The sequence below is a fragment of the Mesorhizobium sp. WSM4848 genome (assembly GCF_055811375.1).
Genome location: NZ_JBVVPX010000020.1, coordinates 1 through 57,671 on the forward strand (window position 1 = coordinate 1; position 57,671 = coordinate 57,671).

Consider the following 57,671-nt stretch of genomic DNA (forward strand, 5'->3'; position numbering starts at 1 on the left):
GCAACGAAGGCAAGAAAGCAGGAGGCGAACAGGTCCGGTCCGATCCGGTTCATCACCACCCGCAGCCAATCGGCGCAGGGAATGCCGAAATGGTAGGGCTGCAGACGCCGCAGGAAGTCGAGATGCCGGCTCCCCCACAGAACGATGTCGTCATAGTCGTCGCAGGCCGCCATCGTGCCACAGACCACCAAAAGCAGCACCTCGCTGAGCGGATACATCACCTTGCACGGCTGGCAGGTATCCTTGATGGCCGAAAAATGCTCCAAAAGGCCCTTGCGGCGCGCGGCTACGTCTTGGCTCATGGCTTCCTCTCGAATCATGGAAGCCTCTTGAATCACGCTAACCTGCGACAGACCACAAATTACAACTCGCCGTTAACCTGAACTCGTTGCCCTGGAAGGCGTCTCTGTCACTCCGTTTCCGCGTCATGCGATGGTCCAAACTGCAGCGCACCGGAGCCGATCGCCTGTTCCAGCCGCGTCACCGCATCCGCCAGCTTCTCGTCGATGACATGGAGATACTCCTTCCAGTCGTCGACATGCCTGAGATCGGCAGCCCCGTCGGAAATACCGCGCAGGCCGACGAGCGGCACACCGAACAATTGGCAGGCTCGCAGGCAGGCGAAAGTCTCCATGTCGACCATGTCCTCGCCAATCGCATCATAGCCGGTGCCGGAAATGATCGCCGCGCCGGTCGACAGCGTCGCCTCGCTTATGCCGGGAACCCTGAACGGCAGCGGCACGGTTACCGGCAGGTCGAGAAACGGCGTCGCGCCCTTCTCGAAGCCCAGAGGCGAGGCGTCGATGTCGCGGTAGGCGACCGAAACGGCCTGGTAGATTTGCGCCTGTTCCAGCGTCCGGCTGCCAGCCGAGCCGAGCGACACGACGAGATCCGGCAGCACCTTTTCAGACTTGAGCCATGACAGTTCCGCGCCCAGCCTGACGCCGGCCTCGACCGGCCCGACGCCGGTCATGACAGGCGTGAACAGCCGCTGCAGATGCGGGCCGTACTCGGCCTGCGCCGCCATCACGAAGAGGACGTCCCTGCCGGCAATTCTGATGGCCTTGCGCATCGGATCAGCCTTCGATGCCATCGCGACCAACCACCGTCATCATGGTTCCGGTCATGGTGGCGATCAGCTTGGCCTCGCCGTCGACGGCGAAGGCATAGGCCTGGCCGTCGGCGACGATGATGGTGCGGCCGGGCTTGGTCACCGAGCCGCGGAACAGAAAACGCTCGCCCCGGCCCGGCGCCAGCAGATTGACCTTGAACTCGATGGTCAGCACACTGGAGCTTTCCGGCATCAGCGAGAACGCCGCATAGCCGCAGGCCGAGTCCAGCGCCGTCGAAATGACGCCGGCATGAAGAAAGCCATGCTGCTGGGTCAGCGCTGCCGAATAGGGCATCTCGATCTCGATAATGCCGGGCGTCACCAGCGTCAGTTCGGCGCCGATCGTCATCATGGCGTTCTGGCGCGCGAAGGACGTCCTGACACGATCCTCATAATTGGGGGCGGGTACGATCTCTGCTGCCATAGCTTGTCACGCTCCTGTCAGAAAGCTTATTGCAGAGGTATGAGCGGCAGGCAATCGCTATTGCTGCACTGCAGCAATCAGGCTCGCCGGCAAGGTTCAGCCATTTTTGCGCAGCGCACAGACATAAAACCCATCGGTACCGCTCAGCGCCGGCGACAGCGAAATGCCGCCCGAGGTGCCGATACGGGCGGCCGTCTCGTGGCCCGGAAAGCGGCTGTCCCAGAGTTGGCGATGATCGACCGGGACAAAGCCACCGTTGCGATCCAGGAAGGCAGCGACCTGCTCGCCATTCTCTTCGTCGAACACCGAGCAGGTGATGTAGACCAGCAGCCCGCCCGGTTTGACGAAGGTTTTGGCGACATCGAGGATCGCCGATTGCTCGCCCTTGCGCGCATCGAGCTGCTTCTGCGTCAGCCGCCATTTGGCATCGGGCCGGCGCCGCCAGGTGCCGCTGCCGGTGCACGGCGCGTCGACCACGACGATGTCCATGTGGCCCGCGAGGGTACTGAGTTCCGTCGGCTTGGTGACAATTTGCACGTTGCGGTTTTCCGAGCGGCGGATGCGGTCGAAGATCGGCGCCAGCCGCGCCTTTTCGGAATCATGGGCAAACACCTGGCCGCGATTGTCCATCGCCGCCGACAGGGCCAGCGTCTTGCCGCCGGCTCCGGCGCAAAAGTCGAGGACCTGCATCCCGGCCTCGGCGCCAGCCAGCGTGGCGGCGATCTGCGAGCCTTCGTCCTGAACCTCGAACCAGCCTTTCTGGAAGGCCGGTTCGGCCTGCACGTTCGGGTGCCTGCCGTCGCCCGCAATCGGCGGGATGCGGATGCCGTGCGGCGCAATTCGTGCAGCCCTGGCGCCGGTATCGGCCAGTTCGGCGAGCACCTTGTTGCGATCGGCCTTCAGCGTGTTGGCCCTGAGGTCGAGCGGCGGGCGGGTCGCCAGCGCCGCACCTTCATCGACCCAGCTGGCGCCGAAGGCCTGCTCGAAAAGCGGTTCGCACCAATCCGGAATATCGGCGCGCACCGCTGGCGGCGCATCGTCGAGCCGGCGGTCAGCGATGGCTTTCAGTTCATCGTCGTTCAACAGCGGCGGCGCAAACCTGTCACCGTCGACCGCTTCGTTCAACGACTGCGCCGTCTGGTTCCATTCAAGCAGCAGCGCGCCAAAACCGATGGCGCGCGGCGTATCTTCGCCCAACAGCCAGCCGGCCGAGCGCTTTCGCCGCAGCGCGTCGTAGACGATGTTGCCGATCGCGGCGCGATCGCCGCCGCCGGCGAAGCGGTGCGACAGGCCCCAATCCTTCAGCGCATCGGCGACCGGCCGGTGCCGCCGGCCGATATCCTCCAGCACTTCGATGGCCGCCGCCAGCCGTCCGCCCAGTCGCATCTTGTTATTCCGTTACTCAGCAAATCAATTCCGGGGTCCTGCTCTAAAGCGCGCGACTGGCGCAGACAAGCGGGGAGAGTCTTGGAGGCAGAGGGCAATCGCTTCAGATTTGCGCTGCCCCTCACCCTTACCCTCTCCCCGTGAACAACGGGGAGAGGGGGGGCCGCATGGTTGCCAAGACACGCATTTTCGAGAAGGACTGACGGCCGAAGGAAACCCCAATACAAAAAGGCACGGGGCCAAGCCCGCGCCTTTTGTTGCCAGAGCGCCTTGGCGCTAGAGTCCCATCCCGATGGAACCGGGATGGGACTCTGTCTTTTTATTGAGCATGATCTTTTCCGAAAACCGGATTCCACTTTTCGGGATCATCCTCCTGGATCAGGCGAGTTCGAAGCGATCGGCGTTCATTACCTTGTTCCACGCTGCCACGAAGTCGTTGGCAAATTTCTCCTGCGCGTCCGCGGTCGCATAGACTTCCGCCAGCGCGCGCAGCTGGGAATGCGAACCGAAGATGAGGTCGACGCGGGTGCCGCTCCACTTGAGCTCGCCTGTCGTCCGGTCGCGTCCTTCGAACAATTCCTTGCCCTCCGATGTCGCCTTCCACACCGTGCCCATGTCGAGCAGGTTGACGAAGAAGTCGTTGGTCAGCGTCTCGGGCCGCTTGGTGAAGACGCCGTGCGTTGACTGTTCGGCATTTGCGCCGAGCACGCGCAGGCCACCGACCAGGACTGTCATCTCCGGCGCCGTCAGTGTCAGCAATTGCGCCCGGTCGACCAGCGCCTCCTCTGGCGACAAACGCTGCGGGCCGCTGAGATAGTTGCGGAAACCGTCGGCGGTCGGTTCGAGCGGGGCGAAGGAGTCGACGTCGGTCTGCTCCTGCGAGGCATCCATGCGTCCCGGCGTGAACGGAACCTTCACGTCGTTGCCGGCGTCCTTCGCGGCCTTTTCGATTGCGGCGCCGCCGCCAATGACGATCAGGTCGGCAAGCGAGACTTTCTTGTCGCCCGACTGCGAAGCATTGAACTCCTTGCGGATCGCTTCGAGCTTCTCCAGCACCTTCGCCAGCTGAGCCGGCTGGTTGACGTCCCAGTCCTTCTGCGGCGCGAGGCGAATGCGCGCGCCGTTGGCGCCACCGCGCTTGTCGGAGCCACGGAAGGTCGAGGCCGACGCCCAGGCCGTCGAGACCAGCTGCGGCACCGAAAGGCCGGAGGCGAGGATCTTCGCCTTCAGGGCGGCCACGTCCAGCTTATCGACCAGCACATGGTCGACCGCCGGGATAGGATCCTGCCACGGCAGCTCTTCCTTGGGAACGAGCGGGCCGAGATAGCGCACGAGCGGGCCCATGTCGCGGTGGGTCAGTTTGTACCACGCGCGGGCGAAGGCATCGGCGAACTGGTCCGGATTCTGATGGAAGCGTCGCGAGATCTTTTCGTAGGCAGGATCGAACCGCAGAGCGAGATCGGTGGTCAGCATCGACGGCGCGTGACGCTTTGCCGGGTTGTGGGCATCCGGCACGGTGCCGGCGCCGGCGCCGCCCTTCGGCGTCCACTGGTGCGCGCCGGCCGGGCTCTTGGTCAGCTCCCATTCGAAGCCGAACAAATTGTCGAAGAAGTTGTTGCCCCATTTCGTCGGCGTCGTCGTCCACGTCACTTCCAGGCCGCTGCCGATCGCGTCACCGCCTTTGCCGGTGCCAAAAGTGCTCGCCCAGCCGAGGCCCTGCTCTTCGATGCCGGCGGCTTCCGGCTCCGCGCCCACCAGCGTCGCATCGCCGGCGCCGTGGGTCTTGCCGAAGGTGTGGCCGCCGGCGATGAGCGCGACGGTCTCCTCGTCGTTCATGGCCATGCGTACGAAGGTCTCGCGGATGTCGCGCGCCGCGGCGAGCGGATCCGGGTTGCCGTTCGGCCCTTCCGGATTGACGTAGATCAAGCCCATCTGCACTGCGGCGAGAGGGTTCTGGAGATCGCGTTCGCCACCGTAGCGCTCGTCGGCCAGCCATTTGCCTTCGGGGCCCCAGTAGATGTCCTGTTCGGGCTCCCAGACATCGGCGCGACCGCCGGCGAAACCGAAGGTCTTGAAGCCCATCGATTCCAGGGCGACGTTGCCGGTGAGAATCATCAGGTCGGCCCAGGAGATCTTGCGGCCGTATTTCTGCTTGATCGGCCACAGCAGCCGGCGAGCCTTGTCGAGGTTGACGTTGTCCGGCCAGCTGTTGAGCGGCGCGAAGCGCTGCTGGCCGGCTCCGGCGCCGCCGCGGCCGTCGCCGATGCGGTAGGTGCCGGCGCTGTGCCAGGCCATGCGGATGAACAGCGGCCCATAATGACCAAAGTCGGCCGGCCACCACTCCTGCGAGTCCGTCATCAGCGCATGCAGGTCCTTGATCACGGCGTTCAGGTCGAGCCTTTTGAACTCCTTGGCGTAATCGAATGCCTCGCCCATTGGATCGGATAGTGCGGATTGCTGGTGGAGTACCTGCACATTCAGCTGGTTCGGCCACCAGTCACGGTTGGCCCGGGCAATGGTTGTGTGCACGACCGGGCATTTTCCCGCGCTGGTGTCATCGGTCTTTGCGTCCATCGTTCTCTCCGACTTGTTGATTTCCGGGATTTGCTGATTTCCGGGATTTGTTGATTTTCCCAACGGGCCCTGAGCCACGCCATTCTGGAATGGTTCCAGACTAGGCCGCCTTGCCGATAAAAACAAATTGCCTTTCCTGTTTATTGCGATAGGTTTTGCTTATGATAGGTCTAACCGTCCGGCAGATGCAATATTTCGAGGCTCTGGCACAGACGCTGCATTTCGGCCGCGCCGCGAAGCTGGCTGGCGTCAGCCAGCCGGCACTGTCCTCGCAGATCGCCGAGATGGAGTTGCGGCTCAGCTGCCGGCTGTTCGAGCGCGGCGGCAAATCGGTGCGGATGACCGACGAGGCAATGGCCATGCTGCCGCGTATCGAGCGCATTCTTGCCGACATCCGCGAAATCGAGACCACGGCCCGGCGCGGCCGCCCCGCTATGGAGGGACGCTTCCGGCTCGGCATCATCCCGACGGTGGCGCCCTATCTGCTGCCGCATGTGCTGCCGGAGCTGAAACGGCATTTCCCGGCCTTGCAGCTCGAATTGCGTGAAGCGGTGACCGCCTCGCTGGTCGAGGACACCGCCCTGGGAAAGCTCGACGCCTTCATCGCTGCCCTTCCCCTCGATCAGCCCGGGCTGATCACCGAGCCGCTTTTCTGCGACCGGTTCTTCCTTGCCGTGCCGGCCGGCGATCCCGCCTTCGCCTCGCCGCCGGTGCCGCCGGAAAGCCCGGCATTGGAAAGGCTGATGCTGCTGGAGGAAGGCCATTGCCTACGCGAACAGGCGCTTGCCGTCTGCGGCAGCGTGCGGCCGGTGGCAATGGCGAGCTATGGCGCGACCAGCCTGACGACGCTGCTGCAGATGGTGGCGCATGGGCTCGGCGTCACGCTTATCCCGGAAATGGCGGCAGGTCCGGCCAGCGCCATGCGCGATTTGAAGATCGTGCCGTTCCAGGAGCCGATGCCGCAGCGCACGATCTGCCTCGCCTGGCGGCGCAACAAGGTCCGGCATGACGAATGCGTCGAACTGGCCAAGATCATCCGCGGGCTGGACGAGGCGGTGCTGGCGGCGTGAGGGTGGGGATGTCGGCCAGCGGGTCCGACCGCGCCTTGGCATGCCGCGCAGCAGTCCTACATTCGTTATGGAGGCCAGAATAAGGATAAGCCCCGACTACAAAAAATCGTCGAATGCGGAAACATATTGGCGCCTGTGCCAGACCGAGCGCCCGATGCCCGATGTCACCGGCAGCGAAACTGGTTGCGCAAGGGGCGAGTTCGCATATTCTGGTTGTGGCAGAAGCGTTTACAACAAATGGGAGGAGTAAATGTCCGACAAGAAGATCTCGCGCCGCGGGTTCCTGGAAAAGTCCACCGCCATCACCGCCGGTGCGGCTGCAGCGACGACTCTCTCGGCCCCGGCCGTACTGGCGCAGGCGCCGGTCACCATCAAGATGCAGACCTCCTGGCCTGCCTCGGACATCTGGATGGATTTCGCGCGGCAATACATAGAGCGTGTCGAAAAGATGTCAGGTGGCCGGCTGAAGTTCGAGCTCCTGCCCGCTGGTGCGGTCGTCGGCGCGTTCCAGGTACTGGATGGCGTCAATGACGGCGTCATCGACGCCGCACATACGGTCCCCGTCTACTGGTACGGCAAGCACAAGGCCGCGTCGCTTTTCGGCACTGGACCTGTGTTTGGCGGCAGCGCCACCACCATGCTCGCCTGGTTCCACCAGGGCGGCGGCAAGGATCTCTACCGCGAGCTGACGCAGGAGATCATGGGCCTCAACGTCGTCGGCTTCTATGGCTTCCCGATGCCGGCGCAGCCGTTCGGCTGGTTCAAGAATCCTATCACGGCAACGGCTGAACTGCAGGGATTCAAGTACCGGACGGTGGGTCTTGCCGCCGATCTCATGCAGAACCTTGGGCTCAGCGTGGCGCAACTGCCCGGCGGTGAAATCGTGCCGGCCATGGAACGCGGGGTCATCGACGCCTTCGAATTCAACAATCCGTCGTCCGACCTTCGTTTCGGATCGCAGGACGTCGCCAAGCACTACATCCTGTCGTCCTACCATCAGGCGAGCGAGTCGTTCGAATTCCTGTTCAACAAGGACGTGTTCGACGACCTCGACGACGATTTGAAGGCCATTCTCGAATATGGCGTCGAGGCGGCCAGCACCGCGAACACCGCGCTCGCCCTCGACAACTATTCGGCCGACCTGCAGAAGCTGCAGACCGAGCACGGTGTCACCGTGCACCGCACCTCGAAGGAGATTCTCGACGCACAACTCGAGGCCTGGGACAAGATCATCCCGACGCTGGAGGCGGATGCGTTCATGAAGCGGGTGCTCGACAGCCAGCGTCAATGGGTCGAACGCGTCGTCTACTACGAGCTGATGAATTCAGCCGACCTGACACTGGCATACGAACATCATTTCCCCGGCAAGCTGAAGCTCTAAATCGCGCCTCCGCTTTGGCAAATCCGGCGGTCTTGCGGGCCGCCGGGTTGCACCTGACGGGAATCCTGCACATGCTCCGTTACATTGCATTCGCCGATGAACTTTCGGCATGGTTTGGGAAGGTGTTCGCCTGGAGCGTCGTCGTCATGACGCTCGGCGTGAGCTATGAAGTTGTCGTGCGATACCTGTTCAGCGCGCCAACCGCGTGGGCATTCGACCTCAGCTACATGCTCTACGGCACCATGTTCATGATGGCCGGCGCCTACACCTTGTCGCGGGACGGCCATGTGCGCGGCGATTTCATCTACCGTCTGTGGAGGCCGCGCGTGCAGGCGGCGGTCGAACTTGTCCTCTACATCATCTTCTTCTTCCCAGGCGTCACGGCGCTGATTCTGGCCGGCTGGAAGTATGCCGCGCGCAGCTTCCGCTATCTCGAGGTAAGCTCGAACAGTCCGGCCGGGATTCCGATCTTCCAGTTCAAGGCCGTCATCGTGGCGGCAGGCATCCTGCTGTTCGTGCAGGGGATTGCTCAAGTGTTCCGCTGCGTCGTCTGTCTGCAAACCGGAACATGGCCGCGCGCGGCTGAAGACGTGGAAGAGACCGAGAAGGTGCTGATGGAAGCCAAGACGCTCGATGTTCTGCATCACGGTTCGGAAGCAGTCGACCTCCCATTCCTCCACCCCGACAATCAACCCGACCGCGACGGAGAAGACAGATGAGCGATCCTCAGGTCGCCGTCGCGATGCTGCTCATTCTGCTTCTGGCGATCTTCCTCGGCTTCCCGGTTGCGTTCACTTTGATGGCGCTCGGGGTCGCCTTTGGCTACTACGCCTATTTAAATCCGGGACGGATGTGGCGCGCCTACGAACGCGCGGTTGAGGATGGCGCTGACGGCTGGACGCTTGCGGAGCATTGGATCGGCGGCTTCTTCAACAACCGCATTTTCGATCTGTTCGTGAATCAGACCTATTCCGTGATCTCGAACGACGTGCTGACCGCCATCCCGCTGTTCCTGTTCATGGGCTACATCGTCGAGCGGGCCAACATCATCGAGCGCCTTTTCGGCACCCTCTATATCGCCACCCGGCACATTCCTGGCTCCATGGCGGTCGCCGCCCTCATCACCTGCACCCTTTTCGCTACCGCCACAGGCATTGTCGGCGCGGTCGTGACACTGATGGGCCTGCTGGCGTTTCCCGCCATGCTGAAGGCGCGTTACGACGTCAGCTATGCCTCGGGAGTGATCTGCGCCGGCGGAACCCTCGGCATCCTCATTCCGCCGTCGATTCTGCTCATCGTCTATGGCGCGACGGCGGGGGTGTCGGTGGTCCGCATGTATGCGGCAGCCCTGCTTCCAGGACTGCTGCTTGCCGGCCTCTATCTGATCTATGTGGTGGCGATGGCGGTGCTGCAGCCGCAGGTGGCGCCGAAGCCGACTCGAGACGAGGTGGGGCACTATTCGGTCCTGCAAATCAGCTGGATGCTGCTGACCTCCTTCGTCCCTCTGGCGGCCCTGATCCTCGCGGTGCTCGGCGCTATCCTGTTCGGCCTCGCCACGCCCTCGGAGGCTGCCGCCATCGGCGCGCTCGGCGGCGTCGTGCTGGCCGCCGCCTATCGGGCACTGACTTGGCAACGCCTGAAGGAGTCGGTCTATTTGACGGCGCGCACGACCGCCATGGTGTGCTGGCTGTTCGTCGGCTCCGCGACCTTCGCCTCGGTCTTTGCCTATCTGGGAGGCCAGCAACTGATCAGCGATTTCGTCACCGGCCTCGACATGTCGCCGCTGATGTTTCTGATCGTCGCCCAGATCATCATCTTCATCCTGGGCTGGCCGCTGGAATGGACGGAGATTATCGTGATCTTCGTTCCGATCTTCCTGCCGCTGTTGGCGCATTTCGAGATCGATCCGCTGTTTTTCGGCGTGCTCGTCGCGGTCAACCTTCAGACGGCCTTTCTGTCGCCGCCCATGGCGATGTCGGCCTACTACCTCAAGGGCATTTCGCCGCCGCATGTTCAGCTTTCGGATATTTTCCGCGGAATGATGCCTTACATGCTGATCGTCATCCTGTGCATGGTCATCATCTACATCTTCCCGCAGATCGTATACGGGCTGCCCAACCTGATCTACGGGGGCTGAGGACGGGGATGCCGCGGCGAATGGAGGACAACAGATGAATTTGAGCCGCTTGCTGGCCATATTGGCGTTTGCTGCCTTTCTGGCGTTTTTCGGCGTCGTAATCCGGTTCGTCCCGCATCCCGATCTAGGCGTTGCGGTCAGCATCGGCGTCCTCCTTGCGGGCTATGATCTATGGAGCCAGTTGAGGTCTCGCGCGAGATAACAGCCGGCTTGGGGCGGTCGTCGGAAGCTGCATGGCGCAGCGTCGAACAACCTCTGTGTGACAACGCCGAGAGTTCTGGAAGCTGAAGCGGGAACTCGAACCGCGGTGGTCGGCTTCCGCTTCTGGGCACCGGAATACACTTTGCTACCGTAGCCAAACGAGACGACAACTCGCCTGGACGGCCGCATTTGTGTAGCGAGTTGACACGCTCTGGCAGCAATTTGGCCGCAACACGCGATGGAGGGTTAACCGCGTCGCGCCGCCTCGATCGCGGCGACGTCGATTTTCACCATGGTCATCATGGCATCAAACGCGCGCTTTGCCTCGTCGCCGCCAGCCGCCATCGCGTCAGTCAGCACGCGCGGAATGATTTGCCAGGAAATCCCCCATCTGTCTTTGCACCAGCCGCACACGCTCTCCTGGCCGCCGTTGCCGACGATGGCATTCCAGTAGCGGTCGGTCTCCTCCTGATCGTCGGTGGCGATCTGGAACGAGAACGCTTCGTTGTGCTTGAACTCAGGGCCCCCGTTGAGGCCGATACAAGGAAGGCCCGCAACTGTGAATTCGACCGTCAACACGTCGCCTTCTTTGCCGGCCGGGTAGTCACTGGGTGCACGGTGCACGGCACCCACCACGCTGTCAGGAAAGATCTCGGAGTAGAAGCGGGCGGCGGCCTCTGCATCCTTATCGTACCAGAGGCAAATCGTATTCTTTGCCATTTTGCGGGTTCCTTTCGCTTTAAGGCCAGGCTTTCGGCCCATCCGCCCTCTTCCGAAATAGGTGGCCAACCGCTTTTCTCCACCCCGGAAGCGTCAGGGCCACGATCCGGCGCCCGCAGACCTCGCCCACCGGCGCTCCAGTCCGACACGTCATGTTCACCTGCGGCTCGGAAAGGCACAGTGGTGCTATCCAGGCGTGTTCGCCTTGACGACCTTTTGGCATTCGGGCTTCAGATCGCTCATGTGATCGGCCAGGCATTTGATGACGTGGCCGCCGCCCGGCAACACGCCCTTGCAGAACTTCTGGTAATCTGCCTGGCAGGCCTCATGCTCGGCCGCCGTCTGCGCCAGCGCCACGGTGGTTGCCATCTGAGTTGCCAAGAAAAGCACGCTCAACGCAATCCGCATGACAAACTCCCCTCAAACATGTATATTAGATCACTTTTATATAATGCGATATACATCGGGAAGTATATAGAGGGGGGAAATGCTTTTCCTATCGGGTAGAATCGCGCAGGCGGCAGGCTTGTTCGCCGTTACATTACTATTGTCCGCTTGTAGCGAGGAAAACACGTACGTACCGCCCCCTCCGCCCAAGGTCGACGTGGCGCTTCCATTGAAGCAGAGCGTGACCCCCTATCTCGAGGCTACCGGCAGTGCCGCGGCGGTGAACACGACGCCCCTGGTTGCGCGCGTCTCAGGCTTCATCCAGGAAATCGATTACAAGGACGGCGACGAGGTCAAGGCCGGCGCCCAGCTGTTCCTGATCGAGCCCGATTCCTACCAGCTGGCGCTCGAGCAAGCCGAGGCCGGGCAGGGTTCATCTGATGCCGCCGCCAAGCAGTCCGGTGCTGACCTAAAGCGGCAGCAGGAGCTGTTGTCCCAGAAAATCATCTCGCAATCGACCGCCGACCAGGCCGCCGCGGCAGCAGACGTCGACATCGCCAAGCAGAAGCAGAGCGCGGTCGACGTCAAACAGGCTCAACTCAATCTGAGCTATACGGAGGTCAAAGCGCCGTTCGCGGGCATCGTCACCTCACGCCAGGTGTCGACGGGGCAGCTCGTCGGCGCCGGCAGCGTCACCACGCTGGCGACCATCGTTCAGACCGCCCCCATCTACGTCAATTTCAACATCTCGGAGCAGGATGTGCTGCGCATTCGCGCCGCCATGGCCAAGCGTGGAATGACCGCGCAGGATCTCAAGAAAATACCGGTTGAGGTTGGCTTGCAGAGCGAGACGGGTTATCCCCACGCGGGAACGCTGGACTACGCCGCGCCAGAGGTTACCGCTGCCACCGGCACGCTAGCGGTCCGCGCAGTGCTCCCCAATGAAGGCCGAGAACTGCTGCCTGGCTATTTCGTGCGTGTGCGCGTGCCGTTGGGCGTAGAGCCGGACATGCTGCTCGTTCCCGACCGGGCGATCGGTAGCGACCAGAAGGGTCGCTACGTGCTCGTCGCCGGAAAGGACGACGTGGTCGAACAGCGTCCGGTTGAGATCGGCCAACTGGTCGGAGCGTTGCGTGTGATCACCAAGGGTATCGCGGCGGAAGACCGCGTCCTGGTCTCCGGCCTGTTGACGGCAGTGCCTGGCCAGAAGATCGAACCGCAAGAGAAGAAACTGGAAGCAGTCGCCACGGACGGCGCAGCGCAATGATCTCCAAATTCTTCATCGAGCGGCCTGTCCTGGCCAACGCAATCGCCATCCTCATGGTCGTCATCGGCATCATCTCGCTGTTTGCCCTGCCGGTGGCGCAGTATCCCGACGTGGTGCCGCCTACCGTTTCGGTGACGACGCGCTATCCGGGAGCGAGCGCGCGTGCGGTGATCGACACGGTGGCGTTGCCGATCGAGCAGCAGGTTAACGGCGTCGAGGGCATGATCTACATGCAGTCCTATGCTGCATCGGATGGCACCTATAACCTGACCGTCACGTTCGCGATCGGCACCGATCTCGACCAGGCGCAAGTGCGTGTGCAGAACCGTGTGTCCTCTGCGCTCGCGGGGCTACCGCAAGCGGTTCAAGTGCAAGGCGTCACCGTTCAGAAGAAGTCGACCTCGATCCTCGAAATCGTCACGCTGACTTCGCCGGAAGGGCAGTATGACAGCCTTTATCTCGCCAATTACGCGACCATCCAGCTGAAGGATGAGCTCTCCCGGATACCGGGGGTCGGCAATGTCAATGTGTTCGGCGCCGGCCAGTATTCCATCCGCGTCTGGCTCGATCCCGAGAAGATGCAGGCGCGCGGCCTTACCACGCAGGACGTCGTCCAGGCGCTGGGGCAGCAGAGCGAGCAGGTCACCGCGGGCCAGATGGGCGCGCCGCCGGCGCCTTACGGCCAGTCCTTCCAATACACGGTCGAGGTGTCCAGCCGCCTTGACGATCCCGATCAGTTCGGCGCCGTGATCGTCAAGACCGGCGCCAATGGCGATATGACGCGCGTGCGCGACGTCGGCCGGGTCGAGCTCGGCGCCCAGACCTATGGGCAGTTCTTCAATCTCGACGGCCAGCCGGCTGCGGGCATGGCCGTTTTCCTGTCGCCGGGCGCCAATGCGCTCGATGTGGCCGGCAAGGTCGAGGCCAGGATGAAGGAACTGTCAGGCGAGTTTCCGCAAGACCTGGCATACTCGATCCCCTTCAACACCACGATTTTCGTCAGCCAGGCGATCCACGAGGTCTACAAGACGCTGATCGAAGCCGCCGTCCTGGTGCTCATCGTCATCCTGCTTTTCCTGCAGGACTGGCGGGCGATGCTGGTGCCGGCAACGACCGTTCCGGTGACGATCATCGGGGCATTTGCGGCGATGGCCGCGCTCGGCTTTTCGGTCAACCTGTCGACCCTGTTCGCCATCGTGCTTGCCATCGGCATCGTCGTCGACGACGCCATCGTCGTGGTCGAGGGAGCCGCTCACAACATGGAGCGCGGCATGTCGGGCCACGACGCGGCGATTGCCGCCATGAACGCGCTGTTCGGACCGATCGTCGGCATCACCTTGGTGCTGATGGCGGTGTTCCTCCCGGCTGCGTTCCTGCCCGGGCTCACGGGGCAAATGTACGCGCAATTCGCACTTGTGATTGCGGCAACTGCCATAATCAGCGCCATCAACGCGGCAACGCTCAAGCCAACGCAGTGTGCGACCTGGCTGAGGCGCCCGGTGCCGCCAGACCAGCGCAATGTCTTCTTCCGCGGCTTCAACACGATCTACCAGCGCATCGAGAACCGTTATGCCGGCCTGATCGGCTCCATGGTGCGTCACAGTGCGGTGATGGTCATCATTGCGCTGCTGATCATCGGTGCGGCGGGCTACGGCATATCGCGCGTGGCTACCGGCTTCATTCCGATCGAGGACCAGGGCTACCTGCTCGCTTCGGTTCAACTGCCCGACGGCGCCGCACTTGGCCGTACACAGGAGACGCTGCAACAGGTTTCGAAGCTCGCCAAGGCCACGCCGGGCGTCGATCAGGTCGTGACCATCGCGGGCATCTCGGCACTCGACAATAACTCGACGCTGGCAAACGCCGGCGTTGCCTACATCATCCTCAAGGACTGGAGCTTGCGCGGCAAGGGCGAGGATCTTGCCTCGCTCTACGCAACGCTCAACAAGAATCTGTCCGACATGGGTGACGGAACTGTACTGGTGCTGCCGCCACCGCCGATCCAGGGCATCGGCAACGCTGCCGGCTTCACCATGCAGGTCGAGTTGCGTGACGGCAGCTTCGACCTTGCCAAGCTGCAAGGCGCAGTAGCGGCGGTGACCAGAGCTGCTCAGACGCAGTCAGGTATCCAGCGCGTATCGGCGCCGTTCCGGGCCAACGTCCCGCAATACACGGTCGAGATCGACCGCGAGAAGGTGCAAACCCTGGGGCTGACCACGGACCAGGCCTTCCAGACGCTCGCCGGTTATCTAGGCTCGACTTATGTCAGTCAATTCAACAAGTTCGGGCGGGTGTTCCAGATCTATGTGCAGGGCGATGCGCAATTCCGCCTGACACCCGAGAATATCGCCCGCCTGAGCGTGCGCAACCAGAACGGCGACATGATTCCGCTCGGAACGCTGCTGACGGTCACACCAAGCGTCGGCCCGTCGCTGATCAGTCTCTACAACCTTTATCCCTCGGCATCGATCATCGGTGTGCAGGCGCAAGGTTTCTCGTCGGGCGACGCGATCAAGCTGATGGAGGAGATCGCGGCCGACACATTGCCGCCCGGCACCGGCTTCGACTGGACGGCGCTGTCCTTCCAGGAAAAGCTCGTCGGCAGCCAGATCTATCTGGTGTTCGGGCTGGCGCTGCTCTTGGTCTATCTGGTGCTGGCGGGCCAATATGAGAGCTGGCTTGCCCCGATCTCGATCTTGCTGGCCGCGCCGCTGTCGCTGGTGGGTCCGGTCCTGGTTCTCAACGGCCTTGGCATCGACAATAATCTCTACGTGCAGATCGGCCTGATCCTGCTGATTGCGCTATCGGCCAAGAATGCCATCCTGATCGTCGAGGTCGCGCGCGAATTGCGCGCCGCCGGCAGACCGATCGTAGAAGCGGCGATCGAGGCAGCAAGAGCGCGCTTCCGCCCCATCCTGATGACCTCCTTCGCGTTTATCCTTGGTGTCGCACCGCTGGTGGTGGCGACAGGCGCCGGGGCCAGCGCGCGCAAGTCGATCGGCATCACGGTCTTTTCCGGCATGATCGCCTCGACCTGCCTCGCCATTCTCTTCGTGCCTTCCTTCTTCGTCATTCTGCAGCGATTCGAAGAGTGGCGCGGCGCGCGAAAGACGAGGCGTGAGTACACACCTACACTTCCCGGGTAGCAGTACGACATTATCGCTGCCTGTCACTCGTGCTGGCTCGGGGGTCCGTCGTCGCAGATCTCAGCGGGGACGCCGCGTTCGACCGGGTCATTGTCGCCCGACATTGAGACAACGCCCCTGTTCTTGAAATGCGTAAGTACGAATAGGAGCCCGTTGCCCGCTCAGGCGGTCTTCGGCGTCACCAGTCCCAGTTCGTCAACCATCGCCTGGCGCATGAGAAACTTCTGCGGCTTGCCGGTCACCGTCATCGGCAATTCGCTGCGGAAGCGGATGTGGCGCGGGATCTTGTAATGAGCGATCTGGCCGGCGCAGAAGGCCTTGATCTCCTGCTCGGTGGCGGTCTCGCCCGGCTTGAGCACGATCCAGGCACAAAGCTCCTCGCCAAATTTCGGATCGGGGATGCCGAACACCTGCACTTCCCTGACCTTGGGGTGGCGGTAGAGAAATTCCTCGACCTCGCGCGGATAGACGTTCTCGCCGCCGCGGATGACCATATCCTTGACCCGGCCGACGATGTTGCAATAACCCTCGGCGTCGATGGTGGCGAGGTCGCCGGTGTGCATCCAGCCGTCGGGATCGATCGCCTCGCGGGTTTTTTCCTCGTCGTCCCAATAGCCCTTCATCACCGAATAGCCGCGCGTGCAAAGCTCGCCCGGCGCGCCGACCGCAACGGTCGCGCCATCGGCATCGATCGCCTTGACCTCGACATGCGGGTGGACGCGGCCGACGGTCGAGACGCGCTTTTCCAGCGGGTCATCGACACTGCTCTGGAACGACACCGGGCTGGTCTCGGTCATGCCATAGGCGATTGTCACCTGCGCCATATGCATCAGCGACACCACCTTCTTCATCACCTCGATCGGGCACGGCGAGCCGGCCATGATGCCGGTGCGCAGGCTGGTGAGATCGAAGGTGTCAAAATCCGGATGGTCGAGCATGCCGACAAACATGGTCGGCACGCCGTAGAGGCCGGTGCAGCGCTCGCCCGCCACCGCCTTCAGGGTGGCGCCGGCATCGAACCCCTCGCCCGGGAAAACCATCGTCGCGCCCTTGGTGACGCAGCCGATCGTGCCCATCGACATGCCGAAGCAGTGATAGAGCGGCACCGGGATGCACAGCCGGTCCTCGACGGTCAGCCTGATCGCCGAGGTGACGAAATTGCCGTTGTTGACGATGTTGTTGTGGGTCAGCGTCGCGCCCTTGGGCGCGCCTGTTGTGCCTGAGGTGAACTGGATGTTGATGGCATCGCCGGGCTTCAGCCCCTCGGAGATCCGGTCGAGGCTGTCATGCTCGTCGCGCCCGGCCATCGCCAGCACGTCGGTGAAATTGAGCATGCCGGGCGAATGCTCCTCGCCCATGCGGATGACGATTTTTAGCGCCGGCAATTTTTTCGCATCGAGCTCGCCCGGCGTCGCCGTCGCGATCTCCGGCGCCAGCGTCTCGATCATGCCGAGATAGTCGGAGCTCTTGAATTTGACGGCTGTGACCAGCGCTCGGCAAGCGACCTTGTTAAGCGCGTAGTCCAGTTCGGTCAGCCGGTAAGCCGGGTTGATGTTGACCAGGATCAGGCCGATGCGGGCGGTGGCGAATTGCGTCACCAGCCATTCCCAGCGGTTCGGCGACCAGATGCCGACGCGGTCGCCCTTTGCCAGGCCGAGCGCCAGGAAGCCTGCGGCCAGCGCATCCACCGTGTCTGAAAGTTCGCTCCAGGTGAAGCGCTTGTCCTGGTCGACGAAGACGGCGGCATCGAGCGTGCCATATTTGCTGACGGTGTCCGAAAGCAGCGCTGGGATCGTTTGCTGCAGCAGCGGCACGGTGCGCTCGCCCGACACATGCGCCCTGCCGTCGACTGGCGCGACAAACGTGGCCCCATTGCTCGGGCGGCGGCCGCGCAGGTTGGTGGCATTCTTCAACTCGTCGAGATTGATCGGCATCGCCGTCTCCTCCGCAGGCGGCCGAGTCTATCAGCCTGCCGGGGTGGTGGAAATCCCGTCGATGGTACTGGAGCGCAATCCCTCCCCCTTGAGGGGAGGGTGGACAGCCGCCGAAGGCGGATGGACGGGTGGGGTCGTTGCGGCAGTGCTCGACGTGAGACGACCCCACCCGCCTCGCTCCGCGAGGCACCCTCCCCTCAAGGGGGAGGGAAGGCACCCATCTTCGCCGCGATGTCGCGCAGAACAGCCTCGTCGGCCGTCGCGCGCGGCTTGCGCGATGCAACTAGGCAGGCCTGCGAGCGCAGAATGACGCCGTCGGCCAAAACCTTCAGATGATTGGCGCGCAGCGTCGAGCCCGACGTGGTGATGTCGACGACGACATCGGCCAATCCCGCCGCCGGCGCGCCTTCGGTGGCGCCGAGGCTCTCGACGATGCGATAGACCTGGATGCCGTGCTTTTGCGAAAAGAACTGCTGCGTCAGCCGCCAGTATTTTGTGGCTATCCTGAGCCGCCTGCCGTGGCGCTGGCGGAAATCGGCGGCGACATCGTCGAGGTCGGCCATCGTATCGACGTCGAGCCAGATCTCGGGCACCGCCACCACGACATCGGCATTGCCGAAACCGAGGCGGGCGACGATCTCCGCGCGCGCCTCCCAGTCGGCGAGGCTTTCGCGCAACAGATCCTCGCCGGTGATGCCGAGGTCGACCGAGCCCTGGCCGATTTCGCCTGCGATTTCTGACGCCGACAGGAACGCCACCTCGACCGCTTTCACGCCTTCGATGCGGGCGCGGTATTTGCGCTCGTCACCGGGCAGGCTGACGGCAAGCCCGGCCTTGGCCAGCACCTCCAGCGCCTGCTGCTTGAGCCGGCCCTTCGATGGAATCGCCAGCGTGATCATTGCGCCTTCTCCCGCAACGTTTCGATGCGGTCGAGCCAGACGGAAAAGCCGACGCCGGGGATCGGCGTTTTCGCGCCGAGCAACGTCAGCAGCCGGTCATAGCGGCCGCCGCCGGCCAGCGGCCGCTCACCGTTTTCCGCCGCGATCTCGAAGACCAGTCCGGTGTAGTAATCGAGCGGACGGCCGAAGGCGCCGTCGTAGCGGATTTTTGCCGAGGGCAGGCCAAGCCCCTCGATCGCCTTGGCGCGCGCGGAAAAATTGTCCAGCGCCGCGCCCAGCGAAAGGCCGGCGCCGGCTGCGAAGGTTTCGAGCGCTTTTGCCGCGCCGTCGAGCGTCACATCGATCGCCAGAAAATCCTTCAGCGCCGAAAACGCCTCGTTCGACAGCCGCACGCTGCGCAGTTCGGCCTTCTCGATCAGACGCCGCGCAATGTCGGCCGGCGACCGTCCGGCCGACGCCGACAGCCCCGCCTGCTCCATGCCGCCGGCGATGTGCGAGGAAAGCGCTTCCAGATTGCCGTCGAGGACAAGGGCTGCGACCGCGCCGGCGAGCTGGCCGTTGCGCGGCGGGTTGGCGAGGTCGGCAAGCGCTGCCTCCAGCATCGCCGCGGAACCGAAGGCGCGGGCCAGCCGCATGCGCCAGCCGCGCGGCAGGCCGAGCGCGGCGAGCACCGCCTCGAAAACAGTCTGGTCGCCGAGCGTGATCGTTAGTTCCTGGCCCGGCAGCACCAGCGAAAGCAGCGCATGCGCATCGGCCAGCGATCGGGCATCGGCCTGTGCGATGTCGCCGTCGCCGAGATCCTCGATGCCGGCCTGGAAAAACTCGTTTCCGCCCTCGCGGCGCTGGCGAAACACCTCGCCGAGATAGGAATAGCGGCGCGGCGTGCCGGCTTGGCTGGCAATGTGGTCGAGGCAGACCGGGATGGTGAACTCCGGCCGCAGGCAAAGCGTCTGTCCGGTCTCGCTTTCGGTGAGGAAAATACGCCGGCGCAGATCCTCGCCGGCCATATCGAGGAACGGGTCGGCCGGCTGCAGCACCGCCACCTCGACCGCACGCGTGTTTCGCGCGGCGAAGAGTTTTGTGATGTCTGATGCGATGGCGGGGTAGCGGGAGGTCATGAAACGCCACCTTCCCTTCTCCCCTTGTGGGAGAAGGTGGATTGGCGCGCAGCGCCGAGACGGATGAGGGGTGCTGGAAGAAATGAGGCGTCGGCGCTCCCTGGAACACCCCTCATCCGACCGAGCTTCGCTCGGCCACCTTCTCCCACAAGGGGAGAAGGGAGCGGCGCTCTACTTGCCACGCGCCCGCTCCTCCGCCTGCGCCGCCAGTATCTTCCTCACCTCGCCAACCAGCTCGCTTTCCGCCACGGTCACCTGAGCCGGCCGCGCCGCGCGCCATTCGGCGTTGTCCACAATCTCCGCCGACATCCGGGCGCCCTCGATCAGGTCCTTGATCTGCACCTCGCCTTTCGCCCGCTCGTCGCCGCCCTGGATGATGGCGACCGGGCTGCCGCGGCGGTCGGCATATTTGAGCTGCGCCTTCATGCCGGCGCCGCCGAGATACATTTCCGAGCGGATGCCGGCGGCGCGCAGCGAGGCCACCATTTTCTGGTAGCGGCCGAGACTTTCCGGGTCCTTGTCCATGGTGAGCACGACGACCGGCGCGATCACGTCTGATGTATCGAGCTTGCCGAGGTTCTTCAGCGCGGTCATCAGCCTGGACACGCCGATGGAAAAACCGGTCGCCGGCACCGGCTCGCCACGAAAGCGCGAGACCAGCCCGTCATAGCGCCCGCCACCGCCGACCGAGCCGAAGCGCACGATTTTTCCCTCTTCGTTGGGAATTTCGGCCAGCAGTTCGGCTTCGTAGACCGGGCCGGTGTAATATTCGAGGCCGCGGACGACGGAAGGGTCGATGCGGATGCGGTCCGGACCATAGCCGGCAGCTAGGACAAGCGCTTCAATCTCTTTGAGTTCAGCAAATCCTGCTTCGGCGGTGGGGTTGGCCCCAAGTGCCCTGTTCCATTTTCCTACATCGTTTTTGAGCCCAGCCTCGACGTGCTGGTTGTGAAGAACGACGGCGACAACGAACGCTGCTTGAACTTCGTCTAGCCCAGCCCCCTTTGTAAAATCCCCCTCGCCCTCTTTACCGCCGTCCCAGCGACCTTTGCCCAGCAAAAGCTTGACGCCTTCCGGTCCAAACTTGTCCAGCTTGTCGATTGCCCGCAGCACCGTCAGCCGGCGGCCGATATTCTCGTCGCCGCCAAGGCCGATCGCCTCCAACACGCCGTCGAGCACCTTGCGATTGTTGACCCTAATGACGTAGTGGCCGCGCTTGATGCCGAGCGCTTCCATCACGTCGGCCATCATCATCGCCATCTCGGCGTCCGCGGCAACGCCCGGCGTTCCAACCGTGTCGGCGTCGAACTGCATGAACTGGCGGAAGCGGCCAGGGCCGGGCTTCTCGTTGCGGAACACCCAACCGGAGCGGTAGCTGCGATAGGGTTTTGGCAGGCGCTCAAAGTTTTCAGCGACAAAACGGGCCATCGGCGCGGTCAAATCGTAGCGTAGCGACAGCCACTGGTCGTCATCGTCCTGGAAGGAGAACACGCCCTCGTTCGGCCGATCCTGATCGGGCAGGAATTTGCCCAGCGCGTCGGTGTATTCGATCAGCGGCTGGTCGACCGGCTCGAAGCCGTACAGCTCATAGACCGAGCGGATCGTCGCCATCATCTTCTCGACTGCACGGATATCTTCGGCGCCGCGGTCGACAAGCCCGCGCGGCAGCCGCGCTTTCATCTTTTCCGATTTGTCGGCCATGGCACGGGTCTTTTCGCTAGGTAAAAGCTGACTTGTTTCGAGTTGGCGTGTCCTAACCGATGGGACTTGGCGCGGCAAGGGTTTGCTCCCTGCCTTCTCCCCGTGTGGGAGAAGGCAGGAAGCTGAAACAAATCCGCCATAAGCGCGGCATCGTGCCGACACAATCGCAGCCGATAAAGCGCGCCGAAACAAGGGGTTCGGGCCATGACCTTGGCGCAGAAATTCGACATTACCGACAGCCGCACCCGCGATCTACCCGCCCAGTTGCGGCCGGCCGATCATCATGCACCGGGATCTACAGCCCAAATGGCGGGACCGTTCGAGGTTGCCTCAGACAAGCGTACAGGGCCGACCATGCGCGATGCGTTGCTGACCAGCCTGCTCGTGATCTATCCGGCTTTTGCCACGATAGCGGCTATCGTGGCCGGCCTCTTTTTGGCGGGCGCCGGCGGCGCTTGAGACTGAGGGACAGTACGAGCTTTCACACGTTCGCGCTGCCCTTCATCCGCCTGCCGGCACCTTCTCCCTGTAAACGGGGAGAAGGAGCTCACTTCGGCCTTTTGAACGCCTTGCGCTCCGCCTCGACCTGCTCGCGGCAGACGCAGCCCTCGAGGTGGTCGTTGACCAGCCCCATCGCCTGCATGAAGGCGTAGACGGTGGTCGGGCCGACAAAGCTCCAGCCGCGTTTCTTCAGCTCCTTCGAAATCCGCACCGAGACCGACGTGGTCGGATTGGCGCGCAGATGGGCGAGATCGACGATTTCGGGCCGTTCGTCCGGGCCGGGTTCGAACTTCCAGAACCAGGCCGCCAGCGAGCCGGCCTCGTCGGCCAATTCACGCGCGCGCCTGGCGTTGTTGATGGTCGAGACGATCTTGCCGCGGTGGCGAATGATGCCGGCGTTGCCGAGCAGGCGCTCGACATCCTGTTCGGTGAAGGCGGCGATCTTGTCGATATCGAAACCGCCGAACGCCTCGCGAAAATTCTCGCGCTTGCGCAATATGGTCAGCCAGGACAGGCCCGACTGAAAGCCTTCGAGGCAGATCCTTTCGAACAGCCTGCGGTCGTCGGCGACCGGCCGGCCCCATTCGTGATCGTGGTAGTGCAGATAATCCGGCAGATTGCCGTGCCAGAAGCAGCGCGCGATACCATCGGGTCCGGCGAGCAGGCCTGTCTTCTCATCCATGGCGGAATTCCATTGGTTAATGCGCCTCAGCGCTGCCTTTACCGCGGCTTTACCAGATTCCTGAACCGGCCGGTAACCACACCGAAAGCTTTACTGACAATGCGGCATTTTACGCATTCCGATTCATGTTTCGGTTGCTGCTCCGCGCCCAATGTTCGCGACATCGGGGACGCTTTTCTCGCCCCGGCATGTTCGACGATCAGGATGCGTTCCGATGAAGATATTTTTGTTCCCGCTGCTCGGCGCCGTAGCCGTGCTGGCCGCTGCCGCTACGTCCTCCAGCGCCAATGACCGTTATGCCGACAGGCCGCCGGTGATGGTGAGCCCCGACCTTTCAGCGCCCTGGGTGCTGCAGCTTGGCCGCGCGCCGGGCATCGTCCGCCAGAACCGGCAAGAGATGCAAAGGCCGCAGCGCCGTTCTCAACGGCAGGCGCAACCGGCTCAGCTGCATACGGCGGCGATGCAGGCGCCGTCCAAGAAGCGCATTATCGCGCGCCCGCAGATCAACCCGATCTACCTGCCGCAGGAAGTCGCCTATGACGGCCCGGAGAAGCCGGGCACGATCGTTATCGATACGCGGGAGAATTTCCTCTATCTGGTCGAGAACAACGGCAAGGCGCGGCGCTTTGGCGTCGGCACCGGCAAGCCGGGCTTCGAATGGGCCGGCAAACACAAGATCTCGCAGAAGAAGGTCTGGCCCGAATGGCGACCGCCGGCAGTGATGATTTCGCGTGAGGCCGCCAAAGGCCGTTATCTGCCGACCTATCTCGCCGGCGGCGTCGAGAACCCGCTCGGCGCGCGCGCGCTTTATCTCGGCTCGACGCTCTACCGCATCCACGGCACCAACCAGCCATGGACGATCGGCGGCGCCGTGTCGTCGGGCTGCATTCGCATGCGCAACGAGGACGTCGTCGACCTCTATGAGCGCGTCGATGTTGGCACAACGGTTGTGGTGATGTAATCTGCGGTTGATTTTGTTGCCGAGTCTGTCCAGAAGACTCTGGATTATCGGAATACGGGGGACGGGCCGTGTGGGGATACGGTCAGTCACGAAAGGGCCGCGCGGCAATCCGCGCTGCCCTTTCTGTTTCCGGGACGCCATAGGATGGTTTGGCAGGGTGGTACGTCGCGCCCGCAGCATGGCGGTTCGCATTCTCGCTGCCATTCTCCTTGGTAGTTTGCTATGTCGGCTGCAACGCTTCCAGACAAAGGCCCAGCTCAATGTCCCTCTCCGATGACAGCCGCTATCTCCGGGGCGGTCCGGTCGCCCAACGCATCATCGCCTCGGTGCGCGAGGATGCGGCGATCGCCACCGCCGAAGGTTTTGCGCCCAAACTGATATCGATCACCGTCGGCGACACGGCTGCAGTCGATGTGTATGTGCGCAACCAGCGCGCCAAGGCGGCATTGGCCGGTATCGGCTTCGAAGAAAGGCGATTTTCCGCCGACATCACCGCCGGCGAACTCGAAGCGGCGATCCACGGCCTGAACGCCGATCCGCGCGTCACCGGCATCATCATCCAGCGGCCGGTGCCGGTGCATATCCCGATCAAGACGCTTCAGGCGGCGGTGCATCCGCTCAAGGACGTCGAGGGCATGCACCCAGCCTCGATCGGCAACATCGTCTACAACCAGCTCGACCTCGCACCGTGCACGGCCGCCGCTTCGGTCGAACTGCTCAAGGAAACCGGTCTCGATCTCAAGGGGCTCGAGGTCGTCATCGTCGGCCACTCCGAGATCGTCGGCAAGCCGATCGCTTTCCTGCTGATGAGCGAAGGCGCGACGGTGACGGTGTGCCATCACATGACGCGCTCGGTGGCAGCGCATGCGCGCCGCGCCGATGCGCTGTTCGTCGCCGTCGGCAAGCCGCGGCTGATCAAAGCCGACATGGTCAAGCCCGGTGCGGCCGTCATCGACATCGGCATCAATGCCGAGATCGGACCGGACGGGGAGAGCCGCATCGTCGGCGACGTCGACGCCGAGAGCGTCAGGCATGTGGCGTCCTGGATCACGCCCGTGCCGGGTGGCGTCGGCCCGATCACCGTGGCGATTCTTTTGCGCAACACGATGGTGGCGCTCAGCCGCCAGCGGGCGCTTTACCAGGCGACCTATGGCGTGGTGGACAAGTTGGCGGCGGAATAGGCAGGTAGCGCCTCACTCCGCTGCCACAACTGCCCTGCTGTCCGGAACGCCCTCCGGCTGCGGCCCGCCATAAGCCCAGTCGAGCAGCTTTATCGTATGCACCACCGGCAGCTTCGCGCCAGACGCGATCTGGGTGATGCAGCCGATGTTGCCGGTGGCGACGATTTCAGCACCGGTTGCCTCGATATTCCTGACCTTGCGGTCGCGCAGCTGAGCTGAAATCTCGGATTGCAAAATGTTGTAGGTTCCGGCCGAGCCGCAGCACAGATGCCCCTCGCGCGGCTCGCGCACGACGAAGCCGGCTTTGGCCAGAAGCTCCTTCGGCTGGCGGGTGATTTTTTGGCCATGCTGCATCGAGCAGGCCGAGTGATAGGCGACGATCATGCCGGGCTGGCGCACCGGCTCGGGCAGATCAAGACTCACCAGATATTCGGTGATGTCCCTGGCCAGCGCCGACACCCGCGCCGCCTTTTCGGCATAGGCGGGATCGAGGCGCAGCATGAAACCGTAGTCCTTGATCGTGGTGCCGCAGCCGGACGCGGTGATGACGATGGCGTCCAGCCCACCCTGGTCGATAGCGCGCGTCCAGGCGTCGACATTCTGCCTGGCCGAGGCAAGGGCTGCCTCCTCGCGGCCCATATGATGGACCAGCGCGCCGCAGCAGCCTTCACGCTCAGGCACCACAACCTCGACGCCGAGCCGCGTCAGCAGCGCGATTGTCGTGTCGTTGATGGCGGGATCGAGCACGGATTGCGCGCAGCCGGTGAGGATGGCGACGCGGCCATTTTTGCTTGTGCCCTGCCCGGCATGGATGCCCGGCGAAGCCATTGGCGAGGCCGCCGGAACCGATGCCGGGGCGAGCTTGAGCATCGCACCCAGCGGCTTCAGCGCCCGGACCTTTTCGAACAGTCCGGCGAATGGCTGCGCGAGCCTCGCCAGCTTGAGCGCAGTGCGGAACCGCGAGGGATAAGGCAGGACAAAGGCCAGCATGGCGCGCGTCAGCCGATCGGGCAGCGGGCGCTTATAGGTCTCCTCGATATGGGCGCGGGCATGGTCGACCAGATGCATGTAGTTGACGCCCGACGGGCAGGTTGTCATGCAGGCGAGGCAGGATAGGCAACGGTCGATATGGGTGACGATCTGCTTGTCGGCCGGACGGCCGTTCTCCAGCATGTCCTTGATCAGGTAGATCCGCCCGCGCGGCGAATCCAACTCGTTGCCAAGCGTCACATAGGTCGGACAGGTGGCCGTGCAGAAGCCGCAATGCACGCATTTGCGCAGGATCTTTTCCGATTCCGCGACATGCGGATCGGCAAGCTGGGCAGCTGAGAAATTGGTCTGCATCTCGTACCTCCTAAGCCATGCGGCCGGGGTTGAGGATCGCCTTCGGATCGAATTCGGTTTTGAGCCGTGCCGACAATGCTGCCAGTTGCGGCGCCTGCGGCTCGAACACCGGCACAGCGGCGCGATGCGAAGGGGCGGCGCGCACCAGCGTCGCATGGCCGCCGCCATACTGTCTCAACAGTGCGCGCAGAATATCTGCTTCGGGATCGCCATGCTCCGTGCACAGCCAGATCAGTCCGCCCTGCCAGTCATAAAAGGCATCGACGGCCGCCTGCCTGCGCAGCGCCAGCACCATCTGGTGGCCTTGCGCCGGCGCCATCGACACGCGCCACACTGGCTTTTCCAGGCCGTCGGCAAACGGCGCGCAATCGCGGATATCGCGCCAGAGGGAATGCGAGATCTCGCCCGAAATTTCATCGAGCGGCCCCGCATTTCCGAGCAGATCTTTCAGCGCCGTAATGCGGTAGGCGACCGACGGCCCGAAACCTTCAACGCGCAGCAATGTCGCGGCGGTGCTGCCGAGACTGCCGCCGGCGACCCGAGCGGCAACGCGTTCGGGAAGATGGGCAGCACTCGACACTTCGGCGCTGGAGCCGAGCGCCAGCGCCATAGCGGCCGCGGCATGATCGTCGAGCAGGCCGCGCACAGCCAGCGTGACTTCGGTCTCGGCAACGGGCAGCACCTTGAAAGTGACGTCTGTAACGACGGCAAGCGTGCCCCAGCTGTTGGCCATGAGCTTGGACAGGTCATAGCCGGTGACGTTCTTGACCACGCGGCCGCCCGACTTGAACGCCTCGCCACGCCCGGAAACCGCTGCTATGCCAAGAATATGGTCGCGCGCCGCCCCGGCCTTCAGCCGGCGCGGGCCGCAAAGGTTCGCGGCCAGCACGCCGCCGATCGTGCCTTTTCCCTTCTCGCCGCCGAGCAGCGAGCCATAATCCAGCGGTTCGAAGGCTAGCTGCTGGCCGTTTTCGGCAAGTAATTTTTCGATCTCGGCCAGCGGCGTGCCTGCCTTTGCCGACAGCACCAGTTCGGCCGGCTCGTAGAGCGTCACGCCTAACAGGTTCGACAGGTCGAGCGTGTGCTCGGTCTGCAGCGGACGGCCGATGCCGCGCTTGGAGCCATGGCCGAGGATTTCGAGCGGCGTTTCTTCCGCCGCCGCCCATTGGACGGTGGCGAGGGTTTCGGCGGCGGTGGCGGGGGTGAAGGTGGTCATGGCTGTCCTGGGCGCACATCGGCCGCAGACCCCCTCTCCGTCTCGGGCTTTGCCCGAGCCACCTCTCCCCCGCCTTGCGGGGGCGAGGAACCCTGATCCCGGAACGCCATTGTTAGAAAAACTTGGGTTCCTCGCCCCCACAGAGTGGGGGAGAGGTGGTTTGCGAAGCAAACCGGAGAGGGGGCGATCATAGAGCGCCACCTCCAACCTTCTTGGCCGCAAAAACGAACCTCAGGTCCGAGGCGATTACGTCTTCGGCCAATCGCCCTTCCAGTGCCGCTAGAATGGTCTCGCAAACGCTCCTCGGTTTTTTCAGAACGTCGACGTTCCAGGACCGCATCACCGAGAACCCTTCACCACGCATGAATTCGTCGCGTCGTCTGTCATAGGAACTCTCGGCATGCTGACTTCCGTCCAGCTCCACGACCAGCCGTTCGCTTCGACAGGTAAAGTCTGCGAAATACGGTCCAATCGGCATCTGCCGCACGAATTTGTACCCGCCTAGCCTTTTGGCCTTCAGTTCGTTCCAGAGGGTCGCTTCCGCCTGATTATCGCCGCGCCGAAGTGCGCGGGCGCGGGCGATCTTTTCAGGTGAACGCCGGCTCGGCGCATCGGTCGCCCCCCTCTCCGTCTCGGGCTTCGCCCGAGCCACCTCTCCCCCGCTTTGCGGGGGCGAGGAGCCGCCATTCTGCGACGCTACCATCAAAACCTCGGAATATCCGGAAACGCCATCTGGTCGCGATGCACGTGCATGCGTCCGAGCTCGGCGCAACGGCGCAGCTGCGGAAACACCTTGCCCGGGTTGAGCAGATGGTTGGGGTCGAAAGCGCATTTGACCCGCATCTGCTGGTCGAGGTCGATCTGGTTGAACATCTCCGGCATCAGGTCGCGCTTCTCGACGCCGACGCCGTGCTCGCCGGTCAGCACGCCGCCGACCTTGACGCAAAGCCGCAGGATGTCGGCGCCGAAACTTTCCGCCTTGTCGAGCTCGCCCGGCACGTTGGCGTCATAGAGGATCAGCGGATGCAGATTGCCGTCGCCGGCATGGAAGACGTTGGCGACGCCGAGCCCGTATTTTTCGGAGAGTTCGCGCATGCCGTGCAGGACGCGCGGCAGTTCCTTGCGCGGGATGGTGCCGTCCATGCAGTAATAGTCGGGCGAGATGCGGCCGACCGCCGGAAAGGCCGCCTTGCGGCCGGCCCAAAAACTCAGCCGCTCCTGCTCCGATTGCGATATGCGGCATGTGGTCGAGCCGTTCCTATAGGCGATTGCCTCAACCAGGCCGATCAAATGATCGACCTCGACGCCCGGCCCGTCGAGCTCGACGATCAGCAGCGCCTCGACATCTAGGGGATAGCCGGCATGGACGAAATCCTCGGCCGCATGGATCGCCGGACGATCCATCATCTCCATGCCGCCCGGGATGATGCCGGCGCCGATGATGTCGGCGACGCATTGGCCGCCCTGCTCGCTGGCCGGGAAGCCGATCAGCAGCGCGCGCGCCGTCTCCGGCTTCTTCAGGATGCGCACGGTGACCTCGGTGACGACGCCGAGCAGGCCTTCGGAACCGGTCATCACCCCGAGCAGGTCGTAGCCTTCGGCGTCGAGATGCTTGCCGCCGAGCCGCACCACCTCGCCGTTCATCAGCACCATCTGGATGCCGAGCACATTGTTGGCGGTGAGGCCGTATTTCAGGCAATGCACGCCACCGGAATTCTCCGCGACATTGCCGCCGATCGAGCAGGCGATCTGGGAGGATGGATCGGGGGCGTAATAAAAGCCCTCCTGCTCGACGGCGGTGGTGATGCCGAGATTGGTGACGCCCGGCTGGGCGACGACGATGCGGTTGGGGAAATCGATCTCGAGAATGCGGTTGAACCTGCTCATCACCAGCAGCACGGCGTCTTCCAGCGGCAGCGCGCCGCCTGACAGCGAGGTGCCGGAACCGCGCGGCACGACTCGGATGTTGCGGTCGTTGCAATATTTCAGCACGCGCGAGACCTGCGCCACCGTTTCGGGCAGCACCACGACCAGCGGCAATTGCCGATAGGCGGTGAGGCCGTCGCTCTCGAAGGCGCGCATCGAATTGGCCGCGTCGACGACGCCCTCGCCAGGCACGATGATGCGCATATCGGCGACGATCTCGTCGCGCCGGCGCATCGTTGCGTCGTCTGGCTTCGGCATCAGCAGGCCGGACATCAACAGTCTCCTTCGATCGACTGGTAAAAATCTTTTACCAGCAGCAGGCGCTTGTTGCAAATCCTGCTTTGGCCGCGAAACGGAAGCCGACATCGGCACGGTCTTGCGCGGGTCGGCGAGAGGGAAGCGCTTTATGAGCACCCCCACCCCGTCTCACGATCTTCGCTTCGCTGCGATCATGAGCCGACCCTCCCCACATGGGGGAGGGTGAGGTTTACTCGCCTGCCGGCTTGGCGGGTTCGGAGTGCAGGCGGCGCACTCGGCGCACGCCCCACCAGACCAGCAGGATGGCGAGCGGCACTGACGCGGCGGTGACGACCTCGGGCGCGACGGCACGCCCGAAGATCGAGGCGCCCTTGGCGACGTAGCCGATGAGGCCGACGACGTAGTAGGAGACGGCGGCGACCGAGAGCCCTTCCACCGTCTGCTGCAGCCGCAATTGCAGGCGGGCGCGGTTGTTCATCGACGCCAGCAGATCGCGATTCTGCTTCTCGACCTCGACGTCGACCCAGGTGCGCAGCAGCGTGGTGGCACGGGTGAGCTTGGTCGACAAATTGGCCTGACGCTCCTCGACCGAACGGCAGGTGCGCATGGCGGGGGCGACGCGGCGCTGCAGGAAGCCGCCCCAGGTGTCGTAGCCGGGCACCGCCTCTTCCTCCAGCGCCTCCAGCCGTTCGCGGACGATGCCGTCATAGGCTCGGCTGGCGCCGAAGCGATAGAGGCTGGAGGCTGCATCAGCCTCCAGTTCGGCGGCAAGCTCGGTCAGGTCGGCAAGCAGCGTCTGGTTGTCGCGGGTTTCGGCGACCTTCATTTCCAGTGTGGTCTGCGCCAGCCGGTCTTCGATGCGGCGGGCGCGACTGGACAGCATCAGCGCCAGCGGCAGGCCAAGCATGGCCAGCGTGCGGTAGGTTTCGATATCGATCAGCCGTTGCGCCAGCGCGCCGGTGCGTGCCGGCGTCAGGCCGCGGTCGAGCACCAGCATGCGGGTCATGCCGTCACCATCCTGGCGGAAATCGGTGACGATGGCGGCGTTGCCGCGCTCGACCAGCGAATAGCACAGGCTGGTCGGGTCGAAGCCGGCGATCAGCCTTTCGCTCGCTTGCGTCCATTTGCGGATTTCGAGCCTGATGCCGGAAATCACCGTTCCCGGCGGCGAAAAGCCGTTGCCGAAAGGCGAACCTTCCTGGCGCTGGCCGCTCTCGGAGAGCGGTCCTTCCCACAGATAGGTCGAGAATTCCGTATGCCGTTCCCAGCGCAGCGAGCCCTTGCCCCACTTCATCGCGTGGTGGCGGGCATGAGGGTCAGGCGCGGCGATGCCGAGGCGCCGCGACAGTTCGGAAAGCACCGCCTGGTCGACGCCGGATCCGGCTTCGGTCATGAACGAAAGCTGCACCAGAACGCGCGGCTGCTCGACCAGCGGATGTGGACGGGCGTGAACCTCGCCGAGCGCGCCAGGCCGTCCCTCATGCGCGGGAAAGCCCATGACGCTGCCCTCGACACGCGGCTGGAATTTTGGATTGGACGGGTCATCTGCCACGGCTGGTCCCCCGGGCCTGGTGCAATCCGTGTCCCTCTAGAGCCAATTGCCGGGGCACGCAAACGACAAATTTGCCGAAAGCGATATGCCGGGACGACGTCGGACCCGGCCAAGCGGAACGAACTGGATAAATAATTTGACCAGTTGCCGACACTGGCTTTATCCTGCGCGACACCGGTTCAATCCTCAGGCATCCCCGTTGAGCGACATCTTCTCCAGGATCGAGCATTCCCGCACCGCCGACGAGGTGGTGCAGCAGATCGAGAGCCTGATCCTCGAAGGCGTTCTGCGCACCGGCGACAGGCTGCCGGGCGAGCGCGAGCTGGCGCGCCGGTTCGAGGTGTCGCGGCCGATCCTGCGCGACGCGCTGAAGACCCTGGAGGGGCGCGGGCTTTTGACGACCCGGCCAGGCGGCGGCACCCATGTCGCCGATGTCATCGGCCAGCTGTTCACCAAGCCGGTGACGGACCTGATCTCGATGCACCGCAAGGCGGCGACCGACTATCTGGAATACCGCCGCGAGATCGAGGCGGTGGCGGCCGAGTATGCGGCGCGGCGCGCCACATCAGACGATCTGGCGCTGCTCGACCGCATCATGGCGCGCATGGACGAGGCGCACCGGACCGGCAGCTTCGATGACGAGGCGGAAATCGACGTCGAGTTCCACCACGCGATCTGCGAATGCGCGCACAACATCATCCTGTTGCACACGCTGCGCTCGTGCTACCGGCTGCTGTCGGAGGGCGTGTTCCAGAACCGGCTCCTGGTGTTCAACGTGCCGGGCGCGCGCGAGGCGCTGCTTTCGCAGCACCGGACGATCTACGCAGCGATCAAGGCCGGCGATCCGGCGGCCGCACGGCAGGCGGCGATGGACCACATCACCCATGTCGAACGCACCATGGCCGAGGCCGAGCGCAGCGGCGACTGGCAACGCGTGTCGCGGCTGAGGCTGATGCAGCGCTCAGAAGCCGGCGACGGCGAGCCGGCGAGAAGACGCTCGTGAGAGACTGTTTGGAAACTCTACTCCGGCGGCCATCTGATGGCATTTTCTGCGCTTCCGGTGCTCACGGACCAGTGCATGACCCCGGAAACCGATTTCGGTTTCCGGAAAAGGATCATGCACAGATGCAAAGTGTTAGAGCGTCCTTGCGCGTCCAATTGGACGCACAGCGCTCTAATGTCCGCTCCGCTCCGGTTCTCGAAACTACCCCCATATGACTCGCCGGAGCGACTTTCGAAACAGCCTCTGAGAGCCGGCCAAGAATTACGACGAATTAGCGAACAATCAGCGGGAAGCCCATGAGCATGATCCTCACCATCGCCGATCTCAAGGACCTGGCGCGCCGCCGCGTGCCGAAGATGTTCTTCGACTATGCCGATTCCGGTGGATGGACCGAAAGCACCTACCGGGCCAACGAAGAGGACTTCCAAAAGATCAAGTTCCGCCAGCGCGTGATGGTCGACATGAGCAACCGCTCGCTGGAATCGACCATGATCGGCGAGAAGGTGGCGATGCCGGTGGCGCTGGCGCCGACCGGCATGACCGGCATGCAGCATGCCGACGGCGAGATGCTGGCGGCGCAGGCGGCGGAGGAATTCGGCGTGCCGTTCACGCTGTCGACGATGAGCATCTGTTCGATCGAGGACGTCGCCTCGGTGACCAAGAAGCCGTTCTGGTTCCAGCTCTATGTGCTGCGCGACAAGGATTTCGTCCTCAGTCTCATCGACAGGGCGAAGGCGGCGAAATGCTCGGCGCTGGTGCTGACGCTCGACCTGCAGATCCTCGGCCAGCGCCATAAGGACATCCGCAACGGGCTGTCGGCGCCGCCACGCTTCACGCCGAAGCATGTCTGGCAGGTGGCGAGCAGGCCGGGCTGGTGCCTTAGCATGGCCGGCACCAAGCGCCGGACCTTCCGCAACATCGTCGGCCACGCCAAGGGCGTCGGCGACCTCACCTCGCTGTCGTCGTGGACGACGGAGCAATTCGATCCGCATCTGTCGTGGAAGGACGTCGCCTGGATCAAGGAGCGCTGGGGCGGCAAGCTGATCCTGAAGGGCATCCTGGACAAGGAAGACGCGCTGATGGCGGCCAAGACCGGCGCCGACGCGATCATCGTCTCCAATCATGGCGGACGCCAGCTCGACGGCGCGCCGTCGTCGATCTCGGTGCTGGAAGAGATCGCCGACGCGGTCGGCGACACGATCGAAGTGCATATGGATGGCGGCATCCGCTCTGGCCAGGACGTGCTGAAGGCGCTGTGCCTCGGCGCCAGGGGCACCTATATCGGCCGGCCTTTCCTCTACGGCCTCGGCGCGCTCGGCAAGGAAGGGGTTACCAAAGCCTTGGAAATCATTCGCAAAGAGATGGACATAACGCTGGCACTGTGCGGAAAGCGTCTGGTGACCGACATGGGCAAGGATCAGCTTCGGCGTTAGACTCCCGTGACGGCATGATCACGGAGATGGACGCATTGACTGCCCCGGGCATCCACTTTCTCGACGCGCGCGGACCGGAAGGCATGCGCATCTACGCGGTCGGCGACGTGCATGGCCGGCTCGACCTGCTCGCCGCCATGTACCGCCGGATTGCGGCCGAGATCGGCCAGGCGCGGCCGGCCGACTGGCGTGTCGTCCATCTCGGCGACTATGTCGACCGCGGCCCGGACTCCAAGGGAGTCCTCGATTTCCTGATCGAAGTGCGAAAACGCGACCCGCGCCACCTGATGCTCGCCGGCAACCACGACATCGGCTTCCTCGACTTCCTCGATGCCCCCGATGCGGACGGGCTTTTCATGCGCTATGGCGGCATCCAGACCGCGCAATCCTATGGCGTGGCGCTCAATGAAGGCGGCGGCGCGTGGTTTGGCAGGTCCGAGGCGGCACTGCGGCAAGGCCATGCCGCACTTGTCGAGGCCGTGCCGAAAAGCCACGTCGAGTTCCTGCAGTCGCTGCCGTTTTCACTGACCTTCGGCGACTTCTTCTTCTGCCACGCCGGCATCCGGCCAGGCATTGCGCTGGAAAGTCAGAGCACGCAGGACCTGATCTGGATTCGCGATGTCTTCCACAACCATTCCGGCCTGCATCCAAAAATCGTGGTGCATGGCCACACGCCGGTGCCGGAGGCCGAAGTGATGGTCAACCGCGTCAATATCGACACGCTCGCCTACCAGACGGGAAACCTCAGCGCGCTCGTCGTCGAGGGTGCCGACAAGCGTATCCTGGTGGTGTCAGGCGAGAGGGGTTAAGCGCTTAGCGAAGCGCGGCGGTAACGCCGTAGCCGTCGACGGCGTTGTGGTTGTTGGCTGCGTCGCCGGCATAGGTGCCGAGGCCGCACAAGACGATGGCCGACAACATGACAAAGGACAGAAGCGCTGCTTTCACGGACGTCATCTCTTGTTGAGCTTCCTGCATCTGTGCACGGGGCGGGTTACGAATGGGTTGAAACGGAAAATGCGTCTCAACGTTTCGATGATTTCGCTGCTTTTAGGCATGTTCTGTATCGGCGATGTGTCGCGCGAGTGACCCAAAAGGTTCATCACGTTGCACGGACGATGCAGAGCGGCTGCCTTCTAGGGCGGCGGGCGGCCACAAGCCAAGGACGAAACATGCTGTCCACAGCGGATTTTTGCCGGCGTGCCAAATATGCAACGTCGGTACCGACTGATCAGATCGTCGCCACCCAGGCGCGGGCGATGGCCAGCCCGGCGGCATCGGCAGCCGCTCCGTGGCGGGCCATTTCGTCGTCGAGCCGATCGCTCCAGTCCGGGTGCCGTTCGGCAATGAGCGATGCGAAGGATGCGCTCCAGTCGCGGACCATCGGCCGGTCCGCCTCGAAATGGAACTGAAAGCCATAGACGGCACGGCCGATACGAAACGCCTGATTCTCAGCGACCTCGTTGCCGGCGAGCCGCACGACGCTTTCGGGCAAGACAAAAGTGTCGTCATGCCATTCGAAGATCGGGAAATGTTCGGGCAGCGCGCCGAGGACCGGATCGGCCGTCGCCGCCGGCGTGAGCGAGACCTGGTGCCAGCCGAATTCAGAGGCGGCCCCGATCCGGTTCTCGCCGCCGAAGGCGCGCGCGACCAACTGACTGCCAAGGCAGATACCGAGCACGGCGCGATCCTTGCCGGCGAAATCGCGCGTCAGGTCGAGCAGTTCAGGAAAATACGGACAAATTTCGTCGTCCAGCGCATTCTGGGCGCCGCCGAGCACGACCATGGCGTCGTGCGCAGCGCTGTCCTGCGGCAGCATCTCGCCACAATAGGGCCGGCGCAGGTCGATATCGGCGCCTGCCTCGACAAGCGCTGCGCCGATCTGGCCAAGGCCCTCGCTGTCGAAATTCTGGACCACCAGCACCCGCATCGAAAAACCTGCTGACATGAAAACGATGCGACGAGCGATATCATGCCGCCGTCATTCCGGCCAAGATACGTATTCGGGGAGAAAGCCATGCCACTGCAGAAACCTATGCCGCTGCAGAATCGGGTCGACCCGTTCGGCGTCATCCACGCCGTGCCGGAACGCGGCCTGTTTATGGGCAATCGCGGCATCATCCATGACCCCGAAACGAAGACGCTGCTGAAAAAGCGCTGGGCGCTGCAGGCCTGGATTATCTGCGTCTGCGAATTCCGCGATGTGCGGCGCGAGCCGATGGGCCGCAACAGGCAAAGCGACGACCATTCGGGCGGCAAGCAGTCGGGTGGCAAGGCGGGCTGGACCGAATTGTTTTTCCTCGACGAGGTGACCGCGCTCTCGGCCGGGCATCGGCCCTGCTTCTTCTGCCGGCGCGAGCGGGCCAAGGATTTCGTCCGGCGCTTCGGCATGGCCTTCGGCATTGCCGAGCCGCGCGCACCGCAGGTCGACAAGCGGCTGCATAGGGAGCGGCCGGCGTCGGGTGGACAGGCACCGATCGTATCCGCGGAAGAGCTTGCCGGGTTGCCGGACGGCGCCATGGTTGCGGACGGCGGCAATGCCTATGCGATGCGTGGCGGCAAGGCACTGCGCTGGTCGTTCGCAGGTTACGGCGGTGGTGTGGGGGTCGATCCGGTCAGGTTCGGCGGTTTTGCCGACGGTCCAATCCGCCTGCTCACGCCGACGACCACCGTTGCTGTGCTGAGGCAAGGCTACGAACCGGTCTGGCATCCCTCGGCCAAGACTTGACGTCAAGAGCCGGCTCGCCCATTCCTCGGCGATGCGCGCCAATTACAAGATGCAGCGGCTGTTCGTGCCGGACGACCTCGGACCTGACATCGAGTTCGAGGCGAGTCCGCAGCAGGGCCATTACCTCTTGCATGTGCTGCGGCTCGGCGAAGGCGCCGAAATCCTGTTGTTCAACGGCCGCGACGGCGAATGGTCGGCGGCAATCGCCGCCAAATCAAAAAAGGCGGTGCGGCTGAAGGTGCTGACCTTGCAGCGGCCGCAGCCGCGGCTGCCCGATTTCGTCTACTGCTTTGCGCCGCTAAAGCAGGGTCGGCTCGACTATCTGGTGCAGAAGGCGGTCGAGATGGGCGCCGGCGTCCTGCAGCCGGTCATTACCCAGCACACGCAAGTCGCAAAGCCCGGCATCGAACGGCTGCGCGCCAATGTCGTCGAGGCCGCCGAACAATGCGGCATCCTGGCGGTGCCTGAGGTGTGCGAAACGGAAAAATTCGAACGCCTGCTGGCCGGCTGGGACAAGGAGCGGCGGTTGATCTTCTGCGACGAGGATGCCGGGACCAACAGTCCCCTGCCAGCGCTGCAAGCGGTGCGGGAGAAGAAGCTCGGGCTGCTGGTCGGGCCCGAGGGCGGGTTTTCCGACGAGGAACGAAGGATGCTGAGGGCGCTGCCTTTCGTAACCGCGATTCCACTCGGCCCGCGTATCCTGCGCGCCGATACGGCTGCGGTGGCGGCACTGGCGGTGATACAGGCGACAATCGGGGATTGGTGATCAATCCGGTTGACCAGTGGCTCAGGATTTTTCGCTTGATCGCCTACTGACATTTCGTCCATCTAGCGCCGGCGGTCGTCCGGCCGCCTACAGCGCCGCGCGTCCTTTCGGACGCGCATAGGAAGTTGTAGCACTTTGGTTTGGCGCATGATCCCCAGCGAAAATCGATGCCGATTTTCGGGTCATGCGTCGGAGGGCTGTTCATGGCGCGCGACACAACCGATTTCCGGCCGATTGAAAGCGTCGACGAGCTTGTCGAGCACCTGGCTGAAGGCAACAAGCCGCGCGACAAATGGCGCATCGGCACCGAACACGAGAAATTCCCGTTCTATGTCGACGGCAATGCGCCGGTGCCCTATGGCGGCGAGCACGGCATCCGCGCCATTCTCGAAGGCATGCAGGAAAAACTCGGCTGGGATCCGATCATGGATGCTGGCCGCATCATCGGCCTGGTCGAGCCGACCGGCCGGGGCGCGATTTCGCTGGAACCCGGCGGCCAGTTCGAACTGTCCGGCGCGCCGCTGGAGACGATCCATCAGACCTGCCGCGAGGGCAATGCGCATCTGGCGCAGGTGCGCGAGATCGCCGAGCCGATGGGCATCCGTTTCCTCGGCCTCGGCGGCAGCCCGAAATGGTCGCTGGCAGAGACGCCAAAAATGCCGAAATCGCGCTATGAGATCATGACGCGCTATATGCCCAAGGTCGGCACCAAGGGCCTCGACATGATGTACCGCACCTGCACCATCCAGGTGAATCTCGACTTCGAGAGCGAGGCCGACATGCGCCGCAAGATGCAGGTGTCGCTGAAGCTGCAGCCGCTGTCGACGGCGCTGTTCGCCAACTCGCCGTTCACCGAGGGCCGGCCCAACGGATTTCAGAGCTGGCGCGGCGACATCTGGCGCGACACCGACAACCAGCGCTCGGGCCTGCTCGACTTCTGCTTCTCGCCCGATTTCGGCTTCGCCGACTATGTCGAATGGGCGCTCGACGTGCCGATGTACTTCGTCATCCGCGACGGCCACTACCACGACATGACGCACGTCACCTTCCGCCAGTTCATGGCGGGTGCGGCCCGCAACGAGATTTCTGACGGGCTGCCGACGATGGGTGATTGGGCGAACCATTTGTCGACGCTGTTTCCCGACGTGCGACTGAAGCGTTTCCTTGAAATGCGCGGCGCCGATGGCGGGCCGTGGCGGCGCATCTGCGCGCTGCCGGCCTTCTGGGTCGGGCTGCTCTATGACGCGGCGGCGCTCGACGCGGCCGAGTCGCTGACCTCGAGCTGGAGCTATGAAGAAGTGCTGGCGATGCGCAACGCCGTGCCGGAACAGGGCATTTCGGCGCCGTTCCGCAACACGACACTGCGCGAGATCGCCCGCGACGTGCTCGTCATCTCGCGCATGGGGCTGAAGAACCGCGGCCGCAAGAACCGCGACGGCTACGACGAAACCTCGTTCCTCAGCACGCTGGACGAAGTCGTCGCGCGCGGCACCACCAGCGCCGAGGAATTGCTCTCCGCCTATCATACGCGCTGGGGCGGCTCGATCGAGCCGGTGTTCATGGAGTATGCGTATTAGCCGTTTGCACTCGGCTTGGCCGACAGCTCAGGAAAAAAGCGCTTTCCGAAAATCGATTCCGATTTTTGGGCCGATGCGATAGGCTCTCTCCTACGAGGATTTCCCGGAGGAGAAAACCAATGCCTTCTTTGTTCGACATTCTGGCGCAGGCGCAGAACGGCAACGGCATGCAGGCCCTGGCCCAACAGTTCGGGCTTTCTCAGCAGCAAGCGCAATCGGCGGTCGAGGCGCTGCTGCCGGCCTTTTCACAGGGGCTGAAGCGCAGCACCTCCGACCCTTACGGGCTCGGCGCGTTCATGACGGCAATGGCCAGCGGCCAGCACGCCAAATATTTCGAGGACGCAGGTCGGGCCTTTTCGCCGCAGGGCGTCGATGAAGGCAACGGCATTCTTGGCCATCTGTTCGGCTCAAAAGACCTGTCGCGCGCCGTTGCCAGCCAGGCAGCGCAGGCGAGCGGCGTCAGCCAGCAGATCTTGCAGCAGATGCTGCCGGTCGTGGCTTCGATGATGATGGGCGGCCTGTTCAAGCAGACCACAAATCAGATGCAGGCAGCAGGCGGATTCGGCGGCGGCAGCAATCCGCTCGGCGAGATCATCGAGCAGATGATGCGGCAGGCTGGCGGCGCACAGGCGCCGGCACCACAGCCCGGCCCGATGGACAATCCGTTCGGCAAGATGCTGCAGGACATGTTCGGCGGCGCGCAGCAGCCGCAGGGTCAGCCGCAGCAGGCGCCCAATCCCTACGGCGACAATCCGCTCGGCAAGGTGCTGCAGGACATGTTCGGCGGCGGCGCGCAACAGCAGCAGCGCGAAGCGCCGCAGCAACGCGAAGCGCCGCAGCCGCAGACCAATCCGAGCGGCAGGCCACGCAATCCGTTCGACGATTTGTTCGGCAAGATGTTCGAGGCGGGCGCGCAGCAGCGCGACGATTACCAGAAGGGCATGGAATCGATCTTCGATCAGTTCAAGCGAGGCATGGATCGGCGCTAAACCGACGAGGCGGCCGCAACCTGATCTTGAGCGCCGCTCAAAGAAAAAATGCCCGGTCCTTGGGAGGATCGGGCAGTGTGCAGGCGGGCCGGCGGGGAAACCGGCAGGGAGTGGGGTGCCTGCGAAATCCTTTAGCGCCGTGCCGCAAAGGGCACGGAACCAACGCGATCAGGCCACCTTGCGGCAGACGTCCTCGACTGTTTCCGTGCGATCGGCCGCGATGGCGCGAAGCCTCTCGGTTGGATCGCGGCCGAATGGTACGTCGATGGCGACGTGGAGATCGGCGCGCGTCAAGCCGATGTCGGCAAGTTCGGCATCCGACATCTCGCCGAGGCGATAGAAGGCGCGACGGTTTTTCCAGGCGCGATAGATGTTGGAGATGGTGTTGACCACGCGCGTCGCAATAGCCGGACGCGACGTGATGCGCGAAGTCTCGGTGGCGAAATCAAACGTAGCCATGGCAGTCTCCTTCTTTCAACGGGCGAATACGGGTGATCGGCGCTGGAAACAGCGGCCGTTCTGGTCCTGATTCATGTGCCGTCATGTGGACAGTCGTAAATTTGCCACCGTTCGATTGATTAATCCAACGAATGTTTTTAATCTTTAGCATCAACGTCAGTGATGGATAGAACGATGAAAGCACCACTCGATCTCGATCAGTTGCAGACCTTCGTCTCGATCGTCGACACCGGCAGCTTCACCCGCGCGGCGGAAGCGGTGCATCGAACCCAGTCGGCGGTGTCCATGCAGATGCGCCGGCTTGAGGAACGGATCGGCAAGCCGCTGTTCGAAAAGGACGGGCGCACCAACAGGCTGTCCGAGGAAGGCGACAGGCTGCTCTCCTACGCAAGACGGTTGCTGTTCCTCAATCGGGAAACGCTGGCCGCCTTCGACGACCGGCGGCTCGAAGGCACGATCCGCATCGGCACGCCGGACGACTATGCCGATCGCTTCCTGCCCGAGATCATGGCCCGTTTCGCCCGTTCCAACCCACGTGTCGAACTGACCGTCATCTGCGAGCCGACGCCGGGGCTGGTCGAGCATATCAAGCGCGGCAATCTCGATCTGGCGCTGGTGACGCATAGTGACGCGCACGGCCAATCGGAAGTGGTGCGGCGCGAACCGCTGCTGTGGGTGACTTCGGCCAACCATGCGACGCATGAACAGGACATTCTGCCGATGGCCTTCGGCCGGCCGAACTGCATCTGGCGGCGGGCCGCCGTCGACGTGCTCGACCGGCAGAACCGCGACTACCGCATCCTGTTCACCAGCTTCTCGGCAACGGTCATTACCGCCGCGGTGCTTTCCGGCCTGGCGATCTCGGTGCTGCCGGAATGCGCGCTGCGGCCCGGCATGCGGGTGCTGGGCGACGCCGACGGGTTCGGTGCCCTGCCCGATTGCCGCATCGGCATCATGCGCGGCCAGACGTCGCGGCCGGAGATCGTCGAGGCGCTGGCCCGCCACATTTCGGAAAGCCTCGACAATATTTCCGTGCCGCTTGGCGAAGAGGCGGGAAGCTTCGACTTCCCGGCATTTGCCTTCTCTAAGACGAAGCGGACCAAGCCGAACCAGATCTCGCCGGGCTGGTGAAAAACCCCCGCAATTGGCCGGCACCGGACACACCCGTCTTGACGCCGGCCAACAACCGCCCCCCAATCGGCCAATGAGCGACGCAGCATCCGAATCACGTACCAACGCCACCGAATACACGGTGGGCGAGATTTCCGGCGCGCTGAAGCGCACGGTCGAGGACGTCTTCGGCAATGTGCGGGTGCGCGGCGAAATATCAGGCTATCGCGGGCCGCATTCCTCCGGCCATGCCTATTTCTGCCTCAAGGACGACCGCGCACGGCTCGACGCCGTGGTCTGGAAGACCACGATGAGCCGGCTGAAGTTCCGCCCCGAAGAAGGCATGGAGGTGATCGCCACCGGCCGGCTCACCACCTATCCCGGAAAGTCCACCTACCAGATCGTCATCGACAATCTGGAGCCGGCCGGCGCCGGGGCGCTGATGGCACTGCTGGAAGAGCGCAAGCGCCGGCTGCAGGCCGAAGGCCTGTTCGATGCCGGCCGCAAGCGCTTGCTGCCGTTCATGCCGTGCGTCATCGGCGTCGTCACCTCGCCGACAGGCTCTGTCATCCGCGACATCATCCACCGGATCAAGGACCGGTTTCCGCTGCATGTGCTGGTCTGGCCGGTGCGGGTGCAGGGCGAAACGGCAGGCGCCGAAGTGACCGCCGCCGTCAACGGCTTCAACGCACTGGCGCAGGATGGCGCCATCGCGCAGCCTGACCTTTTGATCGTGGCGCGCGGCGGCGGCAGCCTCGAGGATCTTTGGGGGTTCAATGACGAGGCGCTGGCCCGCGCCGTCGCCGCCTCGCGCATTCCGGTGATTTCCGCCGTCGGCCATGAAACGGACTGGACGCTGATCGACCTGGCGGCGGATGTGCGGGCGCCGACACCGACGGGTGCCGCCGAAATCGCCGTGCCCGTGCGCGCCGACCTCGAAGTAACGCTTGTCGGCCTTGGTGCGCGGCTCAAGGCCGCGGTATCGCGCAATTTCGAGCGCAAGCGCCAGGCGGCGCGTGCCGCCGCCCGGGCGCTGCCTTCGCCCGACCAGTTGCTGGCATTGCCGCGCCGGCGTTTCGACGAGGCGACGACCCGGCTTGGCCGGGCGCTGTCCGTCAGCGTCCAGCGCAAGCGAGCCAGGCTTCAGGCGCAGCGGCTGACGCCGGCCACCCTCTCGCGACGCATGAACGAGGCACGCACACTGGCCGGCCGCGACCTTGGCCGCGCGCAAGCGGCGTTCTTCGCCATCGTGCGCGAGCGGCGAACGCGGTTTTCGCGCACTGCGGCGCGGCTGTCGCCGGCGCCACTCGCAAGGCGGCAGAAATTGCAGGCAGATGTTTTGGCGGCGCTGTCGCGGCGGCAGGACCGGGTGATTTCGGTGCGGCTCGAGCGCTTGCGCGGGAAACTGACCCAGGCCGACCGGCTGCTGGCGACGCTGTCGCACAAGGCGGTGCTGGCGCGCGGCTTCGCCCTGGTGAAGGACGCCGACGGCGCGGTGATCAAGCAAGCGGCGGAAGTGACGCCGGGGCTGGCACTTTCGCTGGAGTTCGCCGACGGGACCGCCGATGCGATTGCGACCAGCGGCGCCGCACGGCCGAAAACAACTGCAAAGCCGGCCACCAAAGCCAGGGAGCCTGGCAACCAAGGCTCACTGTTCTGAGTGCCGATGATCTCCGGCAATCCACATCACCAGACGACGCCTTCCGGCAAGCCGCGCGCGCGAGCCTTCGGCATTTGTTTTGACGGCACGCCCGGACCGTTCAACGCCATCACCGATGTGGCTGGCGTTGCGGTCGGTTATTCGACGCTGATTTCGGGCGAAGGTGCGCTGGTGGTCGGCAAGGGGCCGGTGCGCACCGGCGTGACCGCCATCCTGCCCAGACCGCGCGCCGAGCTGGCCACGCCGGTGTTTGCCGGGATTTTCGGCCAGAACGGCAATGGCGAATTGACCGGTTCGCACATCATCGAGGAAACCGGTGCCTTCAATTTTCCGATCACCATCACCAACACGCATTCCTGCGGCGTTTCACGCGACGCAACGCTGCGCTGGATGCAGCGCGTGCTGCCGGCCGCGCTCGACAGCGGCTGGGGCCTGCCGGTGGCGGCGGAAACCTACGACGGCTTCCTGAACGACATCAATGGCCACCATCTCAGGTTTGAGCACGTCGCCGCGGCCCTCGATGGCGCGACCAGCGGATCGATCGAGGAAGGCAGCGTCGGCGGCGGCACCGGCATGATCGCCTTCGGTTTCAAGGCAGGCTCCGGCACGGCATCGCGAAACGTGGAATCGCACGGCCGGCGCTACACGGTCGGCGCCTTCGTGCAGGCGAATTTCGGCAAGCGGAGCAATTTTACCATTCGCGGCCTGCGCGCCGGGCCCGATCTCGTGGAACCGGCGATCCGCGAAAGCACGCCGCGTGCCGAAAAGGGCTCGATCATCGGGATCGTCGCCACCGATGCGCCGCTGCTGCCGCATCAGATGAAGCGCCTGGCTCGCCGGGCGCCGCTCGGCGTCGCCATGACCGGCGGCTTCGGCTATCATAGCTCGGGCGATATTTTCCTGGCCTTTTCGACCGCCAACCGCGAGGCGGCACTGGCGCCGTCAGGCCGCATCGCCAGCGCCGATTTTATCCCGGATACCGACATCGACCCGTTCTTCGACGCCGTGATCGGGGGTGTGGAGGAAGCGATCCTCAATGCGCTGGTCGCCAATGACGACATGACCGGGCGCGACGGCAATTTCGTGCCGGCGCTGCCGAAGGCATGGCTCAAGGGCAAATTCGGCGCGAGTCAGGGAAAGTAGGACTGTGGCGTGTCACGCGTCGCACAGGTCTTGGAAACGGTTGAGCCTGGTAAATAGATGCCTTTCGCCGGGTCGGCATGTCACTCGGCAGGCTTGTCCGAATTCTTTTGGTCCTGGTCGGCCTCAGCCGCCTCTTCCAGCCTCGACGCGATAAGTTCCTGAATGTCGCCGACCTCTTCCTGGATATCCTCCAGCGGTATGCCGGCCTCAGCCGCCTTCGCCGCGCATTCCCTGGCGAGGGTCTCGGCCTGCTCCTCGATCCTGTCCAGCGAGGACTGGCAGTGGACCTTTTCGCCGATCCACTCCTGCAAGAACTCGATCGCGTGTTCGCTCATGCTGCTGTTCCCTGGCGGCTGCGCCGGTTGGTAATCATAAACGCCGGCATCCCCGAAAAGATGCACGCTCCTATTCCAACCGAGTCGTCGTCACCCGGCAAGCCGATCTCGCCCAAGCTCCACAGGGCTGACTGACATCGAAGGTTCAAGGAGCACATTCTAATTGTGAAGGAGATTCTATTTTCCTGAGGAGACTGGCACCGTTGGCTGGGATAATGTCTCGGATCGCGCCATTGTTTCTACTTGTTATTTTCCGGCAATCCAGTCAATTTGTATGACAATAGGTGTCACACACGCGGCACATCTGCGGCGCCATTCGCTGCGCAACCCTAGGGTACTCGGCCAAAGCCGCCGCTATATAGTGACATCCTCAGGCAATGTCGACTCTGCTGGCCGTCCTGCTTCTTTCCGCCGCGCCGGGCGTATCTGGACGGCATTTTGTCATCGTCGGGGCGAGCATTTTCGCCGGAATCGGGCGGGCGCATTGAGACTGCTGAGCGGCTAGGCGCGGTAGCTTTGCCGGCGATCCTGCCGCAGTGCATTCTCGCCGGAGAATTGCCCACTTTGCCGGCTCGCCACCCGGGAAGCTCATTGCCTCGGGACGTGCGTTGCTTCAGAAATCGAAAGTACCGGCCTAGCCGCCAACCATGAGCTTGACGACTTCGTCATGATTGGTTTCCGAGATCTTGCGCTCGCCGGCCTGGATGCCGCGGCGCAGCACGACGATGCGGTCGGAAACGGCGAAAATATCCTGCAGATTGTGCGAGATGAAGATCACGCCCCGGCCTTGCGCCTTGAGTTGGTGGATAAGCGAGATGACCTTGCGCTGCTCCGGCACGCCGAGGGCCGCGGTCGGTTCGTCCATGATCAGGATCTGCGCATCCCAATAGACGGCCCGGCCGATGGCAACGGCCTGCCGTTGCCCGCCGGAGAAATTGCTGACCGGGGCGTCGAGCCGGCTGACATGGAAATCCAGCCGTCCCATGGTCTGCTTGGCGGCGACGGCCATCGCCTTGCGATCGAGCACCGGCAAGAAACCAAAAACCTTGCGCATGGGTTCACGGCCGAGGAAGATATTGGCGCCGATGGACAGATTGTCGGCGAGAGCGAGATCCTGGTAAATGGTCTCGATGCCTTTTTCGCGCGCCTCCTGCGGCGTCGCGAAGGTGACTGGCTGCCCCCGCAGCAGAATTTCACCGCCGGTCGGCTGAAAGACGCCCGATATCGCCTTGATCAGCGTCGTCTTGCCGGCGCCGTTGTCGCCGGCCAGCGCCACCACTTCGCCCGGCCGCACGGCCATGGAGAAATCATTCAGCGCCTGCACCGCGCCGAAATGCTTGGAAAGGTGTCGGACTTCGAGAAGCGGGGCGGTTTGTTCGGAACTATTCATCCTGACGAGCTCCACTGAACCGGCGCTGCGCCTGGTCGATAAGAACGGAGATGATGATGACGAGGCCGACGGCGATGAACTGCCAGAACGGCTCGACATTAACGAAGACCAGCCCGTATTGAATGACCGCGATGACCAAGGCGCCAGCGACCGTCCCAAAAATGGTGCCGGAGCCACCGAACAGGCTGGCGCCGCCGATCACCACGGCTGCGACGCTGTCGAGCAGCAAGGGTTCGCCGGCTTGGGCGGCGCCCGCGGTGAACCGCGCGGCATAGAGCGCGCCACCGAGGCCGGCACACATCGCCGAAAGCACGTAGAGGCGCAGGATGTGGCCCTTGATGTCGATGCCGGCGCGACTCGCCGCCTGCACATTGGCGCCGATGGCGTAGTTGTGCTGGCCGAATCGAGTCTGGCTCAGGATGTAGTGCATCACCACGACAAAGACGGCGGCAATGATGACGAGATAAGGCACACCGTAGAACCTGCCGTTGCCAAGCAGCGCGAACCAGGAATTCTGGACCGGCACCGTCGTGCCGCCGGCCAGCAGGAACGCAGCGCCGCGCGCCACGCCAAACATGCCAAGCGTGCCGATGAAGGGTGGAATTCTGAGGCGCGAGATCAGCAGGCCATTGATGACGCCAGGCACGCCGGCGACGATCACCGCCGCCAGAATGCCCAGCATCATGGCCAGAGGCACCGGCATGACGACGCCAGCCATATTCGTGGCGTGGGCCGCGACGACGGCCGCCAGACCCATGATGAAGCCCAGCGAGAGGTCGATGCCTCCCGAAATGATGACGAAGGTCTGCCCGGTCGCCAGCAGCAGCGGCGCCACGGCAAATATCGCAATGGACTGCACGTTGAACGGGTTGAGCACGAAGGTTGCGCCGAAGGAGAGCCTCGACCAGACCTCGAAACAGATGATCAGGCCGGCGAGGAACAGCCAGGCGCGTCCTTCGGCGACGCGTGCGAGCCAGCTCCTCGCCGGATCACCGTGATCCGCCTGGGGAGCGACATGCGTTTCGGTTGGCGATGTTGAAGTCATGAATGGTTCCGATCCGCAGAGCGGCCTCCGACAGACAGGGTCAAAGAGACCCGGCGCAGGGCTCCTTCCGGCAGGCCGGAAGGAGACTGGCTGGACTTATTCGGAATAGAGGTACTTCGAGATGTTCGGGTCGGCGATGTTGGCCTTGTCCATGATCGTGAAGCCGGTGCCGATCGCAACCGGGATCGACTGGCCGGTCAGATGGGCATAGGCCGACACGACGCCGAAATAGCCGATTTCCGCGGGATGCTGGGCAATCGCCACGTCGACAAGTCCAGTGTTGATGTTGTCGGCAATGCTGGTCGGCGCGTCGAACGCCACGACCTTGACGGTGCCGGTCTGCCCGGCCTGCTGGACGCCATTGGCCGCGCCAAGTGCCGAGAACAGGTTTGCGCCGAACACCCCAACGAGATCGGGATTGCGCGCGAACACAGCCTGCAATTGCGAGGCGGCCTTGTTGGCGTCGTTGTCGTTGAACTGGGTCTCGAGAACGGTGATGTCGGGATGGTTGGCCGCCATCTCCTTCTTAAAACCCTCTTCACGCTGGTCGGTGGTCGAAATGCCAGGCTTGACGTTGGAAACGTAGACCTTGCCCTTGTCGCTAATCGCCTTGGCCAATGCCCGCGCGGCGATCTCGCCGCCCAGAATGTTGTCCGAGGCAATATAGGACAGTGGGAAATCCGCCTCGCCGGCGCCGGTCTGGTAGACGCCGCTACCGATGAAGGTGTCGACGGTGATCACCGGAATGCCGGCGTCATGGGCCTTGCGCAGGGGTTCGACCAATTGAACCTTGTCGGTCGGCGCGATCAGGATGGCGTCCGGCTTCTTGGCGATGACCGCGTCAAGCACGGGGACCTGTGTTACCGGATTGAAATCCGGGGCGCCCTGGAAAACCAGGGTCACGCCAAGGGCATCGGCTGCTGCCTGGGCTCCCTTGCGCATGGTGATGTAAAAGCCGTCGGTGGTGAGACCCGGAATGAGCGCAATGGTGAATTTTTTGTCCTGCGCCAAAGCGGGCGTGACCAGCGCCGCGGCGCAGATGGCGAGAGCCGCCAGGGCGGCAACAATCTTCTTCATAACATCCTCCTCCTAATGTTGGCAGATTTTGCCGTTGCGAGTTTTCCCGGCTCTGTGAAGTGCTGGCGGCGAGAAGCGGATTTCGCCTGCTTGCTGTTATTGGCAGCCTCCTCCCGAGCGCCCCCCAATTCGTTAGATCAAGTCGTTAGAGCGGCCGTCGAGACCGACCAGCCTGATGCGAAGTCCCGTTACTAGCCTCCGCAGGAACAGCGCCGCTCGGCGCGTATGACGTACCTAGCCGCAAGGTTGTAACACTTTGCTGAAAGAAATTGCAACCTGGTATTTCGGGTTCGAAACGCTTTCACATCGGACACCATCTGCCCGCTCCGCAGAGCCCCTCACGCAGACTATTGCCCCAACGCTTTGACGACACAACTGATGATTTCGCGGCGGCGGACTCGCGAGCCGGGTTTGGTGTCGATCAGGTCGGGATCGATCAGCTGCGCCAATGTCACGCATCGGCGTGCCCACCATTATCGGGACAAGAGAGCCTCGAGAATGGCCTGAGCCGTCTTCGTGTCCGTTACCAGAGCATTGATAAGCCTGGCGCGGACGGCACCAATGATTGCCATTGCCTTCTCCGGCGAGGCGGCAACGCCGATCACCAGGGGGACGGCTCGAAGCTGGGCCGGCGACATTGCGATCATCCGGCCCTCCCCCTCCCACGGGATGAGCGTGCCTTCGGCGTCAAAATAATGGCGGATGACGTCTCCCGCCGCATGAAACAGGGCCTGTTCGCTCAGCGTTGCCGCGCTCGCTTCGGGCGGATTGATGGCATGGGGCAGGCCGATGCCGACGATCGCAACGTCGGTCCGGTCCCACAGCGCGACGCTGTCGCGGATGGCTGAATCGCCGAGGAAGACCTCACGCAATTCGGAGGACGGCAGATAGGGCGCATGGATGAAATGCGGCGTCCCGCCCAACTGTTCGGCGGCCAGCCGCACAAACTCGTTGATCTGAAAATGCGCCGCCTGCTGCTGCATGCCGCCGGTGGCAGCGACGGTAAGAACGCCGGGAATGCGCGGCAGGCCTGCCTGGATCACCTCGCGAATGGCTCGCCCCCAGCCAATGGCGACGACCGAGCCGGCCGTCAGTCCGGCTTGCTTGAGCAAGGCGCCGAGCGGCGCAGCGAGCGCCGTCAGCGCACCGGCTGCCGGCGTTTCGATGACCGCCGCGTCACGAAGTCCGAGTGCCTCGACCAGTTGCGTGGTGATGCCTTCGGGGGTTGCAAGATCGAGAACCTCGATCCGCACGATGCCCTCCGCTCTCGCCCGCTGCAGCAGGCGCGATATGGTCGCGGTAGAGACGCCAAGCCGCCGCGCGATATCGACCTGCGACATGTCCGCCTCATAGTGCAGTTTGGCGACCGTATGCAGCATCGTCCGCGATGCGGCCGCATCTTGTGCGGGAGGGACAGTCAGCTTGCAATTCCTTTCAGCAATGTGTTACAGACCTCGACCGATGGCAGTTATCGCGCAAATTCGGCTGACTCGCAACGTGGGCTGGTTCCACGGCAGATTGCGGGCCAGGGCCAAATTTCTCGGATCGATAGCGCATCAAAGCGGCAAATTCTCCTGCTGAGAGGCAGGTAAGAACTAAACCTTTCTTGTTCCACGGATCTGCGCCCTGGTGCATGGGCGCCAACATCGGACAAAAGACAATGACAAACATGACGACCGCAGAGTTGCGCGGCTACCAGCAGATATGCGGCCAAGACGGGGCCATCATGGCCATCGCCTGTGACCAGCGCGGCGGCATGCGAAGCTTGCTTGCTGCGGACCCTGCAGAACAGGCCAGGATCACCAACGACATGCTGGGCGACACCAAGTCGGACATCACGCGATACCTCGCCAGCCAGGCATCCTGCGTGCTGCTCGACCCGCTCTGCGCGGTGCCGCGGGTTGTCGATGAAGGGGTGCTGAGCCGAGATACGGCTCTGCTCATCGGCCTCGACGCTTCGGGCTTCGACGTCTCGCCTGCCGGCTACCGCCTGTCGCGCCTCGTTCCCGGCATCGGCGCGCGCCGCGTGCGCGAACTCGGCGGCACCGGCGGCAAGATCATGGTCTATCTCAGGGCCGACAGGCCTGAGGCGAACGAGCATAATGTCGCCATTCTGCGCCAATGCATCGCCGATTTCGCTCAAGAGGACCTCCTGCTCGTCGTCGAGTTCCTGACCTATCAGCTCGAATCGGAAAGCCTTGAAGAGTATGCGGCCAAGATCCCCTGGCTTGTCGAAGAGGGTACCCGGATTTCGCTGGAATGCGGGGCAAAGGTGCTCAAGCTTCCTTATCCCGGAACGCCGGAAGCCTGCGCCAGGATCAGCAGCATGGCTGGCGAGGTGCCATGGGCGGTCCTCTCCGCCGGCGTCAACCACGCAACCTTCCTGGGCCAGGTCGAGATTGCGATGCGGAACGGCGCGTCGGGCGTCATCGCCGGCCGGTCGCTGTGGAAGGACTGCATCTCGCTCGACCGTGACATTCAGCGGGAAAGGCTTAAGACCATCGCAGTGTCGAGGTTGCGCGAGCTTCAGGCGGTGATCGGAAACTACCGGCAGAAAGCCGCTTAGTCCATGACAGGACGTCATGCCTCTGACCATGATCCCGAAAAGTGGGGACCGGTTTTCGGAGAAGATCATGGTCAAACAGCAAGATAGAGTCCCATTTCGAATTGGTCGAAATGGAACAGGCTCTAGTTCGATGGCCATAGGAATCGATATCGGCGGCACCAATTTGCGCGCCGCCCGTGTTTCCTGCACGGGCGAAATCCTCGACCGCATTTCCGAGAAAAGCGCGCCGGATCCCGAGCTCGTGCTCTCCCGGATCGCCGACATGGTGCGCCGGCTCGATTCCCCCGAAGTCGCCGCCATCGGCATCGGCGTCCCCGGCCGCGTCGATGCGCGGCTTGGCGCGGTCTTGTCCGGAGGCTATGTCAACCTCGCCTCGGTCTCCCCCGCGCAACGACTGGAAAGCCTGGCGGGCAAGCCCGTGGTGATCGACAATGACTGCAACATGGCACTGGTCGCGGAAATGGCTCTCGGCGCCGCCAGGGGCCATGAAAGCATCGTCATGTTCACGATCGGGACCGGCATTGGCGGTGCCGTGGTCCAGGACCGGCGGATCGTCCGCGGCAAGGGGACGGCAGGGCAGCTCGGCCATATCACCGTCGACATATCAGGCGAAGCGTGCGTCTGCGGCCGGCGCGGCTGCGTTGAAACCACCAGCTCAGGCACCGCACTTGGCCGTCACATCGCGCGGGCAGGCCTCGGTCCGGACGTTTCGGTCGATCAGCTTTTTGCCCGGGATGCGGGCGGCGATCCCTTGGCGCGCGGTATACTGGAAGCCTGGGCCGGGCCGCTGCGTGCGGCAATCGATACGACTGTGGCCATGTTCGACCCCGACCTGGTGCTGCTCGGCGGCGGACTTGGCCTGGCGGCCCATCGGGCGCTTGCCAGGGCGCCTGCCCTGGCTCCCTGGTACCAATGCCCGGTGGAAGCGGCGCAACTGGGCGACGACGCCGGCGTCATCGGCGCCGGTCTGCAGGCACTCGCCACGCACGCGGAAGTTGCACAAGCAGCAGTTGCACAAGCTTCGCCAGTGTCTTTGCCGACCGCCCGGCTCGATCGCAGCGGGCGCGCCGTGCCCAGCCGGCGCGCCGTGCTCGTCAACGGCATCCCCGCCAGCGGCAAAAGCACGGTCTCGCGCGGCATCGCCGAGCGCATGGGTTGGCCATTGCTCGCGCTCGATACGATCAAGAACCCGTTCCTCGAAGTGCTCGGCGGCGGCGATCGCGAATTCAACCGCATACTCGGCCGCGCCAGTTACCAAGCCATCTGGTCGGTCGTCGGCGAGGCCCCGGCGGGCACCATATTTGTCGTCGACGCCTGGTTCGGCTTTCAGCCGCGCCAGGTGCTCGAGGATCACCTGCGCAGCGCAGGCGTCGAGCAGACCGCCGAGATCTGGTGCCACGCGCCCGGCGAGGTTCTGGCCGAGCGTTATCGCGCACGGCTTGATCAGCGTCCCGCCGGCCATCCCGGTGCGGCCTACATCCCCGAACTGATCGAACTGGCCAAGCGCGCCGAGCCGCTGCGGCGCGGACCGCTGTTTGACGTCGACACGACCAGACCGATCGCTTTCGACGCCATCACCCAATGGCTGCAGGCGACGATTGCGGCCGACAGATAGGCAGCGCACCGCCGATCCATGTTCTCGATCATCACACAAAATGAAGAGGATCCATACAAAGGCCTCGCGGAAGGCTGATACAAGCCGAGTAGTTAACCCGTCCTTCAGTGGGCTTGTATAAGCTTACGTTGCGAAGCGGCATGGGAAAGCGAACTGACTGGTCTATGGCCCTAAAGAAAGAACACGCGCTGGAGGCCAGAATCCTTGGAGATCAGCTTGCCGATCTGAGGGCCGGTCTCTTCGTCTCAATGCCGATAAGCGCCATCCTGTCAGGCCTGATTTTGACGGTGCAGGCCCTTTCTGGCGGCGGCTTTGCCTCCGCAATCTGGTTCCTGGTCGTCAATGCAATAAATGCCGCCCGCCTCGGACTCGCCCGATATCAGCTAAAGCAGGCGGGGCACCAACACGATTTAACAGGGATTTCGCAGCGGCTTCGCTGGTTTGGCATCCTTGCTCTCCTGGCAGGGTTTGCCTGGTCGTTTCTTGCCGTCCTTACTGCTGGCTACACAACCCCGCAAGCGCCGCTGCATCTGATTATTCTGGCGGGGATTTCAGCTGGTGCGGTTACATATGGCAGTTCATACGCCGCGGCAGCGATAAACTTCATCACGCCCCCGCTGCTCATCACAGCGGCGTGCTTGCTGGCGAAAGGCAACTTTGAAGCCTATGTTCTTGCTTTCGCCGTTCTGCTCTTCTTGGGCGGTCTGGTTCGAGCCGTGTTTGTTGGACAAGCCCGCTTCCGCGAAGCGAGCCGCCTGACACATGAGGCGGAGCGGCTTGCGGCGGAAATGGAACGCAATTCCAGAGAGGACCACCTGACGGCGCTTCTCAACAGACGCGGCCTCGAACACGCGATCAGTCAGTTCGATAATAAAGACGGCCCCTTCGTTGCAATGCTGATCGATCTGGACGGCTTCAAATCTGTCAACGATACCTACGGTCACAGGACCGGTGATGAACTGCTCGTCAGGATCGCCCGCCGGATAGAGCAGGAAGCACCGGCAGGCTCAACGCTCGCCCGCATCGGCGGCGATGAGTTCGTGCTGTTCTTTCCCTCACTCAGGAGTTCGCTTTCTCCCAGCAGCCTCGCATCCAATATCATAGCCAAAGTCGCCAGCCCCTATCCTGAGGTCGCGTCCGTCCGGATTGGTGCATCCATTGGAATATACTTGGCTGAAAGGCCGAAGCTGACGGAAATGTTGCTGCGGGCCGATGTCGCCCTTTACACGGCCAAGCGTCGTGGCAGGAACGAATTTCGCCTGTTCGATGCCGAACTCGACAGGGAATTGCACCGTCGCCAGTCCATCGAACGCGACCTTCATTCGGCTATAGAGGCGAGAAGGCTGTCACCTTGGTTCCAGTCAATCGTAAGACTCGACACCGAGGCCGTGATCGGTTTTGAAGCCTTGCTAAGGTGGTCCCATCCGATCCATGGTTCTATCTCTCCACCCGAAATCATGGCAGCCGCACGCGAAACCGGAATGCTTCAACTGCTAACTCAAACGGTATTCTCCGACTGTTGTGCTCTTATCGACGGCTTGGTGAAAGCTGACCGCCGAGATGTTCGTGTGGCAATGAATGTTTCACCGCGCGAATTGGAAGCCGGCGATATCGACGACATGGTTCTGAATGGTCTGGCGGCAAAAGACCTCCCTGCAACGATGTTCGAAATCGAGATTACCGAAGAATCTCCCGTGGACCCGGAAAGACTAGATGAAAAGCTCGGACGGCTTTCACATGCCGGCATTTCCATCGCGCTCGATGACTTCGGCACCGGCTTTTCCACGTTGGCATCGCTCAAGGACAGTCGGATACGCAAGGTGAAGATAGACCAAGGCTTCATCCGCGGCTTGGCCAAGTCGCGGGAGGACCGGCTGCTTGTGAAAACGGTGATCGATCTTGGTCGGGCGCTCGGGATCGATGTCATGGCCGAGGGCGTCGAAACAGAGGCGGACCGGCAAATTCTGTACAAGCTTGGCTGCAGAACTGCTCAGGGCTTCCTGTTCTCCAAGGCGGTGCCTCTAAGCCAGGCGCTTGAGATGGCACTAAAAGAGCACGCTACGGAGTTGTGAGGGCACCCGCCATCAATGAAACCACTGCGTGATCTCTGATTATTGTCGAGCGGCTCGGGACGCCGGCAGCACTGACTTGCGGTGCTCAGTTCGCAGGCGGCTCGAACGGGTAGTCAGGGGCGAGCGGTACGCTGGCTGTGCCGTCGCTCGCCGAACACGGCCTTGGTGATCGTGGCATGCACGCCGAAATTTCCATCGGCGACTTGGGTGATGCCGAAGTCGGCAGCAAGCGACATGATGCTCAGCACCTCGTCCTCCGTGAGATCATATGTCTGCATGATGAATCGGCGCGTCTGGCGGAAGGCGTTGCGCAGCGCCAAATCGATGGTGGATGTCTTGTAAACGTCCGACTGCGCGTTGCTGCCCAGGTCCCTGAGATAGTTGGGGTGGCTGAAGCTCTGTATCACCCAGCTGTGCTGGGTCTCTATGAGCGGCGAGTTAAGACCGCGCAGGAAAGCCGGACACGCGTCGCCAGCCTTATGCAGCTTGATAATGATGTCGCCGGTCAGCGAACACTCAAGACCCGTGCCGTTGATCTCGCCGTCCGCCTGCGCGAAATGTCCATCGCCGAGCGAGAGCAGTGCGCCCTGAACCGCAACGGGCAAATAAAGCTTCGCGCCGGCTCCGATCCTCCAATTGTCGACATTGCCGCCGAAATAGCCCGGCGGAATGGAATCGACCAGGCCGGCCTCGCGCGGAGCCACCGCGATGCACCCGAAATGCATGCGCGCCGGTATGCGCACGCCGCTACCACTCAAGTCGCGATGCGAAACCTTGCTGTGGTCGACGGGCACCCCAGGATAATCGATCGTAGCATGGACAACGCCGAAGGGGTCGGTCTGCGGCTGCCATTCGTAGCTGTATAGCGGCCGGGCGGCGGCCGGGCATTGCATGTCGATCTCGAAGACAGTCACCGTTTCGCGTTTGGCATCCCGGTCCAGAAGGTCGTGATACTGAAACCCCCACCATGCCGAGACGTTGGATGCGAAGGCCTTGCCGGGGAAGGCAGCGCTCGGCCGTGGCCGAATTTCGACGAACTCGATCTCGAGGACGTCGCCGGGCTCGGCGCCGCGCACATAGATCGGGCCAGTCATGATGTGAACGCCGAACCCCTCGCCGGCGCCGCGCCCGAAGATGGAAGCGTTGGCCGGACCGGCCCCGCGACGGTCGACGCGCTTGTGTTCGGGTGACCAATCGAACACGCTTTCAGCCCCGCTGTCGCCCGCCACCATCCGCTGCCAGTCGTCGCCCGCGTGCTGAGTGAGTGTCTCAACGGTGACTGAGTCGCCCGGATCGACGCGCAACACCGGCGGCAGCGAGCGGCTGAAAAAGCCCCAATGCACGGTTTCCGCTGTTGCTGGCAAATGCCAATGGTCCGTGCGTTCGCGCGCTCTTGCGGTTGGCGGGCGATCCACAGGGGCCTGCAGCATCGGCGCCGGCCGCGCCGCCGCCGTCTTGCGGCCGCCCGGTTTGCCGCGCAGCGGATAAGCCTCCTCCGTCTGCGACCTGGCGCGCCTCACCTGCCTGGGACTCATTCCAAACGTCGCGCCGAAACTGCGGCTGAAATGCGATTGATCGCGAAAGCCCCAGCGCTGTCCGATCGCGGCCACGCTTTCATGTGCATGGTTGGGATCCGCCAGGTCCATGCGGCAATGTTCGAGGCGCTGCTGGCGCACATATTCGGAGAAGCTTTCGCCACGCCCCTCGAACAGTTTTTGTGCGTAGCGCACGGAAAGCCCTTCCAGTCTCGCGATCAGGGCCAAGGCAAGATCCGGATCCGACAGCCGGGCGTCAATGGTCGCCGCGACGCGCCTGAAATGCGCCGTTTGCACCCCGGTCAGGCTGCCAGCGGGCTCACGTACCTCGCCAAGCAGGGCGCTTGCCACGAGTTCCGTCAAAGCCACTTCGGCGGCTGTCAGATCGGCCGCACCGGAAGTCTCGAGATTGGAGCCCAGCGTTCGCAATCCGGATTTCGCGACCGCAGCGACGACGGTGCTGCCTAGCACCTTCGGCAAGCGGATGCCGCTGCGGCCCAGCCGTGCTTCCAGCGGACCGGCGGCCACCTGAAGCAGGAACGCGCGGAAGTCACTGCGAAAGGTCAAAGACCAGTCGTCGGCCGTGCCCAGCACCATCATGTCGCCGTCCGCGAGATCGAACGCCTGGTGCGGGGCGACAAGACGCCCCCGCCCAGCAACGATGAGAGCGAAGAGAATCCCGTGGCTCCGGCGCATCGGCACGATGCGCTGCGGCGTGCCAGAGATGTCGGCGAGGCGCGTGGCGGCGCTCGCTGCCCGCAGGTGGATGGTGCCTCTCGGGATCGGCTGGTCGTCGACAGACGCGGAAAGGGAAAGCTCCTCACACCAGTCGAGCCACGCCTTTTCGCGGTGTTCGAGGGGCAGGTGGTCGATCGATCGCAGAGCCGCAACCATAAGAGAAGAGGGTCCTTGTTGGCCATACTGCATGCGGTCTTTCCGGGACGCGTTACGTCCATCAGGCGACCCGCCCGCCGAATTCACTTTAGCGGGGCGCCGGCCACAATCTTTGTGCGCATGCGAACAATCTCTTGACTTTACCCTGTCACCAGGTGGAGCTCAAGCTCGTCGATTTTGCCCACGCAAGCGTAAGCCATTGAATTAACTTTCTGTTTTTTAGGGCCTCAGCGCGATGCATCGAATTTCGCGGCCGGTTGGCTGGATTGCCGACGGCGAGCCTGGTGCATAAAATCGCGCACATTCCTTCCAACAAAAACAAGGGGACTGTTCATGTGCAAAGGCGATGATGTCAGCTGTCCGCATTTCGAGCTTCACTACAAGAAGTTGAAGCAAGATCTAAATGCCGAGCGACGCGGCTTTCTGAAGGGGGGCCTGTTCGCAGCCAGCGGTCTGGCCACGCTGGGCGCCGGTGGCATCTCGCTGGTCACACCCGCACTGGCGCAGGCCACGACGTCGAAGCTGCCTGCACAACGCGCCTATCATTATTTGCCGGCCAACGCCGAGACCGTGCATTGGGGCTACTTCAGCAAATCGCTGAAGCCGCGCATCGAGGTCAATTCCGGCGACATCGTCACGATCGAGTCGCTCACCCACCATGCGGGCGATGATTTGGAGCGCATGGTCGACGGCGACGAGGGTGCAGAGAGCGTCTATCTCTGGACGAAAGAGAAGAAGGGCGTCGACCGCCGCGGTGCCGGCCCTACCGACCCGGCCAAGTACAAGAAAGGCTCTGGTGAGGGGCAGGGCGTGCACATCATGACCGGCCCGGTCTATGTCCGCGACGCGGAGCCGGGCGACATATTGGAGGTGCGGATTCTCGATTGCGGGCCGCGTCCGTCCGGCAATCCCAAGTTCAGCGGCAAGTCATATGGCTCCAACGCGGCGGCCAATTGGGGCTTCCACTACAATGACCTGCTTGGCGGCACCAAGCGCGAGGTCGTCACCATCTACGAGGTCGACATTGCCGGCGGCAAAAGCTGGGCCGAAGCGGTGTACAATTTCCAATGGGTGCCGCAGACCGATCCGTTCGGCGTCAGGCATGACACGATCGACTATCCCGGGGTCCCGGTCGACCACAGCCTGACCAAACGAAACTACGGTGTCCTGAAGGGTGTCAGACTGCCTATTCGCCCGCAT

General features: G+C 63.4%; 49 protein-coding genes (1 of these 49 running past the window's edge). 23 read left to right on the forward strand and 26 right to left on the reverse strand.

The features are described 5' to 3' along the window. From AC0L16_RS18760 to katG, 5 genes are all read right to left on the reverse strand, one after another. A partial coding sequence (locus AC0L16_RS18760; protein WP_473622461.1) for a transposase family protein occupies nt 1-302 on the reverse strand: 302 nt, incomplete at its 3' end. 107 nt (nt 303-409) lie between these two features. Beyond that, nucleotides 410-1,072: a 5'-methylthioadenosine/S-adenosylhomocysteine nucleosidase gene (locus AC0L16_RS18765; protein ID WP_473622462.1), complete on the reverse strand. Its 663-nt coding sequence runs from the start codon at nt 1,070-1,072 to the stop codon at nt 410-412. 4 nt (nt 1,073-1,076) lie between these two features. Further along, a complete protein-coding gene (locus AC0L16_RS18770; protein WP_023800372.1) occupies nt 1,077-1,535 on the reverse strand; it encodes a PaaI family thioesterase in 459 nt (152 codons plus the stop codon). Nucleotides 1,536-1,631: 96 nt separating this feature from the next. Then, nucleotides 1,632-2,921 (reverse strand): RsmB/NOP family class I SAM-dependent RNA methyltransferase, encoded by a 1,290-nt coding sequence (locus AC0L16_RS18775; RefSeq protein ID WP_473622463.1) that lies wholly within the window; start codon nt 2,919-2,921, stop codon nt 1,632-1,634. A gap of 378 nt (nt 2,922-3,299) precedes the next feature. Further along, nucleotides 3,300-5,495 (reverse strand): catalase/peroxidase HPI, encoded by a 2,196-nt coding sequence (gene katG, locus AC0L16_RS18780; protein ID WP_473622464.1) that lies wholly within the window; start codon nt 5,493-5,495, stop codon nt 3,300-3,302. Between the two features lie 161 nt (nt 5,496-5,656). Between katG and AC0L16_RS18785 the strand changes: the two genes are divergently transcribed. The 4 genes from AC0L16_RS18785 (at nt 5,657) to AC0L16_RS18800 (ending at nt 10,083) form a co-directional block, all read left to right on the forward strand. Further along, the gene (locus tag AC0L16_RS18785) at nt 5,657-6,565 is read left to right on the forward strand and encodes a hydrogen peroxide-inducible genes activator (RefSeq protein WP_473622465.1); all 909 of its coding nucleotides are present in this window, start codon (nt 5,657-5,659) and stop codon (nt 6,563-6,565) included. Between the two features lie 250 nt (nt 6,566-6,815). After that, nucleotides 6,816-7,946, forward strand: coding sequence for a TRAP transporter substrate-binding protein (locus AC0L16_RS18790; protein WP_473622467.1), 1,131 nt, complete (start codon nt 6,816-6,818; stop codon nt 7,944-7,946). A gap of 71 nt (nt 7,947-8,017) precedes the next feature. Further along, nucleotides 8,018-8,665: a TRAP transporter small permease subunit gene (locus tag AC0L16_RS18795; protein ID WP_473622468.1), complete on the forward strand. Its 648-nt coding sequence runs from the start codon at nt 8,018-8,020 to the stop codon at nt 8,663-8,665. Next, nucleotides 8,662-10,083 (forward strand): TRAP transporter large permease, encoded by a 1,422-nt coding sequence (locus AC0L16_RS18800; RefSeq protein ID WP_473622469.1) that lies wholly within the window; start codon nt 8,662-8,664, stop codon nt 10,081-10,083. The genes AC0L16_RS18795 and AC0L16_RS18800 overlap by 4 nt, the downstream gene beginning before the upstream one ends. A 447-nt stretch (nt 10,084-10,530) precedes the next feature. Here AC0L16_RS18800 and AC0L16_RS18805 read toward each other — a convergent pair whose 3' ends face one another. Both AC0L16_RS18805 and AC0L16_RS18810 read right to left on the reverse strand, forming a co-directional pair. Next, nucleotides 10,531-11,004: a VOC family protein gene (locus AC0L16_RS18805; protein WP_473622471.1), complete on the reverse strand. Its 474-nt coding sequence runs from the start codon at nt 11,002-11,004 to the stop codon at nt 10,531-10,533. Between the two features lie 186 nt (nt 11,005-11,190). After that, nucleotides 11,191-11,373: a cysteine rich repeat-containing protein gene (locus tag AC0L16_RS18810; RefSeq protein WP_473622472.1), complete on the reverse strand. Its 183-nt coding sequence runs from the start codon at nt 11,371-11,373 to the stop codon at nt 11,191-11,193. Between the two features lie 118 nt (nt 11,374-11,491). Here AC0L16_RS18810 and AC0L16_RS18815 point away from each other — a divergent pair, with 118 nt between their 5' ends. Beyond that, on the forward strand, nt 11,492-12,658 hold the full coding sequence (locus AC0L16_RS18815; protein WP_473622473.1) for an efflux RND transporter periplasmic adaptor subunit: 1,167 nt from the start codon (nt 11,492-11,494) through the stop codon (nt 12,656-12,658). After that, nucleotides 12,655-15,804, forward strand: coding sequence for an efflux RND transporter permease subunit (locus AC0L16_RS18820; protein ID WP_473622475.1), 3,150 nt, complete (start codon nt 12,655-12,657; stop codon nt 15,802-15,804). Before AC0L16_RS18815 ends, AC0L16_RS18820 begins: the two co-directional genes overlap by 4 nt. Before the next feature lie 161 nt (nt 15,805-15,965). On the opposite strand, the gene AC0L16_RS18825 is transcribed toward AC0L16_RS18820, so the two are convergent. The 4 genes from AC0L16_RS18825 to hisS form a co-directional block, all read right to left on the reverse strand. Then, entirely contained in the window at nt 15,966-17,738 is a 1,773-nt protein-coding gene (locus tag AC0L16_RS18825) for an AMP-binding protein (RefSeq protein WP_473622476.1), read from the reverse strand. A gap of 197 nt (nt 17,739-17,935) precedes the next feature. Beyond that, nucleotides 17,936-18,637 carry an ATP phosphoribosyltransferase gene (gene hisG, locus AC0L16_RS18830; RefSeq protein ID WP_473622477.1) on the reverse strand — a complete coding sequence of 234 codons (702 nt, stop codon included), beginning with the start codon at nt 18,635-18,637 and terminating at the stop codon, nt 17,936-17,938. Continuing rightward, nucleotides 18,634-19,755 (reverse strand): ATP phosphoribosyltransferase regulatory subunit, encoded by a 1,122-nt coding sequence (locus AC0L16_RS18835; protein WP_473622478.1) that lies wholly within the window; start codon nt 19,753-19,755, stop codon nt 18,634-18,636. The genes hisG and AC0L16_RS18835 overlap by 4 nt, the downstream gene beginning before the upstream one ends. A gap of 171 nt (nt 19,756-19,926) precedes the next feature. Continuing rightward, nucleotides 19,927-21,456, reverse strand: coding sequence for a histidine--tRNA ligase (gene hisS / locus AC0L16_RS18840; RefSeq protein ID WP_473622479.1), 1,530 nt, complete (start codon nt 21,454-21,456; stop codon nt 19,927-19,929). Nucleotides 21,457-21,660: 204 nt separating this feature from the next. Here hisS and AC0L16_RS18845 point away from each other — a divergent pair, with 204 nt between their 5' ends. Next, nucleotides 21,661-21,915 (forward strand): hypothetical protein, encoded by a 255-nt coding sequence (locus tag AC0L16_RS18845; RefSeq protein WP_473622480.1) that lies wholly within the window; start codon nt 21,661-21,663, stop codon nt 21,913-21,915. An 88-nt stretch (nt 21,916-22,003) separates the two neighbouring features. Here the strand turns inward: AC0L16_RS18845 and AC0L16_RS18850 are convergent, their stop codons facing one another. Further along, nucleotides 22,004-22,639 carry a DNA-3-methyladenine glycosylase I gene (locus AC0L16_RS18850; RefSeq protein ID WP_473622481.1) on the reverse strand — a complete coding sequence of 212 codons (636 nt, stop codon included), beginning with the start codon at nt 22,637-22,639 and terminating at the stop codon, nt 22,004-22,006. Between the two features lie 214 nt (nt 22,640-22,853). Here AC0L16_RS18850 and AC0L16_RS18855 point away from each other — a divergent pair, with 214 nt between their 5' ends. Together AC0L16_RS18855 and AC0L16_RS18860 are read left to right on the forward strand one after the other, a co-directional pair. Then, nucleotides 22,854-23,600, forward strand: coding sequence for a L,D-transpeptidase (locus tag AC0L16_RS18855; protein WP_473622482.1), 747 nt, complete (start codon nt 22,854-22,856; stop codon nt 23,598-23,600). 260 nt (nt 23,601-23,860) lie between these two features. Next, nucleotides 23,861-24,781 (forward strand): bifunctional 5,10-methylenetetrahydrofolate dehydrogenase/5,10-methenyltetrahydrofolate cyclohydrolase, encoded by a 921-nt coding sequence (locus AC0L16_RS18860; RefSeq protein WP_473622484.1) that lies wholly within the window; start codon nt 23,861-23,863, stop codon nt 24,779-24,781. A 12-nt stretch (nt 24,782-24,793) separates the two neighbouring features. Here the strand turns inward: AC0L16_RS18860 and glcF are convergent, their stop codons facing one another. The 5 genes from glcF to AC0L16_RS18885 all read right to left on the reverse strand — a co-directional run bounded on the left by glcF (nt 24,794) and on the right by AC0L16_RS18885 (nt 31,077). After that, the gene (gene glcF, locus AC0L16_RS18865; RefSeq protein WP_473622485.1) at nt 24,794-26,125 is read right to left on the reverse strand and encodes a glycolate oxidase subunit GlcF; all 1,332 of its coding nucleotides are present in this window, start codon (nt 26,123-26,125) and stop codon (nt 24,794-24,796) included. A gap of 10 nt (nt 26,126-26,135) precedes the next feature. Continuing rightward, the gene (locus tag AC0L16_RS18870) at nt 26,136-27,341 is read right to left on the reverse strand and encodes an FAD-binding protein (RefSeq protein WP_473622487.1); all 1,206 of its coding nucleotides are present in this window, start codon (nt 27,339-27,341) and stop codon (nt 26,136-26,138) included. 187 nt (nt 27,342-27,528) lie between these two features. Further along, complete coding sequence (locus AC0L16_RS18875; protein WP_473622488.1) at nt 27,529-27,993, reverse strand: endonuclease domain-containing protein; 465 nt, start codon at nt 27,991-27,993, stop codon at nt 27,529-27,531. Nucleotides 27,994-28,043: 50 nt separating this feature from the next. Beyond that, nucleotides 28,044-29,540 carry an FAD-linked oxidase C-terminal domain-containing protein gene (locus AC0L16_RS18880; RefSeq protein ID WP_473622490.1) on the reverse strand — a complete coding sequence of 499 codons (1,497 nt, stop codon included), beginning with the start codon at nt 29,538-29,540 and terminating at the stop codon, nt 28,044-28,046. A gap of 214 nt (nt 29,541-29,754) precedes the next feature. Then, entirely contained in the window at nt 29,755-31,077 is a 1,323-nt protein-coding gene (locus AC0L16_RS18885; protein ID WP_473622492.1) for a DUF3422 family protein, read from the reverse strand. 199 nt (nt 31,078-31,276) lie between these two features. Here AC0L16_RS18885 and AC0L16_RS18890 point away from each other — a divergent pair, with 199 nt between their 5' ends. From AC0L16_RS18890 to AC0L16_RS18900, 3 genes are all read left to right on the forward strand, one after another. Beyond that, nucleotides 31,277-32,080, forward strand: a complete 804-nt coding sequence (locus AC0L16_RS18890; RefSeq protein ID WP_473622493.1) for a FadR/GntR family transcriptional regulator — start codon at nt 31,277-31,279, stop codon at nt 32,078-32,080. Nucleotides 32,081-32,376: 296 nt separating this feature from the next. After that, a complete protein-coding gene (locus AC0L16_RS18895; protein WP_473622495.1) occupies nt 32,377-33,513 on the forward strand; it encodes an alpha-hydroxy acid oxidase in 1,137 nt (378 codons plus the stop codon). A gap of 35 nt (nt 33,514-33,548) precedes the next feature. Further along, nucleotides 33,549-34,322: a metallophosphoesterase gene (locus tag AC0L16_RS18900; RefSeq protein ID WP_473622580.1), complete on the forward strand. Its 774-nt coding sequence runs from the start codon at nt 33,549-33,551 to the stop codon at nt 34,320-34,322. 4 nt (nt 34,323-34,326) lie between these two features. On the opposite strand, the gene AC0L16_RS18905 is transcribed toward AC0L16_RS18900, so the two are convergent. Together AC0L16_RS18905 and AC0L16_RS18910 are read right to left on the reverse strand one after the other, a co-directional pair. Then, entirely contained in the window at nt 34,327-34,467 is a 141-nt protein-coding gene (locus tag AC0L16_RS18905; protein WP_167378775.1) for a hypothetical protein, read from the reverse strand. A 274-nt stretch (nt 34,468-34,741) separates the two neighbouring features. Then, entirely contained in the window at nt 34,742-35,440 is a 699-nt protein-coding gene (locus AC0L16_RS18910; RefSeq protein WP_473622581.1) for a type 1 glutamine amidotransferase, read from the reverse strand. Nucleotides 35,441-35,545: 105 nt separating this feature from the next. On the opposite strand from AC0L16_RS18910, the gene AC0L16_RS18915 reads away from it, so the two are divergent. The 4 genes from AC0L16_RS18915 to AC0L16_RS18930 all read left to right on the forward strand — a co-directional run bounded on the left by AC0L16_RS18915 (nt 35,546) and on the right by AC0L16_RS18930 (nt 39,570). Then, a complete protein-coding gene (locus AC0L16_RS18915; protein WP_473622583.1) occupies nt 35,546-36,238 on the forward strand; it encodes a hypothetical protein in 693 nt (230 codons plus the stop codon). Between the two features lie 31 nt (nt 36,239-36,269). Then, entirely contained in the window at nt 36,270-37,004 is a 735-nt protein-coding gene (locus AC0L16_RS18920; RefSeq protein ID WP_473622496.1) for a 16S rRNA (uracil(1498)-N(3))-methyltransferase, read from the forward strand. A gap of 203 nt (nt 37,005-37,207) precedes the next feature. Then, on the forward strand, nt 37,208-38,581 hold the full coding sequence (locus AC0L16_RS18925) for a glutamate--cysteine ligase (RefSeq protein WP_473622497.1): 1,374 nt from the start codon (nt 37,208-37,210) through the stop codon (nt 38,579-38,581). A gap of 119 nt (nt 38,582-38,700) precedes the next feature. After that, nucleotides 38,701-39,570, forward strand: coding sequence for a DUF937 domain-containing protein (locus tag AC0L16_RS18930; protein WP_473622498.1), 870 nt, complete (start codon nt 38,701-38,703; stop codon nt 39,568-39,570). 168 nt (nt 39,571-39,738) lie between these two features. Here the strand turns inward: AC0L16_RS18930 and AC0L16_RS18935 are convergent, their stop codons facing one another. Beyond that, nucleotides 39,739-40,029 carry a DUF1127 domain-containing protein gene (locus tag AC0L16_RS18935; protein ID WP_473622499.1) on the reverse strand — a complete coding sequence of 97 codons (291 nt, stop codon included), beginning with the start codon at nt 40,027-40,029 and terminating at the stop codon, nt 39,739-39,741. A gap of 174 nt (nt 40,030-40,203) precedes the next feature. On the opposite strand from AC0L16_RS18935, the gene AC0L16_RS18940 reads away from it, so the two are divergent. From AC0L16_RS18940 to AC0L16_RS18950, 3 genes are all read left to right on the forward strand, one after another. After that, nucleotides 40,204-41,160: a LysR substrate-binding domain-containing protein gene (locus AC0L16_RS18940; protein WP_473622501.1), complete on the forward strand. Its 957-nt coding sequence runs from the start codon at nt 40,204-40,206 to the stop codon at nt 41,158-41,160. Between the two features lie 73 nt (nt 41,161-41,233). Then, the gene (xseA, locus tag AC0L16_RS18945; protein WP_473622502.1) at nt 41,234-42,799 is read left to right on the forward strand and encodes an exodeoxyribonuclease VII large subunit; all 1,566 of its coding nucleotides are present in this window, start codon (nt 41,234-41,236) and stop codon (nt 42,797-42,799) included. 9 nt (nt 42,800-42,808) lie between these two features. After that, complete coding sequence (locus AC0L16_RS18950; RefSeq protein ID WP_473622584.1) at nt 42,809-43,942, forward strand: DmpA family aminopeptidase; 1,134 nt, start codon at nt 42,809-42,811, stop codon at nt 43,940-43,942. An 80-nt stretch (nt 43,943-44,022) separates the two neighbouring features. Here AC0L16_RS18950 and AC0L16_RS18955 read toward each other — a convergent pair whose 3' ends face one another. The 5 genes from AC0L16_RS18955 to AC0L16_RS18975 all read right to left on the reverse strand — a co-directional run bounded on the left by AC0L16_RS18955 (nt 44,023) and on the right by AC0L16_RS18975 (nt 49,168). Next, nucleotides 44,023-44,277 (reverse strand): hypothetical protein, encoded by a 255-nt coding sequence (locus AC0L16_RS18955; RefSeq protein ID WP_473622503.1) that lies wholly within the window; start codon nt 44,275-44,277, stop codon nt 44,023-44,025. Nucleotides 44,278-44,911: 634 nt separating this feature from the next. Next, entirely contained in the window at nt 44,912-45,667 is a 756-nt protein-coding gene (locus AC0L16_RS18960; protein ID WP_202364313.1) for an ATP-binding cassette domain-containing protein, read from the reverse strand. Beyond that, on the reverse strand, nt 45,660-46,712 hold the full coding sequence (locus tag AC0L16_RS18965) for an ABC transporter permease subunit (RefSeq protein ID WP_473622505.1): 1,053 nt from the start codon (nt 46,710-46,712) through the stop codon (nt 45,660-45,662). The genes AC0L16_RS18960 and AC0L16_RS18965 overlap by 8 nt, the downstream gene beginning before the upstream one ends. 96 nt (nt 46,713-46,808) lie before the next feature. Continuing rightward, complete coding sequence (locus tag AC0L16_RS18970) at nt 46,809-47,789, reverse strand: ABC transporter substrate-binding protein (RefSeq protein ID WP_473622506.1); 981 nt, start codon at nt 47,787-47,789, stop codon at nt 46,809-46,811. A 473-nt stretch (nt 47,790-48,262) separates the two neighbouring features. Continuing rightward, entirely contained in the window at nt 48,263-49,168 is a 906-nt protein-coding gene (locus AC0L16_RS18975) for a sugar-binding transcriptional regulator (RefSeq protein WP_473622507.1), read from the reverse strand. A 281-nt stretch (nt 49,169-49,449) separates the two neighbouring features. On the opposite strand from AC0L16_RS18975, the gene AC0L16_RS18980 reads away from it, so the two are divergent. From AC0L16_RS18980 to AC0L16_RS18990, 3 genes are all read left to right on the forward strand, one after another. Next, nucleotides 49,450-50,355 (forward strand): tagatose-bisphosphate aldolase, encoded by a 906-nt coding sequence (locus AC0L16_RS18980; protein WP_473622508.1) that lies wholly within the window; start codon nt 49,450-49,452, stop codon nt 50,353-50,355. Nucleotides 50,356-50,485: 130 nt separating this feature from the next. After that, nucleotides 50,486-51,970 (forward strand): ROK family protein, encoded by a 1,485-nt coding sequence (locus tag AC0L16_RS18985; protein WP_473622509.1) that lies wholly within the window; start codon nt 50,486-50,488, stop codon nt 51,968-51,970. Nucleotides 51,971-52,134: 164 nt separating this feature from the next. Next, complete coding sequence (locus AC0L16_RS18990) at nt 52,135-54,042, forward strand: putative bifunctional diguanylate cyclase/phosphodiesterase (protein WP_473622511.1); 1,908 nt, start codon at nt 52,135-52,137, stop codon at nt 54,040-54,042. 113 nt (nt 54,043-54,155) lie between these two features. Here AC0L16_RS18990 and AC0L16_RS18995 read toward each other — a convergent pair whose 3' ends face one another. Continuing rightward, nucleotides 54,156-56,471: an acetamidase/formamidase family protein gene (locus AC0L16_RS18995; RefSeq protein ID WP_473622513.1), complete on the reverse strand. Its 2,316-nt coding sequence runs from the start codon at nt 56,469-56,471 to the stop codon at nt 54,156-54,158. Between the two features lie 333 nt (nt 56,472-56,804). Between AC0L16_RS18995 and AC0L16_RS19000 the strand changes: the two genes are divergently transcribed. Further along, on the forward strand, nt 56,805-57,671 hold the 5' portion of the coding sequence (locus AC0L16_RS19000; RefSeq protein ID WP_473622515.1) for an acetamidase/formamidase family protein. It continues 585 nt past the right edge of the window; 867 of the gene's 1,452 nt are visible here — the first part of the coding sequence; the start codon lies at nt 56,805-56,807; the stop codon falls past the right edge of the window.

Coding starts and splice junctions, on each gene's coding strand:
- AC0L16_RS18765 (WP_473622462.1), bottom strand. CDS start 1,072: ATGCGCAAGGCCATCAGAATTGCCGGCAGGGACGTCCTCTTCGTGATG.
- AC0L16_RS18770 (WP_023800372.1), bottom strand. CDS start 1,535: ATGGCAGCAGAGATCGTACCCGCCCCCAATTATGAGGATCGTGTCAGG.
- AC0L16_RS18775 (WP_473622463.1), bottom strand. CDS start 2,921: ATGCGACTGGGCGGACGGCTGGCGGCGGCCATCGAAGTGCTGGAGGAT.
- katG (WP_473622464.1), bottom strand. CDS start 5,495: ATGGACGCAAAGACCGATGACACCAGCGCGGGAAAATGCCCGGTCGTG.
- AC0L16_RS18785 (WP_473622465.1), top strand. CDS start 5,657: ATGATAGGTCTAACCGTCCGGCAGATGCAATATTTCGAGGCTCTGGCA.
- AC0L16_RS18790 (WP_473622467.1), top strand. CDS start 6,816: ATGTCCGACAAGAAGATCTCGCGCCGCGGGTTCCTGGAAAAGTCCACC.
- AC0L16_RS18795 (WP_473622468.1), top strand. CDS start 8,018: ATGCTCCGTTACATTGCATTCGCCGATGAACTTTCGGCATGGTTTGGG.
- AC0L16_RS18800 (WP_473622469.1), top strand. CDS start 8,662: ATGAGCGATCCTCAGGTCGCCGTCGCGATGCTGCTCATTCTGCTTCTG.
- AC0L16_RS18805 (WP_473622471.1), bottom strand. CDS start 11,004: ATGGCAAAGAATACGATTTGCCTCTGGTACGATAAGGATGCAGAGGCC.
- AC0L16_RS18810 (WP_473622472.1), bottom strand. CDS start 11,373: ATGGCAACCACCGTGGCGCTGGCGCAGACGGCGGCCGAGCATGAGGCC.
- AC0L16_RS18815 (WP_473622473.1), top strand. CDS start 11,492: ATGCTTTTCCTATCGGGTAGAATCGCGCAGGCGGCAGGCTTGTTCGCC.
- AC0L16_RS18820 (WP_473622475.1), top strand. CDS start 12,655: ATGATCTCCAAATTCTTCATCGAGCGGCCTGTCCTGGCCAACGCAATC.
- AC0L16_RS18825 (WP_473622476.1), bottom strand. CDS start 17,738: ATGCCGATCAATCTCGACGAGTTGAAGAATGCCACCAACCTGCGCGGC.
- hisG (WP_473622477.1), bottom strand. CDS start 18,637: ATGATCACGCTGGCGATTCCATCGAAGGGCCGGCTCAAGCAGCAGGCG.
- AC0L16_RS18835 (WP_473622478.1), bottom strand. CDS start 19,755: ATGACCTCCCGCTACCCCGCCATCGCATCAGACATCACAAAACTCTTC.
- hisS (WP_473622479.1), bottom strand. CDS start 21,456: ATGGCCGACAAATCGGAAAAGATGAAAGCGCGGCTGCCGCGCGGGCTT.
- AC0L16_RS18845 (WP_473622480.1), top strand. CDS start 21,661: ATGACCTTGGCGCAGAAATTCGACATTACCGACAGCCGCACCCGCGAT.
- AC0L16_RS18850 (WP_473622481.1), bottom strand. CDS start 22,639: ATGGATGAGAAGACAGGCCTGCTCGCCGGACCCGATGGTATCGCGCGC.
- AC0L16_RS18855 (WP_473622482.1), top strand. CDS start 22,854: ATGAAGATATTTTTGTTCCCGCTGCTCGGCGCCGTAGCCGTGCTGGCC.
- AC0L16_RS18860 (WP_473622484.1), top strand. CDS start 23,861: ATGTCCCTCTCCGATGACAGCCGCTATCTCCGGGGCGGTCCGGTCGCC.
- glcF (WP_473622485.1), bottom strand. CDS start 26,125: ATGCAGACCAATTTCTCAGCTGCCCAGCTTGCCGATCCGCATGTCGCG.
- AC0L16_RS18870 (WP_473622487.1), bottom strand. CDS start 27,341: ATGACCACCTTCACCCCCGCCACCGCCGCCGAAACCCTCGCCACCGTC.
- AC0L16_RS18880 (WP_473622490.1), bottom strand. CDS start 29,540: ATGTCCGGCCTGCTGATGCCGAAGCCAGACGACGCAACGATGCGCCGG.
- AC0L16_RS18895 (WP_473622495.1), top strand. CDS start 32,377: ATGAGCATGATCCTCACCATCGCCGATCTCAAGGACCTGGCGCGCCGC.
- AC0L16_RS18905 (WP_167378775.1), bottom strand. CDS start 34,467: ATGACGTCCGTGAAAGCAGCGCTTCTGTCCTTTGTCATGTTGTCGGCC.
- AC0L16_RS18910 (WP_473622581.1), bottom strand. CDS start 35,440: ATGCGGGTGCTGGTGGTCCAGAATTTCGACAGCGAGGGCCTTGGCCAG.
- AC0L16_RS18915 (WP_473622583.1), top strand. CDS start 35,546: ATGCCGCTGCAGAATCGGGTCGACCCGTTCGGCGTCATCCACGCCGTG.
- AC0L16_RS18920 (WP_473622496.1), top strand. CDS start 36,270: ATGCGCGCCAATTACAAGATGCAGCGGCTGTTCGTGCCGGACGACCTC.
- AC0L16_RS18925 (WP_473622497.1), top strand. CDS start 37,208: ATGGCGCGCGACACAACCGATTTCCGGCCGATTGAAAGCGTCGACGAG.
- AC0L16_RS18930 (WP_473622498.1), top strand. CDS start 38,701: ATGCCTTCTTTGTTCGACATTCTGGCGCAGGCGCAGAACGGCAACGGC.
- AC0L16_RS18935 (WP_473622499.1), bottom strand. CDS start 40,029: ATGGCTACGTTTGATTTCGCCACCGAGACTTCGCGCATCACGTCGCGT.
- AC0L16_RS18940 (WP_473622501.1), top strand. CDS start 40,204: ATGAAAGCACCACTCGATCTCGATCAGTTGCAGACCTTCGTCTCGATC.
- xseA (WP_473622502.1), top strand. CDS start 41,234: ATGAGCGACGCAGCATCCGAATCACGTACCAACGCCACCGAATACACG.
- AC0L16_RS18955 (WP_473622503.1), bottom strand. CDS start 44,277: ATGAGCGAACACGCGATCGAGTTCTTGCAGGAGTGGATCGGCGAAAAG.
- AC0L16_RS18960 (WP_202364313.1), bottom strand. CDS start 45,667: ATGAATAGTTCCGAACAAACCGCCCCGCTTCTCGAAGTCCGACACCTT.
- AC0L16_RS18965 (WP_473622505.1), bottom strand. CDS start 46,712: ATGACTTCAACATCGCCAACCGAAACGCATGTCGCTCCCCAGGCGGAT.
- AC0L16_RS18970 (WP_473622506.1), bottom strand. CDS start 47,789: ATGAAGAAGATTGTTGCCGCCCTGGCGGCTCTCGCCATCTGCGCCGCG.
- AC0L16_RS18975 (WP_473622507.1), bottom strand. CDS start 49,168: ATGCTGCATACGGTCGCCAAACTGCACTATGAGGCGGACATGTCGCAG.
- AC0L16_RS18980 (WP_473622508.1), top strand. CDS start 49,450: ATGACAAACATGACGACCGCAGAGTTGCGCGGCTACCAGCAGATATGC.
- AC0L16_RS18985 (WP_473622509.1), top strand. CDS start 50,486: ATGGCCATAGGAATCGATATCGGCGGCACCAATTTGCGCGCCGCCCGT.
- AC0L16_RS18990 (WP_473622511.1), top strand. CDS start 52,135: ATGGCCCTAAAGAAAGAACACGCGCTGGAGGCCAGAATCCTTGGAGAT.
- AC0L16_RS18995 (WP_473622513.1), bottom strand. CDS start 56,471: ATGGTTGCGGCTCTGCGATCGATCGACCACCTGCCCCTCGAACACCGC.